The organism is Micromonospora sp. FIMYZ51 (assembly GCF_038246755.1).
Lineage (GTDB): Bacteria > Actinomycetota > Actinomycetes > Mycobacteriales > Micromonosporaceae > Micromonospora.
In genome coordinates, this window is the sequence record NZ_CP134706.1 from 968,687 (window position 1) to 1,026,357 (window position 57,671).

At 72.2% G+C, this 57,671-nt stretch carries 46 protein-coding genes, 1 tRNA gene and 2 pseudogenes (2 of these 49 running past the window's edge); 27 read left to right on the plus strand and 22 right to left on the minus strand.

Going from position 1 to position 57,671, the window contains the following annotated elements:
- From QQG74_RS04700 to QQG74_RS04725, 6 genes are all read left to right on the plus strand, one after another.
- Positions 1-563, plus strand: the 3' portion of a protein-coding gene (locus tag QQG74_RS04700) for a hypothetical protein (RefSeq protein ID WP_341719059.1). The gene continues 25 nt to the left of window position 1, outside the view; only the last 563 of its 588 coding nucleotides appear in the window; its start codon lies beyond the left edge, outside the window; its stop codon occupies positions 561-563.
- On the plus strand, positions 563-1,570 hold the full coding sequence (locus QQG74_RS04705) for a MoxR family ATPase (RefSeq protein WP_341719060.1): 1,008 nt from the start codon (positions 563-565) through the stop codon (positions 1,568-1,570). Before QQG74_RS04700 ends, QQG74_RS04705 begins: the two co-directional genes overlap by 1 nt.
- 169 nt (positions 1,571-1,739) lie before the next feature.
- On the plus strand, positions 1,740-3,059 hold the full coding sequence (locus tag QQG74_RS04710; RefSeq protein ID WP_341721138.1) for a DUF58 domain-containing protein: 1,320 nt from the start codon (positions 1,740-1,742) through the stop codon (positions 3,057-3,059).
- A gap of 55 nt (positions 3,060-3,114) precedes the next feature.
- Positions 3,115-3,681: a hypothetical protein gene (locus QQG74_RS04715; protein ID WP_341719061.1), complete on the plus strand. Its 567-nt coding sequence runs from the start codon at positions 3,115-3,117 to the stop codon at positions 3,679-3,681.
- 187 nt (positions 3,682-3,868) lie between these two features.
- A complete protein-coding gene (locus QQG74_RS04720; RefSeq protein WP_341719062.1) occupies positions 3,869-5,182 on the plus strand; it encodes an NAD(P)/FAD-dependent oxidoreductase in 1,314 nt (437 codons plus the stop codon).
- 156 nt (positions 5,183-5,338) lie between these two features.
- Positions 5,339-5,419: transfer RNA gene (locus QQG74_RS04725), tRNA-Leu, on the plus strand.
- Between the two features lie 111 nt (positions 5,420-5,530).
- Here the strand turns inward: QQG74_RS04725 and QQG74_RS04730 are convergent.
- Positions 5,531-6,262 (minus strand): TetR/AcrR family transcriptional regulator C-terminal domain-containing protein, encoded by a 732-nt coding sequence (locus tag QQG74_RS04730; RefSeq protein WP_341719063.1) that lies wholly within the window; start codon positions 6,260-6,262, stop codon positions 5,531-5,533.
- A 76-nt stretch (positions 6,263-6,338) separates the two neighbouring features.
- Between QQG74_RS04730 and QQG74_RS04735 the strand changes: the two genes are divergently transcribed.
- Positions 6,339-6,566 carry a hypothetical protein gene (locus QQG74_RS04735; protein WP_341719064.1) on the plus strand — a complete coding sequence of 76 codons (228 nt, stop codon included), beginning with the start codon at positions 6,339-6,341 and terminating at the stop codon, positions 6,564-6,566.
- 4 nt (positions 6,567-6,570) lie between these two features.
- Here QQG74_RS04735 and QQG74_RS04740 read toward each other — a convergent pair whose 3' ends face one another.
- Positions 6,571-7,086, minus strand: a complete 516-nt coding sequence (locus tag QQG74_RS04740; RefSeq protein ID WP_341719065.1) for an NUDIX domain-containing protein — start codon at positions 7,084-7,086, stop codon at positions 6,571-6,573.
- A 286-nt stretch (positions 7,087-7,372) separates the two neighbouring features.
- Between QQG74_RS04740 and QQG74_RS04745 the strand changes: the two genes are divergently transcribed.
- Together QQG74_RS04745 and QQG74_RS04750 are read left to right on the plus strand one after the other, a co-directional pair.
- Entirely contained in the window at positions 7,373-8,206 is an 834-nt protein-coding gene (locus tag QQG74_RS04745) for a Bax inhibitor-1/YccA family protein (protein ID WP_341719066.1), read from the plus strand.
- A 247-nt stretch (positions 8,207-8,453) separates the two neighbouring features.
- The gene (locus QQG74_RS04750) at positions 8,454-8,789 is read left to right on the plus strand and encodes a hypothetical protein (RefSeq protein ID WP_341719067.1); all 336 of its coding nucleotides are present in this window, start codon (positions 8,454-8,456) and stop codon (positions 8,787-8,789) included.
- Positions 8,790-8,920: 131 nt separating this feature from the next.
- On the opposite strand, the gene QQG74_RS04755 is transcribed toward QQG74_RS04750, so the two are convergent.
- The 3 genes from QQG74_RS04755 to QQG74_RS04765 form a co-directional block, all read right to left on the minus strand.
- Positions 8,921-10,180 (minus strand): acetyl-CoA C-acetyltransferase, encoded by a 1,260-nt coding sequence (locus QQG74_RS04755; RefSeq protein WP_341719068.1) that lies wholly within the window; start codon positions 10,178-10,180, stop codon positions 8,921-8,923.
- 150 nt (positions 10,181-10,330) lie between these two features.
- Complete coding sequence (locus tag QQG74_RS04760) at positions 10,331-11,122, minus strand: SGNH/GDSL hydrolase family protein (protein WP_341719070.1); 792 nt, start codon at positions 11,120-11,122, stop codon at positions 10,331-10,333.
- A gap of 49 nt (positions 11,123-11,171) precedes the next feature.
- A complete protein-coding gene (locus QQG74_RS04765) occupies positions 11,172-12,224 on the minus strand; it encodes an SGNH/GDSL hydrolase family protein (protein ID WP_341719071.1) in 1,053 nt (350 codons plus the stop codon).
- 140 nt (positions 12,225-12,364) lie between these two features.
- Between QQG74_RS04765 and QQG74_RS04770 the strand changes: the two genes are divergently transcribed.
- On the plus strand, positions 12,365-12,721 hold the full coding sequence (locus QQG74_RS04770) for a YkvA family protein (RefSeq protein WP_341719072.1): 357 nt from the start codon (positions 12,365-12,367) through the stop codon (positions 12,719-12,721).
- A gap of 83 nt (positions 12,722-12,804) precedes the next feature.
- Positions 12,805-14,175: a cystathionine beta-synthase gene (locus QQG74_RS04775; protein WP_341719073.1), complete on the plus strand. Its 1,371-nt coding sequence runs from the start codon at positions 12,805-12,807 to the stop codon at positions 14,173-14,175.
- Between the two features lie 135 nt (positions 14,176-14,310).
- On the opposite strand, the gene QQG74_RS04780 is transcribed toward QQG74_RS04775, so the two are convergent.
- From QQG74_RS04780 to QQG74_RS04810, 7 genes are all read right to left on the minus strand, one after another.
- Positions 14,311-14,823 carry a GNAT family N-acetyltransferase gene (locus QQG74_RS04780; RefSeq protein WP_341719074.1) on the minus strand — a complete coding sequence of 171 codons (513 nt, stop codon included), beginning with the start codon at positions 14,821-14,823 and terminating at the stop codon, positions 14,311-14,313.
- Entirely contained in the window at positions 14,820-15,749 is a 930-nt protein-coding gene (locus QQG74_RS04785) for a ribonuclease Z (protein WP_341719075.1), read from the minus strand. The genes QQG74_RS04780 and QQG74_RS04785 overlap by 4 nt, the downstream gene beginning before the upstream one ends.
- 514 nt (positions 15,750-16,263) lie before the next feature.
- Positions 16,264-17,457 (minus strand): osmoprotectant NAGGN system M42 family peptidase, encoded by a 1,194-nt coding sequence (locus QQG74_RS04790; RefSeq protein ID WP_341719076.1) that lies wholly within the window; start codon positions 17,455-17,457, stop codon positions 16,264-16,266.
- On the minus strand, positions 17,454-19,334 hold the full coding sequence (ngg, locus tag QQG74_RS04795; RefSeq protein ID WP_341719077.1) for an N-acetylglutaminylglutamine synthetase: 1,881 nt from the start codon (positions 19,332-19,334) through the stop codon (positions 17,454-17,456). The genes QQG74_RS04790 and ngg overlap by 4 nt, the downstream gene beginning before the upstream one ends.
- A gap of 2 nt (positions 19,335-19,336) precedes the next feature.
- On the minus strand, positions 19,337-21,121 hold the full coding sequence (locus QQG74_RS04800) for an N-acetylglutaminylglutamine amidotransferase (protein ID WP_341719078.1): 1,785 nt from the start codon (positions 21,119-21,121) through the stop codon (positions 19,337-19,339).
- Positions 21,122-21,361: 240 nt separating this feature from the next.
- A complete protein-coding gene (gene msrA, locus QQG74_RS04805; RefSeq protein WP_341719079.1) occupies positions 21,362-22,024 on the minus strand; it encodes a peptide-methionine (S)-S-oxide reductase MsrA in 663 nt (220 codons plus the stop codon).
- A gap of 168 nt (positions 22,025-22,192) precedes the next feature.
- The gene (locus QQG74_RS04810; RefSeq protein WP_341719080.1) at positions 22,193-22,618 is read right to left on the minus strand and encodes an HIT family protein; all 426 of its coding nucleotides are present in this window, start codon (positions 22,616-22,618) and stop codon (positions 22,193-22,195) included.
- Between the two features lie 117 nt (positions 22,619-22,735).
- Here QQG74_RS04810 and QQG74_RS04815 point away from each other — a divergent pair, with 117 nt between their 5' ends.
- Genes QQG74_RS04815 through ilvA form a run of 3 tightly spaced genes read left to right on the plus strand, consistent with a single transcriptional unit; the run spans position 22,736 to position 26,577 of the window.
- Complete coding sequence (locus QQG74_RS04815; protein WP_341719081.1) at positions 22,736-23,878, plus strand: cystathionine gamma-synthase; 1,143 nt, start codon at positions 22,736-22,738, stop codon at positions 23,876-23,878.
- A gap of 16 nt (positions 23,879-23,894) precedes the next feature.
- Positions 23,895-25,304 (plus strand): amidase family protein, encoded by a 1,410-nt coding sequence (locus tag QQG74_RS04820; RefSeq protein WP_341719082.1) that lies wholly within the window; start codon positions 23,895-23,897, stop codon positions 25,302-25,304.
- A 52-nt stretch (positions 25,305-25,356) separates the two neighbouring features.
- Positions 25,357-26,577 (plus strand): threonine ammonia-lyase, encoded by a 1,221-nt coding sequence (gene ilvA, locus QQG74_RS04825; RefSeq protein ID WP_341719083.1) that lies wholly within the window; start codon positions 25,357-25,359, stop codon positions 26,575-26,577.
- Between the two features lie 130 nt (positions 26,578-26,707).
- Here the strand turns inward: ilvA and greA are convergent, their stop codons facing one another.
- Both greA and QQG74_RS04835 read right to left on the minus strand, forming a co-directional pair.
- Positions 26,708-27,205: a transcription elongation factor GreA gene (gene greA, locus QQG74_RS04830; RefSeq protein ID WP_341719084.1), complete on the minus strand. Its 498-nt coding sequence runs from the start codon at positions 27,203-27,205 to the stop codon at positions 26,708-26,710.
- Between the two features lie 184 nt (positions 27,206-27,389).
- Complete coding sequence (locus tag QQG74_RS04835) at positions 27,390-27,824, minus strand: DUF4307 domain-containing protein (RefSeq protein ID WP_341719085.1); 435 nt, start codon at positions 27,822-27,824, stop codon at positions 27,390-27,392.
- Positions 27,825-28,027: 203 nt separating this feature from the next.
- On the opposite strand from QQG74_RS04835, the gene mca reads away from it, so the two are divergent.
- The 3 genes from mca to QQG74_RS04850 all read left to right on the plus strand — a co-directional run bounded on the left by mca (position 28,028) and on the right by QQG74_RS04850 (position 31,962).
- Positions 28,028-28,909 (plus strand): mycothiol conjugate amidase Mca, encoded by an 882-nt coding sequence (gene mca, locus QQG74_RS04840; protein ID WP_341719086.1) that lies wholly within the window; start codon positions 28,028-28,030, stop codon positions 28,907-28,909.
- Between the two features lie 48 nt (positions 28,910-28,957).
- On the plus strand, positions 28,958-29,251 hold the full coding sequence (locus tag QQG74_RS04845) for a hypothetical protein (RefSeq protein ID WP_341719087.1): 294 nt from the start codon (positions 28,958-28,960) through the stop codon (positions 29,249-29,251).
- A gap of 236 nt (positions 29,252-29,487) precedes the next feature.
- On the plus strand, positions 29,488-31,962 hold the full coding sequence (locus QQG74_RS04850; protein WP_341721139.1) for a bifunctional diguanylate cyclase/phosphodiesterase: 2,475 nt from the start codon (positions 29,488-29,490) through the stop codon (positions 31,960-31,962).
- A gap of 117 nt (positions 31,963-32,079) precedes the next feature.
- Here QQG74_RS04850 and QQG74_RS04855 read toward each other — a convergent pair whose 3' ends face one another.
- Positions 32,080-33,111 (minus strand): phosphatidylinositol-specific phospholipase C domain-containing protein, encoded by a 1,032-nt coding sequence (locus QQG74_RS04855; protein ID WP_341719088.1) that lies wholly within the window; start codon positions 33,109-33,111, stop codon positions 32,080-32,082.
- 141 nt (positions 33,112-33,252) lie between these two features.
- Between QQG74_RS04855 and QQG74_RS04860 the strand changes: the two genes are divergently transcribed.
- The 3 genes from QQG74_RS04860 to purE all read left to right on the plus strand — a co-directional run bounded on the left by QQG74_RS04860 (position 33,253) and on the right by purE (position 37,132).
- On the plus strand, positions 33,253-35,292 hold the full coding sequence (locus QQG74_RS04860; protein ID WP_341719089.1) for a thioredoxin domain-containing protein: 2,040 nt from the start codon (positions 33,253-33,255) through the stop codon (positions 35,290-35,292).
- 45 nt (positions 35,293-35,337) lie between these two features.
- Complete coding sequence (locus QQG74_RS04865) at positions 35,338-36,522, plus strand: 5-(carboxyamino)imidazole ribonucleotide synthase (protein ID WP_341719090.1); 1,185 nt, start codon at positions 35,338-35,340, stop codon at positions 36,520-36,522.
- Positions 36,523-36,640: 118 nt separating this feature from the next.
- Entirely contained in the window at positions 36,641-37,132 is a 492-nt protein-coding gene (purE, locus tag QQG74_RS04870) for a 5-(carboxyamino)imidazole ribonucleotide mutase (RefSeq protein WP_341721140.1), read from the plus strand.
- A gap of 109 nt (positions 37,133-37,241) precedes the next feature.
- Here purE and QQG74_RS04875 read toward each other — a convergent pair whose 3' ends face one another.
- Both QQG74_RS04875 and QQG74_RS04880 read right to left on the minus strand, forming a co-directional pair.
- Positions 37,242-42,185, minus strand: a complete 4,944-nt coding sequence (locus QQG74_RS04875) for a permease (protein WP_341719091.1) — start codon at positions 42,183-42,185, stop codon at positions 37,242-37,244.
- 245 nt (positions 42,186-42,430) lie between these two features.
- Positions 42,431-43,858 (minus strand): UDP-glucose/GDP-mannose dehydrogenase family protein, encoded by a 1,428-nt coding sequence (locus QQG74_RS04880; RefSeq protein ID WP_341719092.1) that lies wholly within the window; start codon positions 43,856-43,858, stop codon positions 42,431-42,433.
- A 250-nt stretch (positions 43,859-44,108) separates the two neighbouring features.
- Here QQG74_RS04880 and QQG74_RS04885 point away from each other — a divergent pair, with 250 nt between their 5' ends.
- Complete coding sequence (locus tag QQG74_RS04885) at positions 44,109-45,272, plus strand: acyl-CoA dehydrogenase family protein (RefSeq protein WP_341719093.1); 1,164 nt, start codon at positions 44,109-44,111, stop codon at positions 45,270-45,272.
- Between the two features lie 64 nt (positions 45,273-45,336).
- Here QQG74_RS04885 and QQG74_RS04890 read toward each other — a convergent pair whose 3' ends face one another.
- Positions 45,337-45,987, minus strand: a complete 651-nt coding sequence (locus tag QQG74_RS04890) for a hypothetical protein (protein ID WP_341719094.1) — start codon at positions 45,985-45,987, stop codon at positions 45,337-45,339.
- A gap of 23 nt (positions 45,988-46,010) precedes the next feature.
- Here QQG74_RS04890 and QQG74_RS04895 point away from each other — a divergent pair, with 23 nt between their 5' ends.
- Both QQG74_RS04895 and QQG74_RS04900 read left to right on the plus strand, forming a co-directional pair.
- Positions 46,011-46,526 carry a hotdog domain-containing protein gene (locus tag QQG74_RS04895; protein ID WP_341719095.1) on the plus strand — a complete coding sequence of 172 codons (516 nt, stop codon included), beginning with the start codon at positions 46,011-46,013 and terminating at the stop codon, positions 46,524-46,526.
- A 199-nt stretch (positions 46,527-46,725) separates the two neighbouring features.
- A complete protein-coding gene (locus QQG74_RS04900; protein WP_341719096.1) occupies positions 46,726-48,732 on the plus strand; it encodes an acetoacetate--CoA ligase in 2,007 nt (668 codons plus the stop codon).
- A 126-nt stretch (positions 48,733-48,858) separates the two neighbouring features.
- Here QQG74_RS04900 and QQG74_RS04905 read toward each other — a convergent pair.
- Positions 48,859-49,539 (minus strand): annotated as a pseudogene (locus tag QQG74_RS04905) (TIGR03089 family protein); the annotation flags it as partial.
- Between the two features lie 150 nt (positions 49,540-49,689).
- Between QQG74_RS04905 and QQG74_RS04910 the strand changes: the two are divergent.
- Complete coding sequence (locus QQG74_RS04910; RefSeq protein ID WP_341719097.1) at positions 49,690-50,835, plus strand: glycosyltransferase family 1 protein; 1,146 nt, start codon at positions 49,690-49,692, stop codon at positions 50,833-50,835.
- A 48-nt stretch (positions 50,836-50,883) separates the two neighbouring features.
- Positions 50,884-51,975 (plus strand): sugar phosphate nucleotidyltransferase, encoded by a 1,092-nt coding sequence (locus tag QQG74_RS04915; RefSeq protein WP_341719098.1) that lies wholly within the window; start codon positions 50,884-50,886, stop codon positions 51,973-51,975.
- Here the strand turns inward: QQG74_RS04915 and QQG74_RS04920 are convergent.
- The 3 genes from QQG74_RS04920 to cofD are packed head-to-tail and all read right to left on the minus strand — an operon-like array spanning position 51,944 to position 54,667.
- Positions 51,944-52,525 (minus strand): NUDIX domain-containing protein, encoded by a 582-nt coding sequence (locus QQG74_RS04920; RefSeq protein ID WP_341721141.1) that lies wholly within the window; start codon positions 52,523-52,525, stop codon positions 51,944-51,946. The genes QQG74_RS04915 and QQG74_RS04920 overlap by 32 nt on opposite strands.
- A 55-nt stretch (positions 52,526-52,580) precedes the next feature.
- Complete coding sequence (locus QQG74_RS04925; RefSeq protein WP_341719099.1) at positions 52,581-53,669, minus strand: coenzyme F420-0:L-glutamate ligase; 1,089 nt, start codon at positions 53,667-53,669, stop codon at positions 52,581-52,583.
- Positions 53,666-54,667: a 2-phospho-L-lactate transferase gene (gene cofD, locus QQG74_RS04930; protein WP_341719100.1), complete on the minus strand. Its 1,002-nt coding sequence runs from the start codon at positions 54,665-54,667 to the stop codon at positions 53,666-53,668. The genes QQG74_RS04925 and cofD overlap by 4 nt, the downstream gene beginning before the upstream one ends.
- A gap of 98 nt (positions 54,668-54,765) precedes the next feature.
- Here cofD and QQG74_RS04935 point away from each other — a divergent pair, with 98 nt between their 5' ends.
- On the plus strand, positions 54,766-55,932 hold the full coding sequence (locus QQG74_RS04935; protein ID WP_341719101.1) for a hypothetical protein: 1,167 nt from the start codon (positions 54,766-54,768) through the stop codon (positions 55,930-55,932).
- A 74-nt stretch (positions 55,933-56,006) separates the two neighbouring features.
- Positions 56,007-57,671, plus strand: a pseudogene (locus tag QQG74_RS04940) (bifunctional FO biosynthesis protein CofGH) (it continues 914 nt past the right edge of the window).

Genomic DNA, 57,671 nt, shown 5'->3' on the forward strand with positions numbered 1-57,671 from the left:
TGCTCAGCTTCGAGGAGGAGCGGCCGGTCCGGACCGAACGGCGCGAGGGCGGGCGGCTGCGCGCCCTGGCCGGCGTCCTCGGCGTCACCGCAGCCGCGACGGTCGTGCTCGTTGCCGGCCTGCGGGTGATCGGGCTGCGGGTGTCGCTGGTGGTGCTGGTCGCCGCGGTGCTCACGCTGCTTGTGGTACGCCGGATCGTGGCCGTGCTCGCACCGCCGCCGAAGTCCCCCCGCCTCGCGGAAGCGTCCCGAGGCAGAGAGGAGGACGGCATGTACAACTGGGCGTCCCAGGACGCGTTGCGTGCCGCAGTCAACGGTTGGGCAACCCCGCTGGAGTGGTCGAAGACCAAACCCGACCGGTTCACCGGGAGGGTCCTGCCCCGCCTCGCCGAGCTGGCCGACGAGCGGCTGCGCCTGAAGCACGGCGTGACCCGTGAGTCGGATCCGGGCCGGGCTCGGGTGCTGCTGGGCGACCGACTGTGGAAGTTCCTGGAGACCCCGCCCCGCCGCACCCCCTCGCCGCGCGACCTCGCGGCGATCGTCGCCGAACTGGAGAAGATCTGATGAACGACGTCGGCCGGACCATGCCTCCCACCGAGGTCGGTCACCTCGCCCGGGCGGTACTGGACGCGGTGGGCCAGGTCGTGGTCGGCAAGCGGGACGCCCTGGAACTGGTCCTGGCCGGCATCCTGGCCGGCGGGCACGTGCTGTTGGAGGACCTGCCGGGCCTGGGTAAAACGCTTACCGCCCGGTCCTTCGCCCAGGCCCTCGGGCTGGACTTCCGTCGTCTCCAGTTCACTCCGGACCTGTTGCCCGCCGATGTCACCGGCTCGTTCCTGTACGACCAGCGCAGCGGCGATTTCGCGTTCCGGGCCGGGCCGGTCTTCACCAACCTGCTGCTCGCCGACGAAATCAACCGGACCCCGCCGAAGACCCAGTCGGCCCTGCTGGAGGCGATGCAGGAGAAGCAGGTTTCGGTGGAGGGCGTGACCTACCGGCTGGACGAGCCGTTCCACGTGCTCGCCACCGCCAACCCGATCGAGTACGAGGGCACCTACCCGCTGCCGGAGGCGCAACTGGACCGATTCCTGCTGCGGGTGTCGTTCGGCTACCCCGAGCAGGAGGAGGAGTGGGAGGTGCTGCGTCGGCGGATGGCCCGCCGCCGCGAGGAGGCCGAGATCAAGCCGGTCGTCGACGCCGCCACGCTGCGCGCCATGCAGGCGGCGCTGGAGGACGTCGTGGTGGAGGACTCGGTCGGGCGCTACATCGTGGCGCTGACCGCAGCCACCCGGGAACACCCCTCGGTGCTGGTCGGCGCCTCGCCGCGGGGCTCGTTGGCGCTGTTGCTGCTGGCCCGGGTCCGGGCCGTGCTCTCCGGCCGCGACTACGTGGTGCCGGAGGATGTGAAGGACGTGGCGACGCCGGCACTGGCGCACCGGATCACGCTGCGGCCGGAAATGTGGCTGCGCCGGGTCGACCCGTCCTTCGTGGTCGGCGAGGTCCTCGACGCGACACCGGCACCGGCCAGCGGTGCGCTGCCCAGCTACGCCGGCGGGCACCAGGGGCACTGAACGCGTGGTGATCAGTCAGGACCGATCGGCACCGGCCAGCAGCAGGACCGGCCAGGTCGTGCTGCGCCCCGCCGCGCCGCCGGACGGCCGGGGCAGCCGAGCCGCCGCGACCGAGCAGGATCGATCGACGCCGGAACGCTGGACGCCCACCCCGGCGCTCGGCCGGGCGGTGCTGCTCACCGGCCTGCTCCTGATCGCCGGGGTGCTGCTGGGCCGGGTGGACCTGGTCGTGCTTGCCGCACCGTTCGCGCTGGGCACCGCGTACGCGTTGCACCGCCGGCCCGCCGAACTGCCCCAGGTGCTGATCAACGACGGCGGCGGGCACCTGGTGGAGGGTGGCGAGTTGACCGGCACGGTAAGCGTCGGCAACCCCGACCCGGTGCCGTACGACGTGGCGGTGCTGCGTACCCGGGTCTCGCCCTGGCTGCGGGTCGACCGGGCGACGCTCGCCGGTGGCACGGTCGCCGGGCGGAGTCGGGCCGGTGGCAGCACGACGGTGGCGGACTGCCCGTTCGTCACCTCGGTCGCCCCGGAGACCGCGGTCGACCTGGAGCTGAGCGGCACCGCGCTGCGGTGGGGACGGCACCTGCTCGGCCCGGCCGGTGCCCGGGTGGCCGCAGCACAGGGGCTGTTGATCTCGCGGGCGGTGCTCGCCGAGCCGGTCCGCGCGAAGGTGTACCCGAAGACCGAGCCGTTCGAGGCGGTCGAGGCGATGCCCCGGGCCGCCGGGCTGGTTGGCGCGCACCGCTCGCGCCGTCCCGGCGAGGGCGGCGAACTGGCCGGGGTCCGGGTGTTCGCGCCCGGTGACCGGCTGCGCCGGATCGACTGGCGGGTGTCGCTGCGGACCCGGCAGCTGCACGTGGCGGCCACCCTCAGTGACCGGGACGCCGAGGTGGTGGTGCTGCTCGACGTGCTGGCCGAGGCGGGCCGCTCTGGCGGGATCGCCGGAACGGCATCGGTACTGGACACCACGGTCCGGGCCGCTGCCGCCATCGCCGAGCACTACCTGCACCGGGGCGACCGGGTGTCGCTGCTGGAGTACGGCCCGAGCGCCCGCCGGCTGCGGCCGGCCACCGGGCGGCGACAGTATCTGACCGCCCTGGAATGGCTGTTGGAGGTGAAGGCGCAACCTTCCCCGCAGGCGGTGGACGACCTCGCGTTCGGCCCCCAGTTGCTCTCCGCCGACGCGCTTGTGGTGGTGCTCACGCCGCTGCTCCAGGAGCGGTCGGCACAGATGCTGGCCCGGTTGGCCCGCTCGGGCAGGTTCGTGGTGGCCGTGGACACCCTGCCGGCCGACCTGCCGCCACCAAAGGGGCAGGGGTGGGCCGAGGTGGCCTACCGGCTGTGGCGGCTGGACCGGGACACGATGATCATGCAGCTGCGCGAGCACGGGGTGCCAGTGGTGCCATGGGTCGGCGCGGGCAGCCTTGACCAGGTGTTGCGTGACGTGGCCCGGATGGCCACCGCACCCCGGGTGGGCAACCGGTGAGCGCGCCCGACGCGGCGCGGCGGAGCACCGCGTTTCCGGACGGAGGGCGAGCCCGATGATCGCCTCGTTGACCGGCCGGGTCCGGACGCTGGGCACGGCGGCGAAACGGATCACCCTGATCCCGGTACTGATCCGCTTCGGCATCTTCCTCAGCACGCTGATCGGCCTGCTGCTGGCGTACCCCGCCGAGGTGCTTGCGGAACAGGCACTCGGCGCCCTGGTCCTGGTCGCGGTGCTCCCTGCGGTGGCGCCACGCCGGTTCTGGCCGACCTTCGCGGCGCTTGTCACCGTCGCCGGATGGCTGCTCGCCACCGACGGGTACGACCGGCCGATCGCGCTGTGGCGACTGATGGCCGTGGCGGTGGCGCTCTACCTGACGCACACCCTCTGCGCGCTTGCCGCGCTGCTGCCGTACGACGCGGTCGTGGACCCGGACCTGATCGTGCGTTGGCTCACCCGCGCGGCGGGCGTGTTGCTCGCCACGTCGGTGCTCGGGATCCTGCTGCTCGAACTGGCCCGCCTGGGTGGGCGCGAGAACGGTTGGCAGGCCGTCACCGTCGCCGGTCTGCTGATCGCGGTCGCGGTGACCGCCCTCCTCGCCTGGCTGCTCCGCCGCCGGTGAAACTGCTGGCCCGGCCGCTGCGCGGCAGGTGAGAACGAGATCGCCGGGGCCGGTGTGAAGCCCGGTACGCAGGTGGTCGGAGTGTCGCAAGCAGCCGGAGTTGTCCGGGTCACAGTGAGGTTGTGCTCGGTCACAGAAGGGGACCGGGATCGGGATTAGCGTCGCCGGTGGGGGAAAGATGGTAGACGTGAATCCGAAGCGGATCCTTGTGGTGGGCGCCGGGCACGTCGGTCTCTACGCGGCGCTGCGCCTGTCGAAGAAGCTCAGCTCCCGTGAGGCTGAGGTCATCGTCGTCGACCCCCAGCCGCACATGACGTACCAGCCGTTCCTGCCCGAGGCGTCCGGGGGAAACATCTCCCCACGGCACGCCGTGGTGCCGCTGCGTCGCGAGTTGCGCCGGTGCACGGTGATGGCCGGCGCGGTGACCCGGATCGAGCACGACCGCAAGACCGCCACCGTCCAGCCGATCGTCGGCCCGACCCGGGAGATCAGGTACGACCACATCGTGGTCGCCCCCGGCTCGGTGTCCCGGACCCTGCCGATTCCTGGCCTGCACGAGCAGGGCATCGGGTTCAAGACCATCGGTGAAGCCATCTACCTGCGCAACCACGTGTTGGAGCAGTTGGACGTGGCCGCCGCGACGACCGACCCCGAGGTGCGCCGCCGGGCGCTGACCTTCGTCTTCGTCGGCGGCGGATACGCCGGCATCGAGGCCCTCGCCGAGATGGAGGACATGGCCCGGGACGCGCTGCGGTACTACCCGGAGCTGAACGCGTCGGACATGCGGTGGGTACTTGTCGAAGCCACCCAGCGGGTACTGCCCGAGGTCGACCGGGACATGGGTGCCTACACGGTGCAGCAGCTGCTGAAGCGGGACATGGACATCCGGTTGGACACCCGGCTGGAGTCCTGCGTCGACGGGGAGGTCAAGCTCTCCGACGGGGACACTTTCCCCACGAACACGATCGTCTGGACCGCCGGGGTGAAGCCGTCGCCGATGCTTGACGCGACCGACTTCCCTCGCGACGACCGGCGTCGGGTCACCTGCCTGCCCACCCTCCAGGTGGTCGACGGTGACCGGGTGATCGACGGTGCCTGGAGTGCCGGCGACTGCGCCGCCGTACCGGACCTGACCAAGGCACCGGGCAACTACTGCTCGCCGAGCGCCCAGCACGCGGTACGCCAGGCGCAGCGGATGGCCGACAACATCGTCGCCGTGATCCGTGGCCGGGAGCCGGTCGACTACAAGCACAAGCACGCCGGCAGCGTGGCCAGTCTCGGCCTGCACAAGGGCGTGGCCCAGGTCTACGGCATCAAGATGACCGGTTGGCCGGCGTGGTTCATGCACCGGACGTACCACATGAGCCGGATCCCGTCGTTCAACCGCAAGGTCCGGGTGGTGGTCGACTGGACCCTGGCGTTCGTCCTCAAGCGTGAGGTGGTCGCCCTCGGCCAGCTGCACGACCCCCGCGAGGAGTTCGCCGAAGCCTCCCGCAAGTAGGCGTGTAAGGAAGGGCCCCTTCTTAACGCCTCAGGTAGAGGAAGGGCCCCTTCTTAACACCTCTGGCCACCGGGGGTAGCCGCGCGGGACGCCGCGTCGGCTGCGAAACCGCTACCGTGGCACTGCACCGCGCGTCTCGGCGCGTCGGGTTCACCCGCCCGGGTGGTGGAACGGTAGACACGGCCGCCTTAAAAGCGGCTGCCGTAAGGCATGCGGGTTCGACCCCCGCCCCGGGCACCCAGGCCGGCCGCCGTAGCGCCACCGCCGTAGCTTCGCCGCAGAACTCGCCGCCGCAGGGCCACCGTAGCTTCGCCGCAGGGCCCGCCGCCGTAGCGCCGCCGGCGAGACCTACTGGGTCCGTCGTACGCCCGAGTCCGAGGACGTTGCGAGGATCGCCTCGATGCCGCGTTCGAACAGTTCGTCGTCAGTGCACTCTGCGTCGCCGAGATATCCGGACGCGACGAGGGTGGGATAGGCGGCGGCGTTCGCTGCGATCTGGTGGCGGGCCTGTGCCCGCGCCTCGGATGCGGCGCTCTGCCGCCAGGTGGCTTCGGTGAGCGCGGCACCGATCACGTAGTTGGCGATCAGGCGAACGGTGACGGCCAACCGGGTGCCGGTGAAGTCACCACGGACCAGCGCCGATTGCAGGAATTCGGTACGCGCCAGCACGTTGGGGCCGAGCATCGGACGGCCGATGAGGCCGGGTGCCCAGGGGTGTCGAAGCATGACCGTACGCCATTGGCGCGTCAACGCCCGTACGTCGTCCTGCCACTCTCCTGCTGCCGGCGGCAGTGGCACATCGGCGAAGATCTCATCGACGGCCAGGTCCAGCACGTCGTCCTTTGTCGCGACGTGCCAGTAGAGCGCGGTCGGGGTGACCGCGAGGCGATCTGCCAGACGCCGCATCGTCAGGCCACCGACGCCGTCTTCGTCGAGCAGCGCCACGGCCGCCTCGACAATGCGTTCGCGGGTCAGTCTGTCCCGCCGGGGCGGGCGTTCTTGCGTACGGAGCCAGACGCTGCCGGCTCGTTGGCTGCTCCGCCCGGACGTCGTCGGTTGCCGGAATTCACTCGCGCTCACGCTTCCCATCGTATTACGGTGTTCAGGAAAATTAACGTCGTTAAGTCACCTGTACGCTGTTCGAGGAGATCGCCTCATGCCTCTGCTGCGGATACAACTCGACAGCGACAGGAACACCGCTCGGCGGGTGCTCCAGCTCCACCGGGCGGGGAAGATCCACCACGAGTCCCGGAACGCCGCCCGTGACGAGGTCTGGCGCCGTGGCCGTACCCCCGCCGCCGAACCAGTCTTCGTCGGCATCACCAATGGCGAGCCCGTCCGGCTCATCTATGACGTGGAGGTCTGCCTGGACATAACGCGGTGAATGGTCACGACCAGAGCTCAAAGGGCTCGTCGATCTCCTGGCCGGCCAGGAACCTGGTCAACAACTGTGGGAGCCGTCGCGGGTAGAACTGCTCGGCGCTGGCCACCACCTCGGCGATCGGCCACCATCGGTAGTCGAAGTAATCCTCGCGCTCATAGTCGAAACGCCCGGCTTCGTCGATCGCCTCGCCTTTGTAATCAAGGGGTACGGCGACCACGACCTCGTGTTGCAGGTGTCGACGGGTCCGATGCCGGAAGGACGAGGTTCGTCGCCATGTTGGCGGGCCGACCTGTTCGGGCGAGATCGAGATTCCGGTTTCCTCGCGAAGTTCCCGCAGGGCCGCCTCCAGGTACGTCTCGCCCTCGTCGATCCCGCCACCGGGAAGCTCCCACCATTGGCCCAGCTCCGGTGCGGTGATTTCGTGAGTGTGGAAGAGCAGGATCCGATCGGCCACGTCGCGGAGCACGATGCGGACCGCGTCGCGTTCGAAGATCGGCAGGTCCTGCGGGATCTCGGTCATCGGCACCTCTCGTATCGGAAGGCTGGTTCAGCGTAAGCAGAGAGGCGGCCGGGATGGGGATGGCCGTCAATTGCCGACCCGGGCGGCAGGGCCAGGCGGGGTGTCCGGATTTCGACCGTCCTCGGGACGCTGGCTGGCCGCGTCGCGACGTTGGGCCGGGTCGCGGAGCCGCTCACCCGGGCACTCTCAGCGTTCCCTCAGCTTTCCGATGACCAACGGGCTGGCCCGGACGTTTACTCTTATAGCGCGCGTTGACGCGCCACGACCGCCCTAGGGAGGCCTGACAGTGAAGACTTCGAACCCGGTACTCGCGCGGCTCGGCCAAGCGGCCGAGCGGGAGCGGGCCGCCGGGTACGCCCCGACCGGGCCGTACGGACAGCCCGGATACCCCCAGCAGTACCCGCCGCAGGCCGGTTACCCCGGCGCGCCGGGCTTCCCGTCCGCTCCGCCTGCGGTCACCCCGATGTCGATCGACGACGTGGTGGTCAAGACGGTCACGCTCCTGGCCATCGTCGGTGTCGCCGCCGCGGCAGCCTGGGTGCTGATCCCGGACGCACTGCTTGGCGTCGCGTGGATCGGCGCGGCCGTGGTGGGCCTGGTGCTCGGCATGATCATTTCGTTCTCGCGGATGGCGAACCCGGCGCTGGTCGTCGCGTACGCCGTCGTCGAGGGTGTTCTGGTCGGCGCAATCAGCAAGTTCTTCGAGTCGATGTACGACGGCATCGTGCTCCAGGCGGTGACCGCCACCTTCGGCGTCTTCTTCGTGATGGCCATGCTCTACCGGGCGCGGGTCATCCGGGCCACGCCGAAGTTCACCAAGGGCCTGATCGCGGTGATGGCGGGTCTCTTCGCCGTCATGCTGATCAACCTGGTGCTGGCGATGTTCGGCGTCAACACCGGTCTGCGCGACGGTAGCCCGCTGGCCATCGGGTTCAGCCTGGTCTGCATCGTGGTCGCCGCGCTGAGCTTCGTGCTCAGCTTCAAGGAGGTCGAGGACGGCGTCCGGATGGGGCTGCCGCAGCGCTACTCCTGGGTTGCCGCGTTCGGCATCCTGGTCAGCCTGATCTGGCTCTACATCGAGCTGCTGCGTCTGCTGAGCTACTTCCAGGGCGACGACTGACAGCGCCGCCCCGACGACCGACCGGCGTCCGCTCCCACCTGGGAACGGGCGCCGTCGTCATTCCCTAGCCCGTCGCCGCGCCCCCAGCCAGCGTCGATCTTGCACTTTTGGTCGCGGAATAAGCCTCGAAAGGGATGAATTGGCGACATCAAGTGCATGATCAGCAGCGGCAGCGGCAGCGGCAGCGGCAGCGGCAGCGGGTGGGGGCGGCGGCGGTGGCGGCGGGCGGGTGGGGGTGGGTGGGTGGGTGCGTAGAGTTGGGGGTGGGGAGACGGAACTGGGGCGGGGAGTCGAGTTGCTGGTGCGGCAGGTGGGGCACTGGCAACAGCCACGCTGGTCGGCCGTTGCCTCGGCCGGCAACCTGCCCCGGGCGAACCTGGTGCATCGGCTGGTACAGGAGATCGCCGACCTCGCCGCCGACGCGGAGGGGCAGCCCCGGCGGAACGTACCCCGGCTCGACAACGACCTGGCCCTGCCCGACCAGCTTCGGGTGGTGGCGGCCGACCTGCTCGCCGCCGGCCCGCCCGACGACGTCCTGGCCCGAGCGGCGGCCCAGGTGGCCGCCACCCGGACCGCGCTCTAGCCCGCTGTCGCCGCGCGCCGGCCCAGCCAGCCGTCCCGCCGGCCAGGCTGCCGCCGGGCCGGGCCAGTTCGCCGTCGTGCCGGCCAGGCTGCCGTCGTGCTGGGCAGCTGCCCGGCTGGGCCAGTTCGCCGTCAGTTGAGGCGTTCGAGGACCATCGCCATGCCCTGACCGCCGCCGACGCACATGGTCTCCAGACCGATGGTCTTGTCGTGCCACTGAAGGGCGTTGAGCAGCGTGCCGGTGATCCGGGCGCCGGTCATGCCGAACGGGTGACCGACGGCGATGGCGCCGCCCATCACATTCACCTTCTCCTCGGGGATGCCGAGTTGGCGGTACGACGGGATCACCTGCGCGGCGAACGCCTCGTTGATCTCGACCAGGTCGACGTCGTCGATGGTCATGCCGGCGCGCTTGAGTGCCTGCCGGCTCGCCTCGACCGGGCCCAGCCCCATGATCTCCGGGGACAGTGCGGTGACACCGGTGGAGACGATCCGGGCCAGCGGGGTGATGCCCAGTTCCTCGGCCCGCTGGGCGCTCATCACGACCACGGCGGCGGCCCCGTCGTTGAGCGGGCAGCAGTTGCCGGCGGTGATCCGGCCGTCCGGGCGGAAGACCGGTTTGAGGGCGGAGACCGCCTCCAGGGTGACTCCCGCGCGTGGGCCGTCGTCGGTGCTCACCACCGTGCCGTCAGGCGTGCTGACCGGGGTGATCTCGCGGGCCCAGAAGCCTTTCGCGATCGCCTGCTCGGCGAGGTTCTGGCTGCGTACGCCGAACGCGTCCATGTCGGCGCGGGACACGTCGTACGCCTGGGCCAGGTTTTCTGCCGTTTGTCCCATGGACAGATAGACGTCGGGCAGCGCGTCCTGCTCGCGCGGGTCGGTCCAGACCGGGGCGTCTGCTTCGGCGCGGGCCTCGGAGCGCGCCTGTGCCTCGGCGAAGCGTGGGTTCTCCCAGCGGCCGATCAGGGACTGCGCCTCGGACGGCAGCCGGTCGGAGTTGCCCCGAGCGTAGCGGGAGACGGCCTCCACACCGGCGGAGACGAACACGTCGCCCTCGCCGGCCCGGATGGCGTGCATCGCCATCCGGGTGGTCTGCAACGAGGACGCACAGTAGCGGGTGAGGGTGGCACCGGGTAGGCCGTCGAGACCCATCAGTACGGCGACCACGCGGGCCATGTTGAAGCCCTGCTCGCCACCGGGCAGGCCGCAGCCGAGGTAGAGGTCGTCGATGTCTCGTGGATCGAGCTGGGGGACCTTGTCCAGCGCGGACCGCACGATGGTGGCGGCGAGGTCGTCCGGGCGGAGGTCACGGAGGGACCCCTTGTGGGCCCGGCCGATGGGGGAGCGGGCGGTGGCGACGATCACGGCATCGCGGGGCGACTCAATCGGCATGCCGCAACGTTAACGCGGGAGTAACATGCCGCGGAAGCAACCCGGCGCCGGGGAAGATGTTCAGCGGCGCTGGGCGACAGACGTCAGCGGCGCTGGGCGAGCGCTGCGGGGGAGATGTCAGCGGCGCTGGGCGAGCGCCGTGGGGAGATGTCAGCGGCGCTGGGCGACGGCCGCGGCTGCGGCCACCGCCGGCAGCAGGGCGTGTGCCCAGACCCGGTACCCGTCGGCGGAGGGGTGGTAGCCGTCCGGACAGAAGGTGTTGGCGTCGGCCCGGAACACCGGCCCGGTCTCGGCGGCCAGGTCGACCACTGTTCCGCCCGCGTCGAGTACCGCGCTCGTCTGGGCCCGGCCGACCCGGCGGCCCACCCAGCCGACGACCTGACGCAGCGGTGGCGCGATGGCCCGTACCGCGCCGAGATCCGGGCAGGTGCCGACCACCACCTCGACTCCGGCCTGGCGCAGCCGGTGCACCGCCGCGCCGAGGTAGGCGGCGGCCTCGACCGGACGACGCAGGTCGGTGGCGTCGTTCGCGCCGACCAGGACGACCGCCACGTCCGGCCGCTCACCGAGCAGCGCCCGGGCCACCTGGGTGGCCAGGTCGGTGGAGCGCGAGCCGGAGACGCCGACGCTGGAGAGGTGCACCAACCGCCCGGCCGGCCCCTCGGCGAGCAGCTCGGCCAGTTGCCCGCCGATGGTGTCGCCGAGGCGGTCGACGCCGACACCGAGGGCGGAGGAATCGCCGAGCAGCACCAGCCGCAGCGGCGGGGCGCCGGTGCGGCCGACCGTCGCCCGGAGCGCCAGACCCAGCTCGGGCTGGGCGTAGCGGCGGTTGCGGGCCACCACGGCCTGACCGGCGAGCACGGCGGCGCCGCCGAGCGCACCGGCGAGCAGCGAGACGCCGGCGGCACGGGCCAGCTGCGCGCCGGGAGACAGGTTGCTCATCTGGCCGTCCCAGGGGTGCCGGCGCCGTACGGGCGCCTGATCCGCTCGATCATGTGCGTCCCTCCACTGCCTGTGATTCGGGGGTGGGAGTCGGCTGCGACGCCGTGCCGGCACCGAAGAACCCCCGGCGGCGCAGTCGAGCCCAGCGGCCAGCCGGCCCGACATTGCTGCCGAGAAGCTGCGTCCCGCTGACCTCCGTCCCGGGATGCCGGGCCGCCTCCTGAGCCGCCTTCGGCAATGACCGTACGCCTTCGAGCCGGATCGGCGAAGGTCTCCGTTCCGGACCGGCACCCAACGCGGCGAGCACCGTGGGTAGCAGCGCGGCGGCGGCTGCGGCATATCCCTCGGCGGACGGGTGGAAGCGGTCCCAGGCGAACATCCGCCCCGGCTCGGCGTTGAAGCGTGGCCCCAGCAGATCGCCGAGGGAAACCGTCCAGCCGCCGGCCGAGACGACGGCGACCGTCTGGGCGGCAGCGAGCTGCCGACTCCACCGGCGGGCCAACCAACGCAGCGGCGGCTGAATGGGGCGGATCGCGCCCAGGTCGGGGCAGGTGCCGACGACCACCTCGGCGCCGACGGCACGCAGCGCGCGAACCCCCTCGACGAGGTAGCGCACGGCCAGGGCGGGCGGCGTCCGGTTGGTCACGTCGTTGCCGCCGATCAGGATCACCGCGACGTCGGGTCGGCACTCCAGGGCGGCCTCGACCTGGAACCTGAGCGCCGCCGAGATGGCACCTACCACGGCGAAGCGGTGCAGCCGCACCGGCCGTTGAAGCCGGCGGGACAACCCGGTCGCCAGCAGCGCGCCCGGCGTCTCCCGTCGGCGGTGCACGCCGTAACCGGCAGCCGTGGAGTCGCCGAGGATGACCATGGTGACCGCCGGACCGGGAAACTTCGCGCCGTAGACGCCGTCGCAACGCGGTGGCGGGGCCTCGGCCATCGGGATGGTGCGCCGGGCCTGGCGGGCCTGGCCGAAGAGCAGGCCGGTGGTCGCCCCCGCAGCCGCTACCGTGGCGGTCGTGCCGATCGCTGCCAGGCGGGCCACTCGCCAGGCGCGCGACCAGCGCGGGCGATTCGGTACGGCGTACTTGTCGACCCCCACACCGCGACACTAGCGCGCCGGTACGACGGTCCGCTGTCGTCACGATGGCGTCCCCGGTGCCTGGAAAACGACTGCATTGGGTACTTGAATATCGAGAGTTGCGCCGGGTCGTCACGCTGCACGTGGAGAGGAGCACGACGATGGCTAAGACGTTGAAGCGGGGTGCGGCGTTCGTGGCGCTGGGCCGGGCGCTGACCGCCGGTGCCCGGGGCGGTCCGTCGCTCGGCGCGCGGATCGGTGCGCTGCCCAGGATGATCGCGGCCACCGCCCGTGGCCAGTACGACGGCGGCCTGCGGCTGGCCATGATGACGGCGGCGACGGCGTACATTGTCTCCCCGATCGACGCGGTGCCCGAAATGTTCCTCACGGTGTTCGGGCTGATCGACGACGCGGTGATGGTCACCTGGCTGGCCGGCGCGGTGCTCGCCGAGACCGAGCGGTTCCTGGAGTGGGAGGCTCGTCGCAGCTCGGTAATCCCCGGGCACGCGGTGCCCTGACCCGACGTACCCTGGGCGCGGGATCACCGAGAGCAACCCGCCCGGCCTGCGGCGCCGGCGCCGGAGGAGAAGGGCACAACGAGGTGCAGTACTACGACAACGTCGTCGAGATGATCGGCAACACCCCGCTGGTACGGCTGCGCAACGTCGCCGAGGGCATCCAGGCGACCGTGCTGGCGAAGGTGGAGTACCTCAACCCGGGTGGCTCCGTGAAGGACCGGATCGCGCTACGCATGGTGGAGGATGCCGAGGCCGCCGGCATCCTCCGGCCGGGCGGCACCATCGTCGAGCCGACCAGCGGTAACACCGGCGTGGGGCTGGCCCTGGTGGCGCAGCTGCGCGGCTACCGCTGCGTCTTCGTCTGCCCGGACAAGGTCAGCCAGGACAAGCAGGACGTACTGCGGGCGTACGGCGCGGAGGTGGTGGTCTGCCCGACCGCCGTCGCGCCGGAGGACCCCCGCTCGTACTACAACGTCTCCGACCGGCTGGCCCGGGAGATTCCCGGCGCCTGGAAGCCCAACCAGTACGCCAACCCGGCGAACCCCCGTTCGCACTACGAGACCACCGGCCCCGAGCTGTGGAAGCAGACCGACGGGCGGATCACCCACTTCGTCGCGGGGGTGGGCACCGGTGGCACGATCTCCGGCATCGGGCGGTACCTCAAGGAGGCGTCCGGCGGCACGGTCAAGATCATCGGGGCGGATCCGGAGGGCTCGGTCTACTCCGGCGGCACCGGCCGGCCGTACCTGGTCGAGGGAGTCGGTGAGGACTTCTGGCCGGAAACGTACGACCGGGAGGTGGCCGACGAGATCATCGAGGTGTCGGACAAGCAGTCCTTCGAGATGACCCGGCGGCTGGCCCGCGAGGAAGGGCTGCTGGTCGGCGGTTCCTGCGGCATGGCGGCCGTGGCCGCGCTGGAGGTGGCCCGCAGTGCCGGACCGGACGACCTGGTCGTGGTGCTGCTGCCCGACGGCGGCCGAGGCTACCTCTCCAAGATCTTCAACGACGCCTGGATGGCCCGGTACGGCTTCCTCAACAACTCCGGCTCCGAGCCGACCGTGGCGGAGGCGCTGGTTGGCAAGCCGGGCGGGCTGCCCGAGCTGGTGCACGTACACCCGACCGAGACGGTCCGCGACGCGGTCGACTACATGCGCGAGTACGGCGTCTCGCAGTTGCCCGTGCTCAAGGCCGAGCCGCCGGTGGTGACCGGCGAGGTGGCCGGCTCGATCGCGGAGAAGGACCTGCTCGACGCGCTCTTCACCGGTCAGGCCCACCTGCACGACACGATCGAGCGGCACATGGCACCGCCGCTGCCGATGATCGGTGGCGGTCAGCCGGTAAGCGAGGCGGTCAACCTGCTGGAGAAGTCCGATGCCGCGCTGGTGCTGATCGACGGGAAGCCCAAGGGCGTCCTCACCCGCCAGGACCTGCTCGCCCACCTCGGCGCCCGCTGAGCGGTAAGGAAGGGCCCCCTTTTAACGCCTCGTGCATAGCAGGGGCCCCCTTTTAACGCCCGGCCGCGAAATCAGCAGATCGAGTGTTAATAGGGGGCCCTTCCTCTACCGCAGGCGTTAAAAGGGGGCCCTTCCTTACCCCAAAGTGCGGGTGTAGCGGAGTTGGGGGGTGGGGGCGTTGCCGATCATCTCCGCCCGCTCCGCCCCGGTCGGCTGCCAGCCGCCGCGCTCGTAGAAGCGGCGGGCGTGGGTGTTGTCGCGCAGCACCCAGAGCGCGGCGTGGTGCCAGCCGCGCGCCTGCATGGCGGACAGCGCGTCGATCATCAGGGCGCGGCCGATGCCCCGGCCGCGTTCGGTCGGCTCCAGATGTATGGCGTTGAGCAGTCCGGTGACCGGGTCGCCCTCGTCGTCGGGGCCGAGGTAGCTGAAGCCGACGAGGGTGCCGGCCCGCTCGGCGACGGTCATCCGGTGGTCGGTCTGCTCGTGCTCCCATCGGGTCACCCAGTAGCTGCCCATGGCCTCGGGTGTGGGGTGGACCAGCGCGGCGGGCGGCAGGAAGGCGGAGTACGCGGCGATCCGGGACCGCTGGTGCAGGGCACCCACCGCCATCAGGTCACCGGCGGTCGCCGGACGGAGGGTGACGATCACTCTCCCGAGGGTACCCGTCGGGGTGGAACCTGAATCGTGGTCAGATCCTCGGCGATCACCAGGTCGCCGTCGAAGTGGGCGCGGGCCTCGTCTGCGAAGCGGGCCGGGTCGGCGTACCGCTGGGAGAAGTGGGTGAGCACCAGGCGGCGTACCCCCGACTCGGCCGCCACCCGCGCGGCCTGGCCGGCGGTGAGGTGCCCGACCTCGGCGGCGAGCGCGGTCTCGGAGGCCAGGAAGGTCGCCTCGATCACCAGCAGGTCGGCCTGCTCGGCCAGCGCGTACACGGCGTCGCAGAGGCCGGTGTCCATCACGAAGGCGAACCGCTGCCCGGGCCGGGGCACGCTCACCTCCGCTCGGGTGACGCGGCGCCCGTCGTGGTCGAGGTGACCGACGCGCTGCAACTCGCCGACCGCCGGCCCGCCGATGCCGTACGCGGCCAGCCGCTCCGGCACCATCCGGTACCCGTCGGGCTCGATCAGCCGATAGCCGTACGTGTCGATCGGGTGGCGCAGCCGGCGCGCCTCCAGGGTGCCGCAGCGCAACGCGATCCGTTGCCCGTCGGTCTCGATCGGCGCCACGGCCAGTTCGGCGGTCTCGTGGAAGGAGCTGGCGTGCCGCAGCCGGGCGAAGTATTCGGTGCCCTCGGCCGGGAAGTGCACCGCCACCGGATGCGGTACCCGGTCCAGGGAGAGCCGCTGGATGGTGCCGGGTAGCCCGAGGCAGTGGTCGCCGTGGAAGTGGGTGACGCAGATCCGGGTCAGGTCGGTGGCGGTGACGCCGGTGTGCAGCAACTGCCGCTGGCTGCCCTCGCCCGGGTCGAAGAGGATCACCTCGTCGTCCCAGCGCAGCACGTACCCGTTGTGGTTGCGGGCCCGGGTCGGGGCCTGGCTGGCCGTACCGAGCACCACCAGCTCGCGCATTGACACGTCGACCTCCCACGCTGGCCCGACCGAGCCGGGGCATTGAGCGACCCGGGAGCATGCCGCGACCCTGGGCATTGAGCGACCCGGGAGCATGCCGCGACCCTGGGCATTGAGCGACCCGGGAGCGTGCCGCGACCCTGGGCATTGAGCGACCCCGGAGCGTGCAGCGACCCCTGGGCATTTAGCGACCCCGGGCATGAAGCGACCCCCGGGGCTTCCGCGTTGACGCGGGCCGGCTGGACTGGGCCGGCACCCCGGGGGTCGGGTGGCTTGTCGTGGATTCGCCGCACCGCTGCCACACGGTCTCGACGACTCTTACCGTGCCCACCCACAGGGGTGGACGCACTGTCGAGGACAGCGGCTAGCGGACAGCCACCTCACGAGTCCGATTGCTATACAAGTCTGGACCACCTCCTTTCCCGTGTACCGCCACGCTATCCAGCGTCGACCCCGGCGGCAACGGATTTCGATCACATCTGGCGGCGGCCCGACCCGGTCGCCGACGGCGGGAGGCGCCTCAGGAGGTGGGGGCGATGCCGATCGGGCCCTCCCGGGGGCCGTCCTCGCTGGCCGGCTGCACCGACAGGGACGGGAAGTCGGCCAGGTCGCCCTCGGGTTCGGCGTCCCATTCCGGGAAGACCAGGTCGCTTTGCAGATAGAGGCAGAGCAGTTGGGTCAGGTGGCGGAGCCCTTCCAGGTGGGTCCGTTCGTGGCCGTGGGTGGCGTCGACACCGAAGCCGACCAGGGCCACCCGGGCGTGGGCACCCGCCTCCACCGCCGCCGCCACGTCCGAGCGGTAGTAGTCGAAGACGTCCCGGACCAGGTCCACGTCGTGATCCCGGGCGATCGCGGCCAGGTTGCGGGTGAGGTGGTAGTCGAAGGGACCCACCCCGTCGCCCATCGCCAGGGTGGCGGCGTCCTCCCGGGACTGCTGCCCCGGCGCGACCACCGCCGCGTCCACCGAGACGATCTCGGCGACGTCCGGGTCGAGGCCGTGCGACGCGCCGTGGCCGATCTCCTCGGTCACGGTGATCAGCAGGTGCGCGCTGACCGCCGGCGTCACCCGGGCGTCGACCAGGGCCTTGATCGCGGTGAGCACGGCAGCCACCCCGGCCTTGTCGTCCAGGTGCCGGGACTTGACGAACCCGCTGGGGGTGATCGTCGGGTTGGGCAGGAACGCCACGAAGTCGCCCGCGTCGATGCCGAGCGCACGCAGGCCGGCGATGTCCTCCACCGGCTCGTCGACGCGTACCTCGACCTGCTCCCAGCCGATGCCCTGCTCGTCGACGGCGTCGTTGTAGCGGTGCCCGCTGGCCTTGAGCGGCAGGACCTGACCGGTGATCACCCGCTCCAGGTCGTCGGTGAAGATCCGTACGTGCGCACCCTCGGCGAACCGGGCGCTGTGCGTACCGATCTGCTTCAACTCCAGCCGACCGTTCTCCTTCAGCCGCTTGACCATCCCGCCGATGGTGTCGGTGTGCACCACGATCGCCCGGTCCGCGCCGGTCTGCCGGGGACCGGGCAGGCAGGCGCTCAGCGCGCCCCGGCGGGTAAGCGTGGACGGGATGCCGAGCGCCGAGAGCCGCTCACCCACGTACTGCTGCACGTGGTCGGTACGCCCGGAGGGGCTGGGAATGTCCAGCAGCTCGAGCAGCACCTGACGCAGGTAGTCCAGGTCGATCGGCAGCGGGAGGATCTTGCGTACGGTCATGCCTGTGATGTTGCCGCACCCGCCGGGGTCCACAGCCGTTGCGGTGCCCGAGTCCCGGGAAAGAGCAGGTCCACGAAGCGTTCGGCGGTGGGCTGCGGTTCGTGGTTGGCCAACCCGGGCCGCTCGTTGGCCTCGATGAAGACGTGTTCGGGCTGGTCGGGAGCGGGCACCAGCAGGTCGAGGCCGGTCACCGGGATGTCCAGCGCCCGGCTGGCGGCCACGCACGCCTCGGCGATCACCGGATGCAGCTCGCCGGTGACGTCGTGGATGGTGCCGCCGGTGTGCAGGTTGGCGGTCCGGCGCACCACAAGCATCTCCCCTTCCGGCAGCACGTCGTGGAACTCGTAGCCGGCCTCGGCGACCACCTCCCGGGTCATGTCGTCAAGCGGGATGCGGGACTCCCCACCGGTGGCGGCGGCGCGGCGGCGGCTCTGTCGCTCGATCAGCTCGGCGATGTCGTGCACGCCGTCGCCGGTGATCGCGGCCGGTCGGCGTACCGCCGCGGCCACCACCTCGTGGTCGATCATCACAACCCGCAGGTCTTCACCGGTGCAGAGCTCCTCCAGCAGCACCTCGGGGCAGAACCGGGCGGCCAGCTCGACGGCGGCGGCCAGCGCCTCGGGGGTGCGTACGCCCACCGTGATGCCGTTGCCCTGCTCGCCCCGGGCCGGCTTGACCACCAGCTGACCCACTTCGGCCAGGAACTCGGCGTCGGCGGCGTCTCCGGTGGCGGTGCGCCCGCGCGGCACCGAGAGGCCGGCTTCGGTCAGGATCCGGCGGGTGACCCGCTTGTCGTCGCAGCGGCTCATCGCCACCGCCGAGGTCAGCTCGGAGAGCGACTCGCGGGTGAGGATCGTCCGGCCACCACTGGTCAGCCGCAGCTCACCCCATTCCGGGTCGGTCACCTCCACCCGGATGCCCCGCCGCATCGCCTCGTCGGCGACGATCTTCGCGTACGGGTTGAGCTGGTCGTAGCCGGCCGGCATGGCGGGCAGGAACAGCCGCTCGTTGATCGGATTCTTCCGCTTCACGCAGAGCGTGGCGGTGCGGTAGAAGCCGAGCCGCTCGTAGAGCCGGATCGCCCCGGCGTTCTCGGCCAGCACCGACAGGTCCACGTACGCCCGGCCCCGGGCGACCAGGCGGGTGGCCAGTTCGGTGATGAGCGCCTGGCCGGTGCCGGGCGGTGCCTGGTTGAAGTCGACAGTCAGGCACCAGAGACTGGCGCCGTTGTCCGGGTCGTCGAAGACCGCCACGTGGTCGATGCCGGTGATGGTGCCGACGATCTCACCGGTCGTCGCCTCCGCCACCAGGTGCAGGAAGCGATCGGTGGCGGCGTTGTCGACAAGCGTGTCGACCGGTGCGGTGACCATGCCGTTGGCCGCGTAGATCCGGTTGACCGCGTCCGCGTCGGCGGCGTCGCGCAGCCGGCGGATGCGTACTCCGGGCAGCTCCGGCCCGCTGTCGACGGGCGCCGGGGTGTCGGCGGTGCCGGCCTCCTCGCTGGTCCCACCGGCGCGTCGGCGGGCACCACCGAGCGGCAGCCGGTAGGTGAGCGACGGGTCGATGAACAGCTCGTCGGGCAGCCGGGAGACCAGGACGTGCGGGTCGCGCAGGTAGATGCAGATGTCCCGGGCACCGGCCGCCTCGGAACGCAGCACGTCGGCCACGGCGGCCTGATCGGGGAAGGTCTGCCCGAAGACCAGCCGGCCCCAGCCGCAGTCGAGCACCACACCTTCGTCGCCGGGTGGGCGCTCGGTGTCCGTCTCGGTGCCGCCGGCGGCGATCGGATCACCCCCCGGCCCGATCCGCTCGTACCGTCGTCCCGCGCCTCGACCGCGGTCGGTCCGGGCCACCCCGGTGGCCAGGGTGCCGGTCATGCTCAGTCGATTCCGTGGCTCTGGAGCCACATTTCCAGGAGTCCGAGTTGCCACAGCTTGTTTCCGTTCAACGGGGTCAGTTCGGCGTTGGGAGCGTCGAGCAGGGCGTTGACGTAATCGGTGCGGTACAGGTCGCGGCGGCGGGCCTCGGGCGCGTGCAGCGCGTCGCGTACCCGGTCGAGGAGCTTGCCCTCCAGGTGGGTGAGGCCCGGCACCGGGAAGTAACCCTTCGGCCGGTCGATCACCTCGTGCGGCAGCACCCGGCGGCCGATCTCCTTGAGTACGCCCTTGCCGCCCTGGGCGAGCTTCAGCTCGGGCGGGCAGGCGGCGGCCAGTTCCACGAACTCGTGATCCAGGAACGGCACCCGGGCCTCCAGCCCGTGCGCCATGGTCATGTTGTCGACCCGCTTCACCGGGTCGTCGGTCAGCATGATCTGGGTGTCGATGCGCAGGCCGGCGTCGACGGCGGTCTGCGCACCGGGGCGGCCCAGGTGTGCGGCGACGAACTCCCGGGCCGGGTCTCCCGCCGCGAGCCAGTCCGGGTTGAGCACCCGGGCCAGGCCGGCGGCGTCGCGGTCGAAGAAGGCCCGGGCGTACGTGTCCAGGGCCTGCTCGCGGTCGACCCGGTGCAGCGGCGGGTACCAGTGGTAGCCGCCCAGGATCTCGTCGGCGCCCTGGCCGGACTGCACCACCTTCACGTGCCGGGAGACCTCCCGGCTGAGCAGGTAGAACGCCACGCAGTCGTGGCTGACCATGGGCTCGCTCATGGCCGCGACGGCGGCCTCCAGCGGGGGCACCAGATCCCCGGCGGCGACCCGGATCTGGTGATGGTCGGTGTCGAAGGTCTTGGCCACCACGTCGGAGTAGCGGAACTCGTCGCCCTCCCGGCCGCCGACCGCGTCGAAGCCGATGGAGAAGGTGGAGAGCCCGCGCTGTCCCTCCCCGGCGAGCAGGGCCACCACCAGGCTGGAGTCCAGGCCACCGGAGAGCAGTACGCCGACCGGCACGTCGGCGACCATCCGTCGGCGTACGGCGGTGGTCAGGGATTCGAGCAGCGCGTCCTGCCAGTCCTTCTCCGACCAGCCGGCGTGCTCGCTGCGGCGCAGGAACGGCGGGTCCCAGTAGACCCGCTCGTGGCTGCGCCCGTCGGCCTCGTAGACCCGGACGGTGGCCGGGGGCAGCTTGCTCACCCCGCGCAGGATGGTGCGCGGCGGCGGCACGATGCTGTGGAAGCTGAGGTAGTGGGCCAGCGCCACCGGGTCGATCGTGGTGTCCACGCTACCGCCGGCCAGCAGGGCGGGCAGGGTGCTGGCGAAGCGCACCACGCCGGGCGACTCGGCGAGGTAGAGCGGCTTGATGCCGAGCCGGTCCCGGGCGAGCACCAGGCGCCCGGTGTCCCGCTCGCTGATCGCCACGGCGAACATGCCGACCAGGTGGTCGACGAAGTCGAGCCCCCACTCGGCGTACGCCTTGATCACGACCTCGCTGTCGCCGTTGGAGAAGAACCGGTGGCCCTTGGCCGCCAGTTCGGCGCGCAACTCCCGGTAGTTGTAGATGCAGCCGTTGAAGACGCCGGTCAGGCCGGCCGCGGAGTCGACGATGGGCTGGCCGCTGGCGGCGGACAAGTCAATGATCTTCAGCCGGCGGTGGCCGAGCGCGGTCGCGCCCTGGGACCAGACCCCGCTGTCGTCGGGCCCACGATCGCTCATGGTGGCCGCCATCGACTCCACCGCAGCGACGTCGGCGCGTGACCCGTCCCGCCGGAACTCCCCTGCCAGTCCGCACATGCCAGCAAATGCTGCCAGAGGATGTTGCGATTCGCCTGTTGAGACCATGACGGTCGTGTAACAGCCTTGCTAGAATCCGCGCCCCGCGAGCAATTGCCGTGACATGGGAAGCCCTCAGACGCCATTTCCGCCCATCGCGGCCCGGCTGCGAGGCTTACGCGAGCCGCACAGGTGTGACAAGAACCGCACAAGTCATCCGTACGGGGTCGACGACCACTGCGCCGACCCCGCGCGACGACCTCAGCCGGCGGTACGGGCCACCCCGACCGGGCAGCTCAGTCCGTTCGGGCCGTGGTTGCAGTAGCCGTTCGGGTTCTTCGTGGGTGCCAGATACTGCTGGTGGTAGTCCTCGGCCAGGAAATAGTCGCCCAGCCGGCCGATCTCGGTGGTGATCTCGCCCTTGCCGGCCCGGGCCACGATCGGCGCGAACGCGTCCCGGGACGCCTGCGCGGTGGCGAGCTGATCGTCGGTGGTGGCGTAGATCGTGGAGCGGTACTGGGTGCCCACGTCGTTGCCCTGGCGCATGCCCTGGGTCGGGTCGTGGTTCTCCCAGAAGACCTTGAGCAGGTCCTCATAGCTGATCCTGGTGGGGTCGTACACCACCTGCACCACCTCGGCGTGCCCGGTCTCGCCGGAGCACACCTCCTCGTAGGTGGGGTTCGGGGTGTAGCCACCCGCGTAGCCGGCCGAAGTGGTGAAGACGCCGGGCAGGGTCCAGAACAGCCGCTCGGCCCCCCAGAAACACCCCATTCCGAAGACCGCGACCTGCGTGCCCTCGGGGAACGGGCCCTTCAGCGGGGTGCCGAGCACCTCGTGCCGGTCGGCGACCGGCATCGCGATCGGGCGGCCGGGCAGGGCCCGGTCAGGGGAAATCATCTCGGCCTTCAGGCGGCGGAGGAACACGGTGGAACTCCTTTCGTACCCTTCCCCGCGTGCAACACCGGCGGACCCCACTTCCTTACCCGCCCCGCCACCGGTCAGGCCCGCCCCCGCCGCCCTCAGGTCCGAGCGGACCGAATTTGTTCGGCAGCGGGGAAGAAATCTGAACGAACAATTTCGGGTACAAGCTCGTCAGGCCGGATCGGTGGAGAGGGCGGTGCGGATGCGGTCGGCGTACGTGGCGGCATCGGCGTCGTCGGCGTAGCGGGTACGCGGCCAGAAGAAGCCGCGCAGGCCGTCGCCCTTGGTCCGGGGCACCACATGCGTGTGCAGGTGCGGCACGGACTGGGACACCTTGTTGTTCATTGCCACGAAGGTGCCACCAGCCGCCAACCCGGCCTCGACCGCGACGGCGAGCCGCCGGACCAGCCCGAAGTAACCGGCGAGGGAATCCGGCGGCAGGTCGGCGAGGGTGACCACGTGGCTGCGGGGCACCACCAGCAGGTGCCCCTTGAACACCGGCCGGGTGTCCAGGAACGCCACCCCGTCCGGCTCGTCGACCACCCGGAACGCCGGCACCTCACCCGCCACGATCCCGCAGAACACACAACTCGCCACTGGCCGACCGTACCCCCGCGACCGTTCAGCCCCGCGCAGGCGATCGCGGGCGCCGCTGTCGACCGGCGGGTGCCATGGCCGGTCGGTGGGGCGGCCCGGAGGACTAACGTCTGCGTCATGAACCACGGTTTCGATACGCTCGCGATCCACGCCGGCCAGGACCCGGAGGCCCGCACCGGCGCGGTGATCCCACCGATCTACCAGACCAGCACGTACGCCCAGGATGCCGTCGGCTCGCCCCGGCTCGGGTACGAGTACAGCCGGTCCGGCAACCCGACCCGGGACGCGCTCCAGGAGTGCCTGGCCGCGCTTGAGGGTGGGCCGGTCGGGCTGGCCTTCGCCAGCGGGCTGGCCGCCGAGGACGCGCTGCTGCGTACCGTCTGCGCACCGGGTGACCACGTGGTCATCCCCGATGATGCGTACGGCGGCACGTACCGGCTCTTCGCCAAGGTGGCGCAGCGGTGGGGGCTGGCGTACACCCCGGCGAAGATCTCCGACCCGGAGGCCGTGCGGGCCGCGATCCGGCCCGGCAGCACCAAGGTCGTCTGGCTGGAGACGCCGACAAACCCGCTGCTCGGCATCGCCGACATCGCCACCCTCGCCGCCGTCGCACACGACGCCGGTGCGCTGCTGGTGGTCGACAACACCTTCGCCTCGCCGTACCTGCAACAGCCGATCACCCTCGGCGCGGACGTGGTGGTGCACTCCACCACGAAGTACCTCGGCGGGCACTCGGACGTGGTGGGCGGGGCACTGGTGGCGGCGGACGCCGCGCTCGGCGAGGAGTTGCGCTACCACCAGAACGCGATGGGCGCGGTAAACGGCCCGTTCGACGCCTGGCTCACCCTGCGCGGCATCAAGACCCTCGGCGTACGGATGGACCGGCACTGTGACAACGCCGAGCGGATCGCCACCTACCTGGACGGGCACGCCAAGGTCAGCGAGGTGCTCTACCCGGGGCTCGCCGCGCATCCCGGGCACGAGGTGGCGGCCAAGCAGATGCGCCGGTTCGGCGGGATGATCTCGTTTCGGGCGGCCGGCGGCGAGGAGCACGCTGTCGAGATCTGCAACCGGGCCAAGCTTTTCGTGCTCGCCGAGTCGCTCGGCGGGGTGGAATCCCTGATCGAGCACCCGGGCCGGATGACACACGCGAGCGCTGCCGGCTCGCCGCTTGAAGTTCCCGGCGATCTCGTGCGACTGTCTGTCGGCATCGAGACGGTCGAAGACCTGCTCGCCGATCTGGAGCAGGCACTGGGCTGACCGCTGGCTGGGGAGGGTGGCCGTGCAGGACATCATGCCGACCTGGGTGGGGGCGACCGCCAAACAGATCGCCCGGGGCGTACGCCGGGGAGACGTCTCCGCCACCCAGGTCCTGGCCGACCACCTCGACCACGTGGCCAAGGCCGACGCCGACCTCGCCGCCTTCCGCGTGGTACGCGGTGGGGAGGCGGTGACCGAGGCGGAGAAGGTGGACGAGCAGGAGGACCTGGCCAACCTTCCGCTGGCCGGGGTGCCGGTAGCGGTCAAGGAGAACACCCCGGTGGCCGGCATGCCCACCTGGAACGGTTCGGCTGCGGTGCGTACCCCGGTGGCGGAGGCCGACCACGAGGTGGTCCGCCGGCTACGCGGCGCCGGTGCGGTGATCCTCGGGGTCACCCGGATGCCCGAGCTTGGCCTCTGGGCGGTCACCGACGACGACACCGCGGTCACCCGCAACCCGTGGGACCTGGACCGGACTCCCGGTGGCTCGTCCGGTGGCGCGGCGGCGGCGGTGGCGGCCGGGCTGGTGCCGATCGCGCACGGCAACGACGGACTCGGCTCGATCCGTATCCCGGCGGCCTGCTGCGGCCTGATCGGCCTGAAGCCTGGCCGCGGTGTGGTGCCCTGCCAACTCGGTGCCGAGGACTGGTTCGGGCTGACCGAACACGGGATCCTCAGCACCACGGTGGCCGACGCGGCGGTCGGCTTCCGGGTGCTCGCCGGCCGCGCCCAGGAGAAGCTCGTTCCACCGCAGCGGCTGCGGGTCGGGGTGTCGTTGCGGTCTCCGGTGCGCGGCGTCGCGCCCGACGCGCCGAACCGGGACGCGGTCGCCGCCGCCGGCCGGTTGCTCGCCGGAGCCGGGCACGACACCGTGCCGGCGGACCCGGTCTACCCGACCGCCCTCGGGCTGAAGGGCGTCGCCACCTGGTTCGCCGCCGCCGCGGCGGATGTCCAGGCCGCCGGGATCGACCGGCGCACCCTGCAACCCCGCAGCCGCCGGCACGTCCGGTTCGGCGAGTGGGCGACGCGGCGCGGGTACGTCCGGGAGGCCGACCGGCTCGCCTGGCGGGAACGGTCGATCGGGTTCTTCGCCGACCACTCGGTGGACCTGCTGCTCACCCCGGCGCTGGCCGCCACGCCTCCGCCGGCCACCAGCTGGTCGGCCCGCTCCTGGCGAGCGAACATGCTGGCCAACATCCGGTACGCCCCGTACGCGGCGCCCTGGAACATCGCCGGCCTGCCCGCCCTGGTGGTCCCGGTGGGGCGCCGCCCGGACGGGTTGCCGCTGGCCGTGCAGCTGGTCGGCCCGCCCGGCTCGGAGCTGCTGCTGCTCGGCGTCGCCGGCCAGTTCGAGATGGCCGCCCCGTGGCCGCGGCACGCCCCCGGTTATCCCCGGGTCGGCACGGGAGGATCCGCCGGCACCTGATCGCCACAGCTCCGCCGGTCGGGCCCGGCGGGGCGGGTGGCACGATCGGGGCATGACGGAACTGGTCAGCCTCGACGAGGTGCGGGCCGCGCGGGCACTGCTCACCGGTGTCACCCGCACCACCCCGCTGGAGCCCTCCCGCCCGCTCACCGACGTGCTCGGCGGACCGGCGTGGCTCAAGTGCGAGAACCTGCAACGGGCAGGCTCGTACAAGGTGCGTGGTGCCTACGTGCGGATCGCGCGGCTGTCGGAGCGGGAGCGGGCCCGGGGAGTGGTCGCGGCGAGCGCCGGCAACCACGCCCAGGGGGTGGCCCTCGCCGCCGGGCTGGTCGGTACCCGGGCCACCGTCTTCATGCCGGTGAACGCGACGTTGCCGAAGGTGGCGGCCACCAAGCGGTACGGCGCCCAGGTGGAGCTCTTCGGGGCCACTGTGGACGAGGCACTGGTCGCGGCGCAGGCGTTCGCCGAACGCACCGGCGCGGTGCTGATCCATCCGTTCGACCATCCCGACGTGATCGCCGGGCAGGGCACGGTGGCGATGGAGATCCTGGAGCAGTGCCCCGAGGTGCAGACGATCGTCACCGGGGTCGGTGGCGGCGGGCTGGTCTCCGGGATGGCGGTGGCGGCCAAGGCGCTGCGCCCGGATGTCCGGGTGATCGGCGTACAGGCGGCGGAGGCGGCGGCGTTCCCGCCCTCGCTGCTGGCCGGCGAGCCGGTGCGCCTGGACACCTTCGCCACCATCGCCGACGGCATCGCGGTCGGCCGGCCGGGCGAGGTCACGTTCGCGCACGTCCGCAAGCTGGTCGACGAGATCGTCACCGTTACCGAGGAGGACATCTCCCGGGCCCTGCTCATGCTGCTGGAACGCGGCAAGCAGGTGGTGGAGCCGGCCGGGGCCGCGGGCGTGGCGGCGTTGCTGGCCGGCGCGGTCGACGTGACGACACCGGTGGTGGCCGTGTTGAGCGGCGGCAACATCGACCCGCTGCTGATGCTTCGGGTGATCGAGCACGGTCTGGCGGCGGCCGGTCGCTACCTGCGGGTCACCGTCCGTTGCCCCGACCAGCCGGGACAACTCGCCTCGCTGCTGCGCGAGATCGCCGACCAGCGCGCCAACGTGGTGGACGTGGAGCACCAGCGGGCCCACCCGCACCTGCGCCTCGGCGAGGTGGAGGTGGCGTTGTCGGTGGAGACCCGGGGGGTCGAGCACTCGGAGACGCTGATCACTGCGCTGCGGGCCAGCGGCTACCAGGTGACGATCGCGCCAGAGGCGTGACACCCGCACGGGGTGCCACGCCTCTGCGTGTCGCGCGCCGCATACCTTCGGTCGCTCGGCCGGACCGGTGGGTCAGCCGGTCGTGCGGCCGGACCGGTGGGTCAGCCGGTCGTGCGGCCGGACCGGCGGGTCAGCCGGAGAACGGCTCGAAGCTGACCACCGTCACCTTGATGTCCGCGCCGCTGGGCGCGGTGTAGGTGCAGGTCTGCCCGGCCTTGCCGCCCAGGATCGCCTGGCCGAGCGCCGACTCCGGGCTGTAGACGGTGAGGTCGGTGGTCGAGGCGATCTCGCGGGAGCCGAGCAGGAACGTCTCTGTGTCGTCGGCGTCGTCGTCGAAGTAGATCGTCACGACCATCCCGGGCGCCACGGCGTCGACGGTCGGCGCCTCGCCGACCTGGGCGGTGCGGAGCAGCTCCTTGAGGTAGAGGATGCGCCCCTCGGCCTTGCCCTGCTCCTCGCGCGCGGCGTGGTATCCGCCGTTCTCGCGCAGGTCGCCTTCCTCACGCCGGGCGTTGATCTCGGCGGCGATGATCGGCCGGTTGGCGATCAACTCGTCGAGCTCGGCCTTCAGGCGGTCGTACGCGTCCTGGGACAGCCAGGTGGCGGGCGCCTCGTTGCCATTGGACACAGGCGGTCCTCCTCAGTTGTGCGTGCTGGCTGACAGGTGAACCTCCAAGTTACCAGTGCCCCACGACAAGGAGTGTCGGCGATCACGTCCGGTGCGTCGGTGGGCACCGGCACACCGAAACCGGGAACCCGGGCGCGGCCTCAGGCGGGCGACCGGTGGTCTCCGGGGGACGCGGGGCGCGGCCTCAGGCGGGCGGCCGGCAGCGGACCACCTCACCGATGAAGGGCCGGGCGGTGGTGGTGAGGCGGTGCCGGACGGTGACCTGGCGCTGCCCCTCGGCGGCGGAGACCGGCACCTCTTCGCGGGCCAGTTCGGCACCGGCGTGGTCCCGGGCCCGTAGTACGCACACCGCGGACCCACCCTCGGGCAGGTGCACCCGGAAGTCGACCACGACCTGGTTGTCGGTGATGTCCGAGTAGGTGATCACCTGGGCGTCGTACGTGGGATCGCCGTACTGCCGGTAGAGCCGGGCCGAGATCACGGTGAGCACCGCGAGCGCGGCGACCACCAGCAGCGCGGTCAGCACCGGCCGGCGGCGGCGGGGGGCCCGTCGGTGGCCGTACCGGCCCGGCGGGAACACCGGCGCGCCCGGCGGAAGTGTGGCGTGCGTCTCGGTCACCGGCGGGTATCTCCCTGGCGTTGTTGTCGGCGGCATCGGCAAGAATGGCGGAGATCCGTCATTCCTGCCCGGCTCGGTGCAGAACTGCTGCTGTCAAATATGACAGCCAGTGCGGGCCGGCACCGCGACGGGGGAGTAATCCGGCAGGTCAACGGTTGGCCCGGGGTGGGTCCGCCGGTGGGCAGAGACGAGGAGCGCCGACGTTGGCAGAGCAACTTCGACTCATGGCCGTCCACGCGCATCCCGACGACGAGTCGAGCAAGGGCGCCGCGACCACGGCGAAGTACGTGGCCGAGGGGGTGGACGTGCTTGTCGTGACGTGCACCGGTGGGGAGCGCGGCAGCGTGCTCAACCCGAAGCTCGACCGGCCCGACGTGTGGGCCAACATCGCCGAGATCCGTCGGGCCGAGATGGACGCGGCCCGGGCGATCCTCGGCATCGAGCAGGCGTGGCTCGGCTTCGTCGACTCGGGCCTGCCCGAGGGCGACCCGCTGCCGCCGCTGCCGGAGGGCTGTTTCGCCCTTCAGGACGTCGACGTGGCCGCCGGCCCGCTGGTGCGCCTGATGCGGCAGTTCCGGCCACACGTCGTCACCACGTACGACGAGGAGGGCGGCTACCCGCACCCGGACCACATCATGTGCCACAAGATCAGCGTGGCGGCCTTCGAGGCCGCTGGCGACGCGGAGCGTTACCCGGAGCTGGGTGAGCCGTGGCAGCCACTGAAGCTCTACTACGACATCGGTTTCTCCAAGGGCAAGATCCTGGCGCTGCACGAGGCGATCCTGGCCGCCGGCGTGGAATCGCCGTACGCGGAGTGGCTGACCCGCTGGGAGGACCGGCCGGACAAGGGGCCCCGGATCACCACCCGGGTCGAGTGCGCCGACTACTTCCCGGTCCGCGACGACGCGCTGCGTGCCCACGCCACCCAGGTCGACCCGGACGGCTTCTGGTTCCAGGTGCCGATGGAGTTGCAGCAGCGCGCCTGGCCGACCGAGGATTTCCAGCTGGTCCGGTCGCTCGTCGACAGCCCACTGCCCGAGTCCGACCTGTTCGCCGGGGTTCGGGAGACGGCGCATGCCCGCTGATCCGGCGGCGGGCTACCCTGGTCGCACGCCGCTGTTCGGAGGATTCCCATGCTGACCGTTGCCCAGGTGCTCGCCCAGAACAATTTCGGGGACACCCGCACGGGTGGCCTGGCCGGCCCGATGGGCCTCTTCCTCATCCTGGTGCTGGGCACCGTCACCGTGCTGTTGATCCGCAACATGAACGCCCGGCTGCGCCGGCTGCCCGATCGTTTCCCCGCGGAGAACGCCGCTGGTGATTCGTCCGCGACGGACCAGACGGTCGGTGATCCGACAGATGGGACCGTCACGGCGGATTCATCCGCAGACGCCGCCAACGGGCGCCAGCAGCGTCGCGACGCCTGATCGGGGCATGATTCACGCCGAACCGGATGGTCGCCCCCTGTTGCGGCCATCGGGTTTGGCTTAGCCTTCCGCCGGGGGGACCAGAAGTCCCCAAGCTGTGCGCGGGAGGGGGCGCCGATGACCATCGCAGTCCTGTCCGCCCGTCGCCCGTCGCGTTCCTGGCCGGCGGGAGGGGGTCGGTGACCTCCGGCAGGGCCGGTCCTTCCCTCGACCGGCCCGCCGGCCGTGGTACCCAAATCGGGCTCCACCTGCTCACGGCCGCGGTAGCGGGTACCGCGCTGGTCGCCGCCGTGGTGGGGCTGAACCTGCCGGTACGGCTGCCGTCCGACGACCCGATTGGCGGGCTGCCCCGGTTCGGCATCGCGGTCGCCCTGTTCGCCCTGTCGCAGCTGGTCAGGCTGCGGTTCCGGGCGGCAGCAGGGGTGGTCAGCATCACCTGGGCCGAGGCCGCACTGGTCGTCTGCCTCTATCTGGTACCACCCGGTTGGTTGCCGGCGGCGGCGCTGATCGGCGTCGCGCTCGCCTGGACGGCCCTGTCGGTGGTGGACGACGGCCGGACGACCTGGGACATCGTGCGGATCGCCGGCACACAGACCGCCGCGGTCGCCCTCGCGGTCGCGGTCACCACCGCCCTGGGCCAGCCGTTGCTTGCCGCTCCGACGCCGACGCTCGTGCTCGCGGTCGCCGCCGGTGCCGTCGCCTACCTGCTCGCCAGCGCCTGGCTGGGCGGGGTCATGCTGGCGCTGCGGCACGGGATGCCGATCGGGCGCCCGCTGCTTGCCGCGTTGCGCGGCAAGCTCCTGATGTTCGTCGGCAACGTGTTGACCGGCGTGCTTGTGGTCGCGCTTATCGAGATCGACCCCCGGTGGCTGCTACTGCTACCCGCCCCGCTGTGGCTGCTGCAACAGACCTACCGGCAGCGGCTGCACGTCGACCGCGAGCGGCGTACCTGGCGGTCGTTCGCCGAGACGACGGCCGCGCTCAACCAACTGGACGAGCGCGGCGTGGCCAGCGCGGCGGTCGCCGGTGGCCTGGCGCTGTTCGAGCCGGAGCGGGTGGACGTGGAGGTGGTCCGCGGCGACGGACGGTGGCGCCGTTACCGGGGTGACGCGGGCGGGCAGGTGACCGATCGGGAGATCGAGCCGCCGGCCGACGGTGAGCCCGCCCCGGAGGAACTGGTCCGCGACCTGTCGGTGGGTGAGACCCGGGTGGGGCGACTGCGGGTGCGATATCCCGGCACGGCACCACCAAGCGGCCGGGAGCGGGACGTCTTCGCCGCCTTCGCCGACGCCCTCGCCGCCGCCCTGCACGACGCGGCGACCAACCGGGAACTGCGGTTGGTCGCCGCTCGGTCGTCGTATGAGGCCGTGCATGATCCGCTCACCGGACTGGCCAACCGGGCGGCCCTGCTCAGCCAGGGTGACCAGGCGTTGCGGCAGCTGGCCCACGGCCAGCCCGTGGCGCTGCTGCTGCTCGACGTCGACCAGTTCAAAGAGGTGAACGACACGCTCGGGCATGCGGCCGGCGACCAGCTGCTGCGACTGACCGCCAACCGGCTCGACGGGCTCGCCCGCCCCGGTGACCTACTGGCCCGCCTCGGCGGCGACGAGTTCGCCCTGCTGCTGACCTCGGTCCCGGTGGTCGCGGACCGGGCCGCTCCGATGGCGTACGCGCTGCGCCAGGCTCGGGACATCGCCGACCGGCTGGCCGCACCGGCCGAGGTGGCCGGCGTACGCATGTCGGTCGAGGTCTCCGTCGGCGTGGTGGTGGCTGCGGCCGGTACCGCCGACCTGACCGAGCTGTTGCGCCGGGCGGACATCGCCATGTACCAGGCCAAGGCGGGCGGCGGCAGCGTGGCCGCGTACGACAGCGCCCGGGACGCGGCAAGTACCGACCAGCTGGCCCTGCTCGCGGAGCTGCGCGAGGCGTTGCAGGCCGACGATCAGCTGGTGCTGGTCCTGCAACCCGCCGTCGACCTGGCCACCGGGGCGCCGACCGGCGTCGAGGCGCTGATCCGCTGGCGGCATCCGCGCCGGGGCTGGCTCGGGCCGGCCGACTTCATCCGCCCGGTGGAGAACAGCGACCAGCTGGGCACCTTCACCCGGTACGTGCTGGACAAGGCGCTCGGGGTCGCCGCCGGTTGGGCCCGGGAGGGCCTCAACATTCCGATCTCGGTGAACCTCTCCGCCCGTAGCCTGCTGGACCATCGACTGCCCGGCGAGATCGCCGACGCGCTGCGCCGGCACCAGGTGCCGGCCGACCGGCTGGTCCTGGAGATCACCGAGACGGTGGTGATGAGCGAGCTGGAGGTCATCGACCAGGTGCTCGGCGCGCTGCGGTCGATGGGCGTCCAACTGGCGGTGGACGACTTCGGCACCGGCTTCTCCTCGCTGGCCTTCCTGACCCGGATCACCGTGGACGAGCTGAAGGTCGACCGCTCGTTCGTCCTTCAGATGGCCGACTCGCCCGAGGCGGCGGCGATCGTGCGCCACACCGTCGGGATGGCCCACGAGCTGGGGCTACGGGTGGTGGCCGAGGGCGTGGAAACCGCCGCGCAGCGGTCGGCCCTGGTCGAGCTGGGTTGCACCGCCGCCCAGGGCTACCACTTCTTCAAGCCGATGCCGGCCGACAAGATCGCCGCCGTGCTGAACTCCCTGACCCGCCAGACCCCGCACAACGTCCGCCCCCTGCGCGCCGACGACGCCTCCTGACCCCCCGCCCTCTCGGCGCGTCCCGCCCTTCCGGCCCGGTTGATCAAGAAGTTCGCGTCTGCCGGAGCGCGCTCCGGTGACCAACACTTCTTGATCAACCTTGCCTGGGGCGGGGGGTCAGGCGCGGGGGAGGGTTTGGGAGATGACCTGGGGGAGGGCGGCCCAGTCGGCGGAGGCGATCGTGGCGTGTCGGGCGGCCAACTCGGCGAGGCGGGCCTGGGCGGCGTCCGGGTTGGTGTTGCCGACGGCGGGCGGGACGTTCTGCGCATCCGTCATGATCAGCAGGTAGTGGTTTGTCGAGTACCAGGCGGTGTCGATGCTGCCGGTGACGTACGCGCTGGCGTCGCCGTCGAAGATGACGAACCAGGGGCGCAGGTTGGTCTCGGCGTACTGACTGCGGGGGTCACCGGCGCGGGCCCGGTGCACGGCCGGGAACGCCTTCGCGGTGCCGAGGTTGCCGGCGGCGTCCAGCGCCACCAGGTGCCGGGCGTACTCCACGTCGGTGCGGAGCGTGTCGGTCGGGTTGCCGTGCTCGACCGTGCCCGGGATCAGGTAGACGATCACCTTCCCGGCGAGTTGCCGGCGGGTCGGCCAGGCGTCCGCGCGGGCGGCGGCGTCCAGGCTGGCGTGTCCGCCGCGCAACTCGGCCGGGGTGAACAGCCGGTCGCCGAGCCGGGCGGCGAGCACCGCGTCGAGCTGAGTCGGCCCCTGCCCGGTGCGGGCACTGAACCCGGTCTTCAGTTCGATCTTGAGCAGTAGCGGTCCGGCGTCCGGGTGCGCGGTCAGCCAGAGCCGGATGTTGTCCAGGCAGTGCTCCAGGTTCCGGTTACGGGTGCCGGTGTAGAGCTGGGCGGCGCTGCTGGCGGCCACGCAGTTGTTGTCGTTGCCGAGCGGGTTGGAGTGGCTGACCCGCCACTGTCGGGTCAGAATGTCCGGCCAGACGTCCAGCTCGATCAGGCCGGGCCGGGCGTCCAGCGACTGCGCGAGATAGGTGTACGTGGCCTTCTCGTACGCGTTGTGGGTGCCGACGCCGGTGCTGGCCGAGATCCGGGTGTCGGGTTCGACCGCGGCGCTGGCCGGGACCGGCGGGGCGAGTGTGGCCAGCAGCACACCGGCGGTGAGGACGGACAGGAGCCTGAGTCTGCGCATGGAGATACCTCCTCGTCGCCGAGCCGGCGGAGATCGCCGGAGGCATGCACAGATCTAAATTGATCGACGTGAACGAGGGAAGGCCGGCCGGCGCACGGCGTACGACCGGCGGCCTGTTCCCGGGCTGGATATGGTCGTCGGGTGAACCGACTCGCGGACGCCACAAGCCCCTACCTGCTCCAGCACGCCGACAACCCGGTGGACTGGTGGCCCTGGTGCGACGAGGCGTTCGCCGAGGCCAGACGGCGGGACGTGCCGGTGCTGATCTCGGTCGGCTACTCGGCCTGCCACTGGTGTCACGTGATGGCGCACGAGTCGTTCGAGGACGAGACCGTCGGAAAGCTGCTGAACGAGGGCTTCGTGTCGATCAAGGTGGATCGTGAGGAGCGGCCGGACGTCGACGCCGTCTACATGACCGCCACCCAGGCGATGACCGGCCAGGGCGGCTGGCCGATGACCGTCTTCGCGACCCCGGACGGCACCCCGTTCTTCTGCGGGACGTACTTTCCCCGCCCGAACTTCCTCCGGCTGCTCGAATCGGTGAGCACCGCGTGGCGCGAGCAGCGCGACGCCGTGCTGCGCCAGGGCGCCGCGGTGGTCGAGGCGATCGGCGGCGCCCAGGCCGTCGGTGGTCCCACCGCCCCGCTCACCGCCGACCTGCTCGACGCCGCCGCCGACCAACTGGCACGTGAGTACGACGAGACCAACGGCGGCTTCGGCGGCGCACCCAAGTTCCCGCCGCACCTCAACCTGCTCTTCCTGCTGCGGCACCACCAGCGCACCGGCTCGGCGCGCAGCCTGGAGATCGTCCGGCACACCTGCGAGGCGATGGCGCGCGGCGGCATCCACGACCAACTCGCCGGCGGCTTCGCCCGCTACTCGGTGGACGCGCACTGGACGGTGCCGCACTTCGAGAAGATGCTCTACGACAACGCCCTGCTGCTGCGGGTCTACACCCAGCTCTGGCGGCTGACCGGCGACGCGCTGGCGCTGCGGGTGGCCCGGGACATCGCCCGGTTCCTCGCCGACGAGCTGCACCGGCCCGGCCAGGGCTTCGCCTCGGCGCTTGACGCGGACACCGCAGGCGTCGAGGGGCTCACCTACGCCTGGACGCCGGCCCAGCTGATCGAGGCGCTCGGCGAACAGGACGGCCGGTGGGCCGCCGACCTGTTCGGCGTCACCGAGGCCGGCACCTTCGAAGACGGCATGAGCGTGCTGCGGCTGGCCCGCGACGTCGACGACGCCGATGCGGAGGTACGCGGCCGGTGGCAGGACGTGGTCCGCCGGCTGCTCGCCGCCCGCGACGCCCGTCCCCAGCCGGCCCGCGACGACAAGGTGGTGGCCGCCTGGAACGGCCTGGCCGTCACCGCGCTCGTCGAGTTCGTCCGGCTGGTCGAGACCGCCGGCCGGATCGGCGACGAAGGGGAGGCCAACCTGCTGGAAGGGGTGGTGATCGTCGCCGACGGCGCGCTGCGGGACACCGCCGAGCACCTGGCCCAGGTGCATGTCGTCGACGGGCGGCTGCGCCGCGCTTCCCGGGACGGCCGGGTCGGCGAGCCGGCCGGGGTACTTGAGGACTACGGCTGCGTGGCCGAGGCGTTCTGCGCCATGCACCAGCTCACCGGCGAGGCGCGCTGGCTGGAGCTGGCCGGGCAACTCCTCGACGCCGCCCTGGCGCACTTCGCCGCGCCGGGTGGTGCGTTCTACGACACCGCCGACGACGCGGAGCAACTGGTGACCCGGCCGGCCGACCCGACCGACAACGCCACCCCGTCCGGCCGGTCCGCGATCTGTGCCGCCCTGGTCGCGTACGCGGCGCTGACCGGGGAGAACCGTTACCGGGAGGCCGCCGAGGCGGCGCTGTCGACAGTCGCGCCGATCGTCGGGCGGCACGCCCGGTTCACCGGGTACGCGGCGACCGTGGGCGAGGCGTTGCTCTCCGGGCCGTACGAGATCGCCGTGGCCACCACCGATCCGGCCGGTGACCCGCTGGTCGCGGCGGCGTACCGGCACGCCCCGCCGGGTGCGGTGATCGTGGCGGGTCACCCGGACCAGCCCGGCGTGCCGCTGCTCGCCGACCGTCCGCTGCTCGACGGCCGGTCCGCCGCGTACGTCTGTCGGGGCTTCGTCTGCCAGCGGCCGGTCGGCACGGTCGAGGACCTGGTGGCGCAGCTGGGCTGAGCCGCCGGACGATGCCCCGGCCGGGCCGGTTAGGCTGGCGCCGCTATGGATTCCCGTACCGGTCTGCCGGTTGTCGGCATGGTGGGCGGCGGCCAACTGGCCCGGATGACCCACCAGGCCGCGATCTCCCTCGGCCAGTCGCTGCGCGTGCTCGCGCTCACGCCGGACGACGGGGCGGCCCTGGTCGCCGCCGACGTCCAGTACGGCGACCACACCGACCTGGCCGCGCTGCGTACCTTCGTCAAGGGCTGCGACGTCGTCACCTTCGACCACGAGCACGTCCCGACCGAGCACATCCGCACTTTGGCCGGCGAGGGAGTGCAGCTCTTCCCGCCGGCCGACGCGCTGGTGCATGCCCAGGACAAGCGGGTGATGCGGGAGCGGCTCGGCCCGCTGGGCGCGCCGAACCCCGCCTGGCGGCCGGTCGAGTCGCCGAGCGACCTGGTGGCCTTCGGCGACGAGGTGGGCTGGCCGGTGATGCTCAAGGCGGCGCGCGGCGGATACGACGGCCGGGGAGTCTGGCCGGTGACCGACGCCGTGGCCGCCGCCGAACTCGCCGAGACCCTGCTCGCCGGTGGCACCAAGCTCATCGTCGAGGAACGGGTGGCGCTGCGCCGGGAGCTGGCGGTGCAGGTGGCCCGTTCCCCGTTCGGGCAGGTCGCCGTCTATCCGGTGGTGGAGACGGTGCAGCGGGACGGGATCTGCGTCGAGGTGCTGGCACCCGCCCCCGGCCTGCCGGAGGAGTTGGCGGTCGCCGCCCAGCAGCTCGCCATCGACCTGGCCACCGCGCTCGGGGTGGTGGGTCTGCTGGCGGTGGAGTTGTTCGAGGTGGCCGACCCGACAGTGCCGGGCGGCAGCCGGATCGTGGTCAACGAGCTGGCGATGCGACCGCACAACTCCGGACACTGGACCATCGAGGGCGCCCGTACCTCGCAGTTCGAGCAGCACCTGCGGGCGGTACTGGACTACCCGATGGGTGACACCTCGCTGACCGCGCCGGTCGTGGTGATGGCGAACGTGCTCGGCGGTGCACCCGGCGGCATGCCGGTCGACGAGCGGCTGCACCACCTCTTCGCCGCCGAACCGACCGCTCGGGTGCACCTGTACGGCAAGCAGGTACGCCCCGGTCGCAAGATCGGGCACGTCACGCTGCTCGGTACCGACCTGGACGAGGTACGCGCCCGGGCCGCGCGGGCCGCCCGTTGGCTGCGTGAGGGCACCGGTGACTGATCCGCGCGAGCTGGCGACCGCGTCCCCGCCGGGGGTGGGGCGGGCCGTGGCCGCGGCCGGGGACGACTCGACGGTCGACCTTGCGGACCTGGCAGTCGTGAACGAAGGGAAGATCGGCGTGAGCACCGTTGGCATCATCATGGGTAGCGACTCGGACTGGCCGACGATGAAGGCCGCCGCCGAGGTGCTCACCGAGTTCGAGGTGCCGTACGAGGTCGAGGTGGTGTCGGCGCACCGCACCCCGGTCAAAATGATCGACTACGGTCGGGCCGCCGCCGGGCGGGGCCTCAAGGTGATCATCGCCGGTGCGGGCGGTGCGGCTGCCCTACCCGGCATGATCGCCTCGGTCACCCCGCTGCCGGTGATCGGTGTTCCGGTGCCGCTGAAGCACCTCGACGGGATGGACTCGCTGCTCTCCATCGTGCAGATGCCGGCCGGTGTGCCGGTGGCCACCGTGTCGATCGGCAACGCGCGCAACGCCGGGCTGCTCGCCGTGCGCATCCTTGGTGCCTCGGATTCGGCCCTGCTCGACCGCATGTCCGCCTACCAGGCCGACCTCGAACAACTGGTAGCCGAAAAGGACGCCGCCCTCCGCGCCTCCCTGATCTGAGCAAGAGCGAGACCTGCGCCGATCTTGCACTTCTGGTCCCCGATACACCCCGAATAGCGGCTTATGCGGCGACCAAAAGTGCAAGATCGCGGGGGGAGGGGGGAGGGGGTCAGCGCATGCCTCGTAGGGCGGTTTGGAGGCGTTCCTGGGCGCGGCGGCGGCGTTCGTTGCTCGCGCCCAGGATCAGCAGCAGGAAGCCGACCGGGATCAACGCCAGCCACGGCCCGAGGCTGAACAACGCGTGCACCGCCGCGATGGCGGTGACCGCCGCGCCGATGATCACCGGTGCCTGCTGCTGACTCATCGATCCGAAGACCAGCACGGCGACCGCGCCGAGCAGCAGCAACACCTGGCGCAACGTGCTCGAATCGGTGGCCAGCACGATGGCCAGGGTGGGCACGAAGGCGGCCACCAGCGCCGGCCCGTACGCCACCCAGCTGCTCATGTCGGAGCGCTGGCGCAGTTCCAGGATGCCGACCAGCAGGGCCAGCGCGGCGAACGGCAGCGTGTACGCCTCAGGCAGCGCCACGTCGGCGACCCGCATCAGGATCCACCAGGCGATGATCTCGCAGGCCACCACCGCCCAGAACAGGATCCGCCGCTCCATCGGCCGGCGACCGGGTCGGGTCGCCGCGAGTCCGAGGACGGCGCCCCAGGCGGCCAGCAGGGCGGCGATGTGCCGTGGCGAGTCGAAGGCCAGCGCCAGGGCGATCAGCGCGGCGGCGTACCCGCTCCACTCCACCGTCGCCGCCTCGCGGCGCGCCTCCGGGCGGCGCAACCAGGGCAGCGTGGCGGCGAAGACCTGGAGCGCCGCACCGACCGCGAGCACCCCGAACGCGGACCAGACCGGAGCGAGCCCGGCCACCAGGCCAGCGGTGAGCACGAAGAGTTGTGCCTTCAGCGACGCGAAGAGCCAGCCGAGGATGCGCGCCCGGGAGGTGGTGCCGAAGAGCGCCGCGACCACACCGACGCCGACCCCGCCACCGAGGGTGAACAGGGTCAGCTCCCGGGTGGCGAGGTTGCCGGCCAGGCCGGCGCCACCGGCGGCGAGGCCGATCACGAAGACCAGTACCCGGGCCAGCCGCAACGAGCGGGCCGGCTCCTCGATGGGGGGCGGCGGGGTCAGCGCCAGCCCCAGCATCGAGATGACGAAGACGGCAAGCGCCGCGAGGCTGCTCGCCGGCCAGCCACGACCGAGCGCGATCGGCGCGATCAACAGGGTGACCGCGGCACCGGGCAGGATCACCGGCACGGCCCGGGACCGCCGGCCACCGCTGAATCCGGTGGCCGCCAGGGCCGCCGTCACGGTGAGCAGCAGCGCGGTGAGCACGTGCGTCGGGTTGACCGCGGCCGGCGGCGGGCTGAGCAGTTCCGGCGGCGGCCCCTGCCAGATCCGGCCCAGCGCCTGGTACGGCTCGACCAGCGCGGCCAGCAATGCCGGCGCGATGGAGACCAGCGCCAGCACGGTAGGTATGGCGGCGGCGGCCAGCGCGCCCGCCGCCGGGCTCACCCGCCACCGGCGCGGCGTGCCGTCGTCAGGCAACCGGCGGAGCGCGCCGTCCAGCAGTACGGTCCAGCGGCGGACCGGCTGCGCCGCGCCGGCCGGCGGTTCGGTCGCGCCCCGGACCAGTTCGGCGAGCACCCCGAGCAGGGCTGCGGCGGCGGCGTACACGCCGACCGGCAGGTGACTGGGTACGGCGGCCAGCGCGGTGATGGTCGCGCCGCCCACCACCCCGGCGCTCGCCCAGGGCAGGTACTGCGGGATCTGTCGGCGGAACGCGGCCACCACGGCCAGGCCGAGGCTGGCGGCGGCCAGACCGGCGGTCAGCACCACCTGCGGCGGATGGCCGAACTCGGCGGCCACGGCGGCGGTGGTGCCGGGCAGCGCCAGCAGGGCGGCAGCCAGGCCCGCGCCGCCGATCTGCGCCAGGTGCGGTGGCATCCCCTCCACCTGGATGTCGTCCACCAGCGGCTCGGCCGTGACGCGAGCCAGTGCCGCCACCACCGCGCCGATCAGCACGATGCTGCTCAGGGCCAGCGCGGTGGTCCAGGGACGGACCAGGCCGGCGCCGGCCGCGTGCAACGCGAGCACCCCGGCGACCGTCACCCGGGACAGCGCGGCCCGAGGATCGATGGAGGCGACCGCCGCCATCCCGAAGATGGCGGCGACCATCGCACCGATCAGGACCGGTGACCACCACGACAGGTCGAAGGCGGCCGGCGCGCCGATGGTGGCCAGCAGGACCGCCGCGCCGGACACGTCGTAACGCCAGGGCGGCGGCAGCAGGACGCCGGCGGCCAGCCCGAGCAGCAGCAGCGCGATCGGGCCCTGCCAGGTGGTGCCGCCGGTCGGCGCGGCCGGCCAGCCGCTCAGGTCGCCGTGCCAGATCGGGCCGGGGGTGGCCAGGACGCCTACCCCGCCGCGCAGCGCCATCCAGCCGGCGAGCAGCCCGATCAGGACACCGCCGATCACCAGCCCGAGCACCGGTCCGCGGCGCCACTCCTCGGGCATCGCCCGGGCGGCCACCGCGACCACCAGGACCAGCGCGGCGGCGACCGCGAGCTGGCCGCCCGGCGCCAGCACCGTGCCGATCCGCAGCAGGGTGGCGACCAGCGCAGCGGTCACCGCGGCGGCCGCCAGGTCGGAGCCGTCGAAGGTCACGTCGGAGCGCCGCCCGGCGTCGATCGACGGAGCGAGGAAGAGGAGTACGGCGGACACCAGCAACAACGCGGCGACCCATGCGTCGGCCACGGTGGCGCCCGGTGCGCCGAATCCAGCGGCGGCGACCACAAGCGCGCCGAGGCCGGTGCCCACCGACAGGGGTAACGGGATGTGCCGCTGGGACACCTGGACGACGGCGGCGTAGCCGAGCGTGACGCAGACGGCGAGGAAGCTCGCGGCGAGCACCGGCACGGTCGCCTCACGCAGGCTGGCCGGAGTCGGCGTGCTGTCGACCGGCAGCATGGCGGTGACGAACGCGGCCACCGCGCCGGGCAGCGCGAAGGCCGCGCCACCGGCGGCCCAGGCCGAAACGGTGTCCGCCGCGGCGGGGGCGAGCCGGATCCGGGGAGCGGCGGCGATCAGGGCACCGGCCACGACGAGGGTGAGCAGCACCGCCGCGGTCAGCGCGGGCCGGGCCAGGGCGGCTCCGGCACCGGCCAGCCCGATGCCGGCGGCGGCCACCGCGTGCGCCAGGGCCGCTCGGAGCGTACGGGCGGAGAGGCCGATCGCGCCGATCCCGATCGCGGTCAGCACCATCGGCCACGGCGCCATCGCCCAGGACAGACCGAAGGAGGCGGGTACGGCGAGAGCGGTAAGGGCGGCACCGGTGACCGCGAACTCGCGGCGGATCTCCGGCGGCAGGGCCAGCACCGCGGCCACGGTCAGCAGGAAGGCGCTGGCGGCGAGTTGCCAGGCGGCCGGCCCGACCGCGGCGGCCAACTCGGCCGGATAGCGGTCGAGGTCGGCGTTCCAGGCCGGCAACGCCGCCTGGATCGGGGCGAGTCCGGCCCGCAGGGCGCTGCCGGCGACCACCGCCCCGCTGACGGTCAGCGCCACGGCGGCGGCCAACTGCGGCCCGCGACGGGCGGACTCCGGTACCGCCCGTACCGCCAGGCCGGTGATCGTGATGACGGCCGCGATCAGCAGCAGCGAGCGGCCGGGCAGCGCCACCGAGGCGATCCGGCCCAGGGCGCCGATGACGGCGAGGGTGAACACACCGGCGCCGATGTCGGGCAGCGGTGGACGCCGCAGGGTCAGCGTGCCGGCGAGGCAGACCGCGGCGGCCAGCAGCAGCACCACGCCGGCACCGGTCGCACCGGCCACGGTGCTGGTCTGGAGCAGGGCGGTCACCGCGTACGCGAGGGCGAGCACCACCGCGACGCCGTGCAGCGCCCAGGTCAACTCCCGCAGCCCCGGCACCGGTCGGGTCGGCGCGGTCGCCGGGACACCGGCGGTCGGGTCGAGTAGTTCGCCGGCCTCCTCCGGCGCGCCCTCCGGCCGCCCCTCGGTCTGCCGCTGGCGGGGCGGGACCGCGCGGTCGGGCGGGACGGAAGCAGGTTCGCCGACCGGTGAGCGCTCGATGGTGACCGGAGAGCGGGCCAGCCAGAGGTCGAGGACGGCCACCACGGTCAGCACCAGGGCCCAGCCCGCCGGGCCGCTGACCCGCTCGTACGCCAGCAGTGGCAGGACCGGCTGGGCGGCCAGCACGGTGGCGAATCGGGGAGCGCGCAGCCGGGTCCAGCCGGCGTACCCGACGGAGACGGCGGCGGTGACCGCGAAGATCACCCCGGCGAAGACCGCCCCGGAGGCACCACCATTGCCGATCAGGTCCACCGCCCAGAGGGCGTACCCGGCGAGCGGCATCAACAGCAGGCCGACCGCGGCGATGGTCTCGGCGGTGGAGGTCAACCCCCGCCGGACCAGGACCGGCGGGGCGAGCAGCATGAGTACGGTCGCGAGCAGGAGGATGCCGAGCCGGGCCAGCGCGTCCATCGAGCTGGTCGCGACCACGGCGAAGACCACCGCGGCCACGCCGAGCAGCAGCGCGCCCAGGCCGAGGGGGATGTTCTGGACCTCGCGCGAGGACGCCTCCGGCGGATGCTCGGGGTCGTCGGCCGTCAGCCAGACGGCGTCCACCGGTGGCGGCGGCTCCTCCGCGCCGAAGGCGGCCTCCTGTCGGGGCACCCTCGGTGGCGGGGTGCTGCCGTCGGTCGGGTGGGTCCGCGGTGGTGGCACCGTGCCGTTGCCCGGTGTCTTGCGCGGCGGGCGGCGGCGCATGACCCGGCGGGGGCGGGTCGCCTGTTTGAGGCGTTCCTCACCGGAGTTGCCGGCGTGCGAGAGGATGTCGCGTTGAAAGAGCGCGGCCTGCATCTTGGCGGCGAGTTGGCGTTGCTCGCTGGCGATGGCGGCCTCGCGGGCCTTCATCTCCGCGATGGACCGCTCGATGTCCGCCAGGTGCTCGGCCCATTGTGGCTGGTGCGCACCGCAGCGCGGGCAACGGACCGCCGGCTTGATCTCCCGGCCGCACGAGGAGCACTGAAAGCTCGCCACGACACCCCTCCACCCGCAGTGTGGATTCCCACTGTCGCAGCATGCCCAATGCGCGCCCGGAATTCGACAATTATCGGCGGGTCAGGCCCCAGGAGGCAGTACCGCACACTGTGAATCAGCCGACCTCGACGTCAAGGGCGAGCGCGGTGGCCGGGGAAGTCAGGGTTTCCGAAGAGCCGGCCCCCGCCGAGGTCAGGCCCTGGCCGCTCGGTGGGTGGGCTCCCCGGAGATCCCGACCCGCGAGTTCACGGCCGGCCGAGTCCCCGGTACTCCCAGCCGGCCTGGGTCCACAGTGCCGAGTCGAGGCAGTTGCGGGCGTCCACCACCCGGCGGCCGGCGACGAGGTCGCCGAGCACATCCGGGTCGGCGTTGCGGAAGTCGGCCCACTCGGTGAGGACGCAGACCAGGTCGGCGTCGGCGACCGCCTCGGTGATACCGGCCTCGTAGGTCAGCTCCGGCACCGCCCGGCGGGCGTTGTCGATGCCCTGGGGGTCGTAGACGTGTACGTCGGCGCCGGCCTTGTGGAGCAGGGCGGCGACGGCGAGGGCGGGAGCGTCGCGTACGTCGTCGGTGTTGGGTTTGAAGGTCGCGCCGAGCACGGCGATGCGGGTGCCGGAGAGGTCCGGTCCGGCCGGGCCGGAGCGGCGGCCGAGCAGTTCGGCGGCGAGGTGGAGCACCCGGGTGCGGCGGCGCAGGTTGATCAGGTCGACCTCGTGCAGGAAACGCAGCGCCTCACCGGCGCCGAGTTCCTGGGCGCGGGCCTGGAAGGCGCGGATGTCCTTGGGCAGGCACGCGCCGCCGAAGCCGAGCCCGGCCTGGAGGAATCGATTGCCGATCCGAGGGTCGTAACCGATGGCCCGGGCGAGCTGGGTGACGTCGCCGCCGGCCGCCTCACAGACCTCTGCCATCGCGTTGATGAACGAGATCTTGGTGGCCAGGAAGGCGTTCGCGGCGACCTTGACCAGCTCGGCGGTGGCGAAGTCGGTGACCACCAGGGGTACCTCGCGGTCCTCGGTGGCGGCCAGGTCGAACACCCCCTTGTGCGCGGCGTACAGCATGCCGTTGGCCCACTCGCTCTTGACGCCGACCACGATCCGGTTGGGCCGCAGGACGTCGTCGACGGCGAAGCCCTCCTGGAGGAACTCGGGGCTCCACGCCACCTCGACGCCGAGGTCGACCGGGGTGTGCTTGCCGACCAACTGCTCGACCCACTCGGCGGTGCCGACCGGGACGGTGGACTTGCCGACGATCAACGCCTTGCGGGTCAGGTGCTGGGCCAGGCTGGTGACCGACGCCTCGACGTACGACAGGTCGGCGCCCATCCCGTCGGCGCGCTGGGGGGTGCCGACGCAGATGAAGTGCACGTCACCGTGCTCGGCGGTCTCGGCGATGTCGGTGCTGAACCGCAGTCGCCCGGCGGCCAGGTTGCGCCGGAGCAACTCGTCCAGACCGGGCTCGTGGATCGGCACCTCGCCGGCGTTCAGCTTCGCGATCTTGTCGGCGTCGACGTCGTAGCCGAGCACCTCGTAACCGAGTTCTGCGTAGCAGATGGCGTAGGTCGCGCCAAGGTAGCCGGTACCGAGGAAGGTCACCCGAGGGCGGGAGGCACCCGACGGGGGTGTCACCGCGGCGATGGCGGGCATCGGCTGGGTGTTCGGGTACGGGATGGTCACGCCTTCATCTCCGCTCGCACTGGCGCCGCGTGGTCGCGTCGCGTTCCGCCCCGGCGCCCAGTGGGGCGCCGCATTGGTGGTCTATGTCTGTAGTTCCCATCATCGCCGAGCGGCGCCGGTGCTCCGTCAGGACCCAGCCTACGCGCCGGTAACATCACCTGAGCTGTGGCCGTTATCCTTCAGTCTGCGCGGTGGGCGTCCAAACGACGCTACCGACTGCGCATGATAGCCGTGAAGGGGAGGGGCCGACATGGCCGCAGAGCAGTCGTTCGACGTGTACCGGTTGCCCGAGGAGCACGAGGCGATTCGGGATGCAGTACGTGAGGTCTGTGCGGCGAAAGTGGCTCCGCACGCGGCCGAGGCGGATGAGACAAGTGAGTTCCCGAAGGCGTCGTACGACGCGCTGCGCGCCGCCGACTTCCACGCGCCGCACATCCCGGTGGAGTACGGCGGTGCCGGGGCCGACGCGCTGGCCACCGCGATCGTGATCGAGGAGGTCGCCCGAGCCTGTGCCTCGTCCTCGCTCATCCCGGCGGTGAACAAGCTCGGCACCATGCCGCTGCTGCTGGCCGCCTCCGACGACCTCAAGCGCCGCTACCTGGCCCCGGTCGCCGCCGGTGAGGCGATGTTCTCGTACTGCCTCTCCGAGCCGGAGGCCGGCAGCGACGCGGCGTCGATGACCACCCGGGCGGTCCGCGACGGCGACCACTGGGTGCTCAACGGCGTGAAGCGGTGGATCACCAACGCCGGGGTCTCCGAGTTCTACACCGTCTTCGCGGTCACCGACCCGAGTGCGCGGTCCCGAGGGATCTCCGCCTTCGTGGTCGAGAAGTCCGACCCGGGCGTCAGCTTCGGCGCGCCGGAGAAGAAGCTCGGCATCAAGGGCTCCCCGACCCGCGAGGTCTACCTCGACAGCGTCCGGATCCCGGCGGACCGGATGATCGGCGCCGAGGGCACCGGCTTCGCCACCGCGATGAAGACCCTGGACCACACCCGGGTCACCATCGCCGCGCAGGCCCTCGGCATCGCGCAGGGCGCGCTCGACTACGCCAAGGGGTACGTCGCCGAGCGCAAGCAGTTCGGCAAGGCGGTCGCGGAGTTCCAGGGCGTCCAGTTCATGCTCGCCGACATGGGCATGAAGCTGGAGGCGGCCCGGCAGTTGACGTACGCCGCCGCCGGCAAGTCCGAGCGCGGTGACGCCGACCTGACCTACTTCGGCGCGGCGGCCAAGTGCTTCGCCTCGGACGCCGCCATGGAGATCACCACCGACGCGGTGCAGTTGCTCGGTGGCTACGGCTACACCCGGGACTACCCGGTCGAGCGGATGATGCGCGACGCCAAGATCACTCAGATCTACGAGGGCACCAACCAGGTGCAGCGCATCGTGATGGCCCGCCAGCTGCTCAAGGGCTGACCGCTACCACTACCACCGCCCCGCCCGGCGGTCGGCGCCGGGCGGGGTTGGCGGGGTGGTGGGGTCAGTTGACGGCGTCGTCGCGCCGGGGCAGGTTGCCCGGCGGGGCGGACCAGGGTGACGCGCCGCCGGTGCGACGGGGCAGCGGCTCCGTCGGCGTCGGGTCCGGGTCCGGATAGCCCAGGCTCAGCGGAGCGGCGTCCCGTTCCGCCGACGAGACGGGCGGCCAGTCGGTCAGGGTCGGTTCCTGGGTCGGTGCTGCCTCGGCCGGCGCGGGTGCGGCGACCGGCGCGGGCCAACGCCGCCACCGCTGCCCGCTGAACGTCGCCATCAGCAGCAGCACGCCGATCAGGAAGAGAGTGCCGTTCTCCACCGGCAGCCGCAGCGGCAACGGATCGCCGAGGAACTCCCAGTCGTCCGGGATGCGCGCACGGACCCGGAACGGCGTGACGAACAGCCCGACGTACGGGGTGATCAGCAGTAGCCCGGCCACCAGCGGACCGAGCGGTGAGATGCGCAGCGTGCCGAGCAGGCCCAGCACGATGCCGCCGACAGCGAGATAGACGGCCGGTTCGATGAGGTTGGCCGTGTTGGATGTGCCGATCTCCACCCACCGGTCGACGGTGCCGGCCGACCCGTCCTGACCGAGAGTGACCAGCACCCACGTGACCGGTGCCACCACCAGCCCGGCGAGGAAGCTCCACAGATGTCGCATTGGCGCACCGTACCGTTTCCGGCATGACCGAGCACCCCACCGCCATGCCAGGCAAACCGACGTCGTACTCCAGGGTCACGCTCAGTCGGATCATGACCGCAATCGACGTGAACCTCTACGGAACGGTGCACGGCGGCGTGCTGATGAAGTTCGTCGACGACGTCGCCGGAGCGGCGGCGGCCCGGCACAGCGGAGGTACGGCGGTCACCGCCGCGATCGACGAGATCGTCTTCTCCGAGGCGGTCCGGGTGGGTGACCTGGTGCACGCGTACGCCCAGGTGAACTGGACCGGGCAGACCTCGATGGAGGTCGGCGTACGGGTGATGGCCGAGCGCTGGGACTCGGCCGAGGAGGAGCCGGTCCGGGTGGCCACCGCGTACCTCGTCTTCGTCGGTGTGGAGGTGGGCGGCGCGCCGCGGCCGGTGCGCCCGGTGCTGCCGGAGACGCCGGAGGACGAACGCCGCTGGCGGGAGGCGGAGATCCGCCGGGCGCACCGGCTGGCCCGTCGCCGCGCCATCCAGGCCCACCGCGCTGGCTGAGCCGGCCACGATCCGGCCGTTAAGCGGGGGCCCCTTTTACTACTCCAGGCGTTAACAAGGGGCCCTTCCTTGCATTTCATGTGGGGCGGGCACATGCGCTGGTCGGGGTTGGCTGCGGAGAATGGCGCTTCAAGGTAGGGCAAGATGGCGCCACGGCCCACCGCACAGCGCCGTGCCGGGCCAGGGGAGGAGTGGACCAGTGACTGACGTGCTGTGGACGCCACCGGCGGACGTGCTCCAGCGCTCGCGGATCGGGGCGTACCTGGGCTGGTTGGCCGAGCACCGGGGACTGGAGTTCGCCGACTACGACGCGCTGTGGCAGTGGTCGGTCACCGACCTGGACGCCTTCTGGCGCTCGATCTGGGATCACTTCGAGGTCATCGCGCACACCCCGCCGACCGCCACGCTCACCGACCGGGGCCTGCCGGGTGCCCGATGGTTCCCCGGCGCCATGCTCAACTATGCCGAGAACGTGCTGCGGATGCCCGGTCGGGCCGACGACGACCCGATGGTGATCGCGCACGGGCAGACCCGCGATCCGGTGGTACTCACCGCCGCGCAGCTGCGCGAGCAGGTCCGTCGGGTGGCCGCCGGGCTGCGCCGGCTCGGCGTCGGCGCCGGGGACCGGGTGGCCGCGTACGCGCCGAACATCCCCGAGACGTACGTGTTGCTGCTCGCCACCGCCAGCCTCGGCGCGATCTTCTCCTCCTGCGCGCCCGAGTTCGGCACCCGCAGCGTCACCGACCGGTGGCAGCAGATCGAGCCGACGGTACTGGTCGCCGTGGACGGCTACCGCTACGGCGACAAGTCGGTGGACCGGCGGGCCGAGGTGGCCGCGATCCGGGCCGCGCTGCCCTCGCTGCGGCACACCGTCGGCATCGGCTACCTCGACCCGGCGGATCCGGCGCCAGACGGGGCGCTGGCCTGGGCGGAGTTGGCGGCGGAAACCGACGAGCCACTGACCTTCGCGCCGGTGCCGTTCGACCACCCGCTCTACGTGCTCTACTCCTCGGGCACCACCGGGCTGCCCAAGCCGATCGTGCACGGTCACGGCGGCATCCTGCTGGAGCATCTGAAGATGCTCGCCCTGCACCACGACCTCGGGCCGGCCGACCGGTTCTTCTGGTTCACCACCACCGGCTGGATGATGTGGAACTTCCTGGTCTCCGGGCCGGCGGTGGGTGCGGCGATCGTGCTCTTCGACGGCAACCCGGGCCACCCCGACCTGGGCGGGCTGTGGCGGCTGGCGGAGCAGACCGGCACCACCTACTTCGGTACCTCGGCGCCGTACCTGCTGGCCTGCCGCAAGGCGGGCCTGGTGCCGAGGGAAATCGCCGACCTGTCCGCGCTGCGCGGGCTCGGTTCCACCGGTGCGCCGCTCCCCGCCGAGGGCTTCACCTGGGTGTACGACGCAGTCGGCGCTGACCTGCAACTCCAGTCGCTGTCCGGCGGTACCGACGTGTGCACCGGATTCGTCGGCGGGGTGCCGCTGTTGCCGGTGCACGCCGGTGAGATCACCTGCCGGGCGCTGGGCGCCAAGGTGGAGGCCCGCTCGGCGGACGGCACTCCGGTCGTCGGCGAGCTGGGCGAACTGGTCATCACCGAACCGATGCCGAGCATGCCGGTCGGTTTCTGGAACGACCCGGAGGGTGTCCGCTATCGGGAGGCGTACTTCGACGTCTATCCCGGGGTGTGGCGGCACGGCGACTGGATCACCATCAACTCCCGGGGTGGCTGTGTGATCGCCGGCCGCTCCGACGCCACCCTCAACCGGGGCGGCGTACGGCTGGGCACCGCCGAGTTCTACTCGGTGGTGGAGGGGCTGGACGAGGTCGTCGACTCGGTGGTGGTGCACCTGGAGGACGACGAGGGTGGCGCCGGGGAGCTGCTGCTGTTCGTGGTGCTCGCCGAGGGGCTGGCCCTCGACGACGAGCTGCGCAGGAAGATCTGCCGCGAGCTGCGTACCGCCCTGTCGCCCCGGCACGTCCCCGACGAGATCCACGAGGTCCGCGCCGTACCCCGCACCCTGAGCGCGAAGAAGCTGGAGGTCCCGGTCAAGAAGATCCTCACCGGCACCCCCGTCGACCAGGCCGCCGCCAAAGGCGCCCTGGCCAACCCCGACTCCCTAACCGCCTTCGCCGCCCTCGCCCACCACCGCACCCCCGACCTAACCCCCACCCCACCCACCCCACCCCCACCCCCATAGCTCCGTTGATCATGAGGTTGACGGCAGTAGTTGATCTTCAAAGTGCCGCTAACCTCATGATCAACGGAGCTGGGCGAGGGTGGGTGGGTGGGGGTAGGGGGTGGGGGTAGGGGTGGGGGTTAGGGAGGTGTGGGTGGTTTTTTCGGTGGTCTGGTGGGTGGCGAGGGTGGTGGGGGTGGGGTGGGCGGTCAGGACCAGGGTGGCGCGGGCGGTCAGGGGGGCCAGCAGCCAGCTGAGGGGATCGGGATAGCGGTCCACGTCGATCAGGACGCGGTCGCCCGGCGTGATGCCCAGTTCCGCCGCGCGGGCGACGGCCCGGGCCCGCAGCTCCACCTGGGCCGGGCCGGCCGGCGGGTACGCCCCGAAGTGGTCGCCGTGGGCGCGGACCTCGGTCACGTAGTCGGCGAAGCCGGCCGGCACCTCCCGCAACGGCAGCGCGAACGGGTGCAGCGCCAGGGCGTACCGGTCGCCGGCCGTCCAGGTTTCCGCCTCGGCGATCCGGTCCGCGGCGGCGAAGAGTACGTCCACGTCGCCCGGCTGGTCGGTCACCGTGAGCCCGGCCGACCAGCAGCCGAGCAGCACCGCAGCGGTCTGCCAGTGCGGTGGGAGCAACACGCCGGCGGTGTCGCCCGGACCGAGGGACAACTCGTCGACGAGCAGGTTGGCGGTCTTGGCCACCCAGTTCGCCAGCGTCGCGCCGGACAGTTCGGTGCGCTCGCCGGTGGCGTCGTCGTACCAGGTCAGCAGGGGGCGGGTGGGGTCGGTCGCGATCGCGTCGGCGAGGACCCGGGCAAGGTTGTCGGCCATCGGCGCGAACGATACGCGGCCGGGGAACGTATTCAATGACAACGACAAGTCGGCGTACCGTCGGGTCGCAGTCAGCGCCCGTACCCGGCTCCGGCGTAGGCTTGCCGGAGTGTTGTTCCCCACAGTCCCGCCATCGCAAGGAGTCGCCCAGTGACCGCCGGTCGCCCGCCCCGCGTACTCATCGACGCCACGAGTGTCCCCGCCGATCGTGGCGGCGTCGGTAGATACGTCGACGGCCTGCTCGGTGCCCTGGGCAAGGTGTGCGGGTCGGCGGTGGACCTGGTCGTCGTCAGCCTCCGCACCGATCTGGAGCGCTACCGGCGGATGCTGCCCGGCGCGGAGATCGTTCCCGCGCCCGCCGCCGTCGCGCACCGACCGGCCCGGCTGGCCTGGGAGCAGACCGGCCTGCCGCTGCTGGCCCAGCAGGTCGGCGCGGAGGTGCTGCACTCGCCCTTCTACACCTGCCCGTTGCGGGCCGGCTGCCCGGTCACGGTGACCGTGCACGACGCGACCTTCTTCACCGAGCCGGAGCACTACGACAAGTCCCGCCGGACGTTCTTCCGCAGCGCCATCAAGACCTCGCTGCGCCGCGCCGATCGGGTGATCGTGCCGAGCAAGGCGACCCGGGACGAGCTGATCCGGCTACTCGACGCCGACCCGACCCGGATCGACGTCGCCTACCACGGTGTCGACCACACCGCCTTCCACGCCCCCGGCGACGAGGAGAAGGCCCGGGTACGCGCCCGCCTCGGCCTCGGCAACGGCAGCTACGTGGCGTTCCTCGGTGCCAAGGAGCCGCGCAAGAACGTACCGAACCTGATCCGGGGCTGGGCCCGGGCGGTGGCCGACCGGCAGGACCCGCCCGCGTTGGTCGTCGCCGGCGGCCAGGGACACGACGACGACATCGACCGGGCGGTGGCCGAGGTGCCGCCGCACCTGCGGCTGCTGCGCCCCGGTTACCTGCGCTACGCCGACCTGCCCGGTTTCCTCGGCGGTGCACTCGTCGCGGCCTACCCGTCGTACGGTGAGGGCTTCGGCCTGCCGATCCTGGAGGCGATGGCGTGCGCGGCCCCGGTGCTCACCACCCCCCGGCTGTCGCTGCCGGAGGTGGGCGGCGACGCGGTCGCGTACACCAGCGAGGACCCGGACCAGATCGCCACCGACCTGGCCGCGCTGCTCGACGACGAGCCGCGCCGGTTGTCGCTGGCCAAGGCCGGCTTCGATCGGGCCAAGGAGTTCACCTGGGAGTCCAGCGCCGAGGTGCACATCGCTGCCTGGTCACGAGCGCGATCCTGACAGTGCCAACCGGGCGACCGGTCCGGGTGGGTCGGGCATGATGTCCTGGTGATCTATGTCGTCATCCCGGCGGGTGGCAGCGGCACAAGGCTGTGGCCGCTCTCCCGCGCCGGCCATCCCAAGTTTCTCCATCCGTTCACCGGCACGTCCGCCTCGCTGCTCCAGGCGACGGTGCAACGGGCGGCACCGCTTACCACTCCGGAACACACAATGGTGGTCACCGGCGCGGCCCATGCCGCGGCCGTGGCCCGTCAACTGACCGGGGTACCGGAGGAGAACATCCTGGTCGAGCCCTCGCCACGGGACTCCTGCGCCGCCATCGCGCTGGCCGCGGCGGTGATCGCCGTACGGGATCCGGACGCGGTAATGGGTTCGTTCGCCGCCGACCATCTGATCGGTGACCCGCAGCGCTGGGTGGCCACGGTCTCCGAGGCGGTCCGCGGGGCCGAGCAGGGACTGCTGATGACCGTGGGGATCACCCCGACCCGGCCGGAGACGGGGTACGGATACCTACAGACCGGTGAACCGGTCGGCGACGGGCCGATGCGCCCGGTCGTCGAGTTCAAGGAGAAGCCGAGCGCCGAGGTGGCCGAGGCGTACCTGCGTTCCGGCCGGTACCTCTGGAACGCCGGCATGTTCGTCTGGCGGGTGTCGGCCTTCCTCGCCGAACTGGCCCGTCAGCAGCCCGCCCTGCACACCGGCGTCACCGCGATCGCCGCGGCCTGGGGTACCCCGGAGCAGGACGACGTGCTCGGCGCGGTCTGGCCGACGCTGCCCAAGATCTCGGTCGACTACGCGGTGATGGAGGGCGCGGCAAGCGCCGGGCGGGTCGCGACCGTGCCGGGCGACTTCCGGTGGAACGACGTGGGTGACTTCCACACCCTCGGCGAGGTGCTGCCGGCCGACGCCGACGGCAACGTGGTGCTCGGGGCGGACAGCGAGGCCGAGGTGCTGTTGCGCGACAGCAGCGGCGTGGTGGTCGTACCGCAGTCCGGGCGGCTGGTGGCCGGCGTCGGCGTACGGGACCTGATCGTGGTCGACACGCCGGACGCGTTGCTGGTCTGCCCCCGCGACCGCGCTCAGGACGTCAAGACGATCGTCGACGAGCTCAAGGCGCGGGGGGAGGAGAAGCTCGTCTGAAGGCGGCCAGCCCGGGCGCGACGAGCCGGGCGGTCCCGCCGGCCAGCGGGTCCGGCAGCCGGTCGGGCGGGAACCAGCCCAGCGCCTCCGACTCCGCGCTGACCCGCTCCACCGCACCCGGTGGTGCGACGACCGCGTAACGCACGTCGTGGTGCAGCGAGCCGCCCTGGCAACGCACCGGGTGTACGTCCACGTCGATGGGCACCGGATCGATGCGCAGGCCGGCGATGCCCGACTCCTCGGTGGCCTCGCGCAGCGCCGCCTCGGCGAGCGTCCGGTCGCCCGGCTCGCAGTGCCCGCCGAGCTGCACCCACCGGTGGAACTTGCCGTGCAGGCAGAGCAGCACCCGGGAGCCGGTCGCGTCGAACACCAGCGCGCTGGCGGTGACGTGGCCGGCCCGGTGCTCGCGACGCATCGCCGCCGGCCCGGCGGCCAGCAGATCGAGGGTACGTTCCAGGGCGGTCGCCGCCTCCGCGCCGGTGGGCTGCCAACCGCTGAGCACCGCCACCGCGTCGGCGTGCAGCAGCGCCCAGCCGTCGCCGGTGCTGATGTTAGGAGGGGACCCTTTTAATACACGAGGCGTTAACAAGGGGCCCTTCCTTTCATCACAGCGCGAGGGCGGCGGCGGCGGTGGTGGCGGCGGGTGGGGGGAGGAGTTGAGAGGGGACGTCGCGGGCCGCGAGGGCGGTGCGCAGGCGCTGTACGTCGGTGCCGAACCGGACCAACTGGACCTGTCCGGCCGGGGTGGGCGGGGAACAGAGCACCAGCGCGGTGGCCTGCGCCGGCCAGCCGGGCACCGTGCTGACCAGTCCGGCGCGTACGCCGTCTTCGGTGATCGGGGTGAAGACTGTGCCGGGCGCCACCACGTCGGCGACCGAGGCGATCGCCTGGCGTACCGTCTCCGGGTCGGGTGGGGTGCTGCCCGGCTGGTCCGGCAGGGTGGCGGCGGCGGCGAGCCCGGCGACCGTCGCCTCGGCGGTGCCGAGCGAGAACAGGTCCATCGCGGCGTCCCGGACGAGGACCTTCGCTCCTTCGCCGTCCCCGGCCAGCGGCGCGGTCAGGTAGCCCCGGATCACCGCCACCGGCATCTGGTCGCACTTGCCTTTGATCAGTTCGCCTGCGGCGGCCAATTCGTCGATCACCGCCATCTGGGTCAGCACCAGCTCGTTGCCGTACGGGTCGACCTCGCCCCGATGGTCGCGGATGGCCGCCATGCCGGCGACGCCGAGGGCCACGTCGGTGAGTCCGTTGCGCCAGGGCCGGCCCATGGTGTCGCTGACGATCACCGCCACGTCCACGCCGTACCGCTGCCGCAGCCCGGCCCGCAGCGCCCGGGCCGAGGCGTCCGGGTCCACCGGGAGCAGCACCAGCCGGGTCTTGTCGACGTTGGAGGCGTCGATCCCGGCTGCGGCCATCACGAAGCCGTGCCGGGTCTGCACGATCCGGGTCGCGCCCCGGGCCGCCACCACCCGGACGGTCTCCGCCGCCAGCACCTCGTCGCGGGCGGTCTGCCGCTCCGGTCCGTCGGCCGGGACGTCCACCAGACGTCCCTCCGCCTTGGAGACGATTTTGCTGGTCACCACCAGCACGTCGCCGTCGCGTAGCCAGGGCGCGGCACCGCCGATCAGCGCTGCCAGGTCGTCGCCCTCGGTCACGTGGCCGATGCCGGGCACCGGCAGGATCTCCAGTCTCACATCAGCTCCACTGCGGCGCGGACCATCGCCGCCGTCGCCGCCTCGTCGGTCATCCGCAGCGGTACCGCGCGCACGGTCACGTCCGGCACCAGGGTATCCGCGTCCTCCTCGGCGACCAGCCAGCCGTCGAGCAGGCCACCGGTGGCCCGGGCACCGTAGAGCCCACCGACACCGGCGGCGCTGCACTCGGCCCCGACCACCGCCAGGCACCGGTCGGCCATGCCGCGCACCGGCGCGCCGCCGATGATCGGCGAGACCCCGACCACCGGAGCCGGCCCGTCGGTCACCGCCTCCCGCAGGCCCGGCACGGCCAGGATCGGCGCGATGCTGACCACCGGGTTGCTCGGCGCGATCAGCACCAGGTCGGCCGCGCCGATCGCCGCCGTGACGCCGGGTGCCGGCTTCGCCGTGTCCGCACCGACGAAGACGAACTGGTGGGTCGGCAGTTGGGCGCGGTGCCGCACCCACCACTCCTGGAAGTGGATCGCCCGCCGCGCGCCGTCGATGTCCGTGGTGTCGGCGTTGTTCGTGACTGCGGGGCCGGCAGGCTCACTTGCCATGCTCACGATCGCGTGCGTCTCCAGGCGGTCGTCGGTCGCCGGCAGCAGGCGTACGCCGGGCTGCCAGCGCGTCGCCAGCGCCTCGGTGACCTGGTGCAGTGGATAGCCCGCGTCAAGCATCGTGGTGCGGACCAGGTGGGTGGCGAGGTCCCGGTCGCCCAGCCCGAACCAGCTCGGCTCGGCACCGTACGCGGCCAGTTCGGCCTTGACGGTCCAGCTCTCGTCGACCCGTCCCCAGCCCCGCTCCGGGTCGGCGCCGCCGCCCAGGGTGTACATGACGCTGTCCAGGTCGGGGCAGACCCGGAGCCCGTGCAGGCGCAGGTCGTCACCGACGTTGACCACCGCGGTCACCTCGGCGTCCCGTTCCCGGGCGTACGCCCGGACGCCAAGCAGGAACCGGGCACCGCCGATGCCCCCGGTCAGAACCACGATCCGCATCCGCCCATCCTCGCCTACGTGAGGCCTTCGTCGGCGCGTCGCGCGGGGAGACTAGGCTCACGTCGGCACCTGTCCGCTTTCGCCCTCAGGGAGAGTTCGTGACCAGCCCCGCCGAGCCCTCGCCCACCGATCCGACCCCGGCCAGCCAGGCGACCCGGCCGTTGCGGGAACTGACCGCCTTCGTGCTGCTGGGCGCGAACGCGATCTTCCTCTTCGTCGGGCTGATCCGGCTGCTCACCCCGCAGGGCACCTACAGCACGGTGACCGGGCGGGCCGGCGGCGCGTCCGCCGTCTTCATCGGGTTGGAGGCGATCGTCCTGCCGGTGCTGGCCGTGCTGCTCGCCACCCACCTGGCTCCGGTCGTGCCGAGGGCAAAACTGATCACTCAGGTGGCGCTCGGCCAGTACGCGTTCAGTGCGGTGCTCGGCGGGCTGACCCTGCTGGTCTGGTTGGTCGGTCGGCTGGCCGAGGGGCAGCTGTTCGAGGCCCTGACGGGCACGCTCACCCGGGCTGCCTGGCTGGCGTTGTTCGCGGTCGCCGCCTACCTGGTCTGGAGCGTGTGGCAGCGGCTCTACCACGTGCCTCGGCCCAAGCCGGAGCCCGGACTGTACGGCACCCCGCAGCAGCCGGGCTGGCCCTACCCGGGTGCACCGGCCCAGCCCGGCGGTTCCGGCCAGGCCGGTGGCGGCTGGGCGGCGCCCGGTCAGTCGGGCGGGTGGCCGGGCAGCGACCAGCCCGGCGCCTGGTCCGGTCAACCCGGCGGGTATTCCGGTGGCGGTCAGCCTGACGCCTACTCCGGTGGCGCTCAGTCCGGTGGTTACTTCGGTGGCGGTCAGCCCGAGGCCCACGCCGGTGGCGGCCAGTCTGAGGCCCACGCCGGTGGCGGCCAGTCCGGTGGCTACCCGGGTGGCGGTCAGCCGGGCTGGCCGGTGGCCGGTCAGCCGCCGTCGGCCGGCGAGCCGTCGTCGCCGCACACCTGGCCGCCGCACGGTCAGCCGGCGGTGTCCCCGCAGTCGCCCGCACCCGCTGCGCCGGCACCGTCCGCACCGGCACCTGCTGCGCCGGCACCCGCTGCGCCGGCACCGTCCGCGCCGGCCGCTGGGGCGCCGGCCGCGCCACCGTTCGGGCAGCCGGCTTCGGCCGACCCGACCCAGGTCATCGGCCGCCAGGATGCCGAACCGATCCAGCCGGTACCGCGCCCCGACGCCGACGCCGATCCGACCCAACGCGACGCCGATCCGACCCAGCGCATCGACCCGCGCTGACCGCCCGGCACCCCGGATCGGGCGGTCGGGCCCGGCCGACCGTGGGCCGGCACGGCAGCGCATAGGCTGGGCGAATGGTTGATCGGAGCGAGCCGACGCCGAACGAGGCGGGCGTACGGCGAGCGTTGCACCGGGCCGCCACCGGGCGGGCGATCGACGTCGCCGAGGCGTCGACGCTGCTCACCGCCCGGGGTGCGGCGCTGGAACAGCTGTTTGACATCGCTGGCGCGATCCGCGACGCCGGCCTGCGTGACGCCGGTCGGCCGGGCGTGGTGACGTACTCCAAGAAGGTCTTCATCCCGCTGACCCGGCTCTGTCGGGACCGATGCCACTACTGCACGTTCGCCACCGTGCCGCACCGGTTGCCGGCGGCCTTCCTCGACCGCGACGAGGTGCTCGCCATCGCCCGCGCCGGTGCGGCGCAGGGCTGCAAGGAAGCGCTGTTCACCCTCGGTGACCGGCCCGAGGAACGCTGGCCGGCGGCCCGGCGGTGGCTGGACGAGCGGGGCTACGAGTCCACCCTGGACTACCTGCGCGCCTGCGCGGTGGCGGTGCTGGAGGAGACCGGTCTGCTGCCGCACCTGAACCCGGGGGTGCTCTCCTGGTCGGAGCTGCACCGGCTCAAGCCGGTCGCGCCGAGCATGGGGATGATGCTGGAGACCACAGCGACCCGGCTCTGGTCCTCTCCGGGCGGCCCGCATTACGGCTCGCCGGACAAGGAACCGGCGGTGCGGTTGCGGGTGCTCGACGACGCCGGCCGGGTCGGTGTTCCGTTCACCACCGGCATCCTGATCGGCATCGGCGAGACCCACGCCGAACGGGTGGACGCGATCTTCGCGATCCGGCGGGCCATGCGGGAGTACGGCCACCTCCAGGAGGTGATCGTGCAGAACTTCCGCGCCAAGCCGGACACCGCGATGCGCGGGATGCCCGACGCGGAGCTGCACGATCTCGCCGCCACCGTGGCTGTGGCCCGGGTGCTGCTCGGCCCGAAGGCCCGCATCCAGGCGCCACCGAACTTGATCGCCGGCGAGTACGACCTGCTGCTGCGGGCCGGCATCGATGACTGGGGCGGGGTCTCGCCGGTGACGCCGGACCACGTCAATCCGGAGCGCCCGTGGCCGCAGCTCGACGAGTTGGCGGCGCGTACCGCCGCCGCCGGGTTCACCCTGCGCGAGCGGCTGACCATCTACCCGGAGTACGTCCGGGCCGGCGAGCCCTGGCTGGACCCGCGCCTGCTGCCGCACGTCGGCGCGCTGGCCGAGCCGGCGACCGGGCTGGCGGTGGAGTCGGCCCGGCCGGTCGGTCGGCCGTGGCAGGAGCCCGACGAGACGTACGGCGGACGGACCGACCTGCACGCCACAATCGACACCACCGGGCGTACCGAGGACCGGCGGGGCGATTTCGACCACGTCTACGGCGACTGGTCGGAGGTGGCGGCCAAGGTCGGCGTGCCACCGGCGCGGGCGGGCGCCGGTGACGACCCGGCGACGGACGGCGCGCAGCGGGCCGGGGCGGGCCGGCGGGCCACCGACGGAGCGGGGACGCTGACCTGCGCGCCGGTCTGCGGCTGGCCGCCGACGATCCGGCGGCGCTGCTCGAACCCCGGCACGCCGACGCCGCGCTGGCCCTCTTCGCTGCGGACGGTCCGGCGCTTGACGAACTGTGCCGCACGGCGGACGAGTTGCGCCGGGACGCCGTTGGCGACGACGTCACCTACGTGGTGAACCGCAATATCA

What these genes read in the sequence shown, in the direction of transcription:
- QQG74_RS04705 (WP_341719060.1), top strand. Translation starts at nt 563, where the DNA reads ATGAACGACGTCGGCCGGACCATGCCTCCCACCGAGGTCGGTCACCTC.
- QQG74_RS04715 (WP_341719061.1), top strand. Translation starts at nt 3,115, where the DNA reads ATGATCGCCTCGTTGACCGGCCGGGTCCGGACGCTGGGCACGGCGGCG.
- QQG74_RS04735 (WP_341719064.1), top strand. Translation starts at nt 6,339, where the DNA reads ATGCCTCTGCTGCGGATACAACTCGACAGCGACAGGAACACCGCTCGG.
- QQG74_RS04740 (WP_341719065.1), bottom strand. Translation starts at nt 7,086, where the DNA reads ATGACCGAGATCCCGCAGGACCTGCCGATCTTCGAACGCGACGCGGTC.
- QQG74_RS04755 (WP_341719068.1), bottom strand. Translation starts at nt 10,180, where the DNA reads ATGCCGATTGAGTCGCCCCGCGATGCCGTGATCGTCGCCACCGCCCGC.
- QQG74_RS04760 (WP_341719070.1), bottom strand. Translation starts at nt 11,122, where the DNA reads ATGAGCAACCTGTCTCCCGGCGCGCAGCTGGCCCGTGCCGCCGGCGTC.
- QQG74_RS04770 (WP_341719072.1), top strand. Translation starts at nt 12,365, where the DNA reads ATGGCTAAGACGTTGAAGCGGGGTGCGGCGTTCGTGGCGCTGGGCCGG.
- QQG74_RS04790 (WP_341719076.1), bottom strand. Translation starts at nt 17,457, where the DNA reads ATGACCGTACGCAAGATCCTCCCGCTGCCGATCGACCTGGACTACCTG.
- ngg (WP_341719077.1), bottom strand. Translation starts at nt 19,334, where the DNA reads ATGACCGGCACCCTGGCCACCGGGGTGGCCCGGACCGACCGCGGTCGA.
- QQG74_RS04800 (WP_341719078.1), bottom strand. Translation starts at nt 21,121, where the DNA reads ATGTGCGGACTGGCAGGGGAGTTCCGGCGGGACGGGTCACGCGCCGAC.
- QQG74_RS04815 (WP_341719081.1), top strand. Translation starts at nt 22,736, where the DNA reads ATGAACCACGGTTTCGATACGCTCGCGATCCACGCCGGCCAGGACCCG.
- ilvA (WP_341719083.1), top strand. Translation starts at nt 25,357, where the DNA reads ATGACGGAACTGGTCAGCCTCGACGAGGTGCGGGCCGCGCGGGCACTG.
- QQG74_RS04845 (WP_341719087.1), top strand. Translation starts at nt 28,958, where the DNA reads ATGCTGACCGTTGCCCAGGTGCTCGCCCAGAACAATTTCGGGGACACC.
- QQG74_RS04855 (WP_341719088.1), bottom strand. Translation starts at nt 33,111, where the DNA reads ATGCGCAGACTCAGGCTCCTGTCCGTCCTCACCGCCGGTGTGCTGCTG.
- QQG74_RS04865 (WP_341719090.1), top strand. Translation starts at nt 35,338, where the DNA reads ATGGATTCCCGTACCGGTCTGCCGGTTGTCGGCATGGTGGGCGGCGGC.
- QQG74_RS04885 (WP_341719093.1), top strand. Translation starts at nt 44,109, where the DNA reads ATGGCCGCAGAGCAGTCGTTCGACGTGTACCGGTTGCCCGAGGAGCAC.
- QQG74_RS04890 (WP_341719094.1), bottom strand. Translation starts at nt 45,987, where the DNA reads ATGCGACATCTGTGGAGCTTCCTCGCCGGGCTGGTGGTGGCACCGGTC.
- QQG74_RS04895 (WP_341719095.1), top strand. Translation starts at nt 46,011, where the DNA reads ATGACCGAGCACCCCACCGCCATGCCAGGCAAACCGACGTCGTACTCC.
- cofD (WP_341719100.1), bottom strand. Translation starts at nt 54,667, where the DNA reads ATGCGGATCGTGGTTCTGACCGGGGGCATCGGCGGTGCCCGGTTCCTG.